The sequence below is a fragment of the Gluconacetobacter dulcium genome (genome assembly GCF_014174165.1).
GTDB lineage: Bacteria > Pseudomonadota > Alphaproteobacteria > Acetobacterales > Acetobacteraceae > Gluconacetobacter > Gluconacetobacter dulcium.
On record NZ_JABEQN010000021.1, the window covers coordinates 1 to 57671 of the forward strand.

At 66.0% G+C, this 57671-nt stretch carries 51 protein-coding genes, 1 other RNA gene and 1 pseudogene (1 of these 53 running past the window's edge); 20 read left to right on the forward strand and 33 right to left on the reverse strand.

The genetic code is table 11. The features are described from left to right. Positions 1-246: 246 nt before the first annotated feature. From HLH25_RS15245 to HLH25_RS15265, 5 genes are all read right to left on the reverse strand, one after another. Positions 247-1062 carry a TIGR00282 family metallophosphoesterase gene (locus HLH25_RS15245; RefSeq protein ID WP_114726293.1) on the reverse strand — a complete coding sequence of 272 codons (816 nt, stop codon included), beginning with the start codon at positions 1060-1062 and terminating at the stop codon, positions 247-249. A gap of 164 nt (positions 1063-1226) precedes the next feature. Beyond that, positions 1227-1823 carry a 5-formyltetrahydrofolate cyclo-ligase gene (locus HLH25_RS15250; RefSeq protein ID WP_182974890.1) on the reverse strand — a complete coding sequence of 199 codons (597 nt, stop codon included), beginning with the start codon at positions 1821-1823 and terminating at the stop codon, positions 1227-1229. Further along, positions 1810-1966, reverse strand: a non-coding RNA gene (gene ssrS / locus HLH25_RS15255) — 6S RNA. The genes HLH25_RS15250 and ssrS overlap by 14 nt, the downstream gene beginning before the upstream one ends. Positions 1967-1975: 9 nt before the next feature. Beyond that, complete coding sequence (locus tag HLH25_RS15260; RefSeq protein ID WP_114726291.1) at positions 1976-2317, reverse strand: cell division protein ZapA; 342 nt, start codon at positions 2315-2317, stop codon at positions 1976-1978. Positions 2318-2320: 3 nt separating this feature from the next. Further along, positions 2321-2560: a hypothetical protein gene (locus HLH25_RS15265; protein WP_182974944.1), complete on the reverse strand. Its 240-nt coding sequence runs from the start codon at positions 2558-2560 to the stop codon at positions 2321-2323. Between the two features lie 150 nt (positions 2561-2710). Here HLH25_RS15265 and HLH25_RS15270 point away from each other — a divergent pair, with 150 nt between their 5' ends. Then, positions 2711-3181, forward strand: a complete 471-nt coding sequence (locus tag HLH25_RS15270) for a hypothetical protein (RefSeq protein WP_182974891.1) — start codon at positions 2711-2713, stop codon at positions 3179-3181. A 10-nt stretch (positions 3182-3191) separates the two neighbouring features. Then, on the forward strand, positions 3192-3818 hold the full coding sequence (thiE, locus tag HLH25_RS15275; RefSeq protein ID WP_182974892.1) for a thiamine phosphate synthase: 627 nt from the start codon (positions 3192-3194) through the stop codon (positions 3816-3818). 42 nt (positions 3819-3860) lie between these two features. On the opposite strand, the gene HLH25_RS15280 is transcribed toward thiE, so the two are convergent. The 3 genes from HLH25_RS15280 to epmA form a co-directional block, all read right to left on the reverse strand. Continuing rightward, positions 3861-4526, reverse strand: a complete 666-nt coding sequence (locus HLH25_RS15280) for a fasciclin domain-containing protein (RefSeq protein ID WP_182974893.1) — start codon at positions 4524-4526, stop codon at positions 3861-3863. 63 nt (positions 4527-4589) lie between these two features. After that, on the reverse strand, positions 4590-5030 hold the full coding sequence (locus HLH25_RS15285; protein WP_182974894.1) for a hypothetical protein: 441 nt from the start codon (positions 5028-5030) through the stop codon (positions 4590-4592). Between the two features lie 111 nt (positions 5031-5141). Beyond that, positions 5142-6188: an EF-P lysine aminoacylase EpmA gene (epmA, locus tag HLH25_RS15290; protein ID WP_182974895.1), complete on the reverse strand. Its 1047-nt coding sequence runs from the start codon at positions 6186-6188 to the stop codon at positions 5142-5144. Between the two features lie 47 nt (positions 6189-6235). On the opposite strand from epmA, the gene HLH25_RS15295 reads away from it, so the two are divergent. The 7 genes from HLH25_RS15295 (at position 6236) to HLH25_RS15325 (ending at position 13188) form a co-directional block, all read left to right on the forward strand. Further along, a complete protein-coding gene (locus HLH25_RS15295) occupies positions 6236-7345 on the forward strand; it encodes a lysine-2,3-aminomutase-like protein (RefSeq protein ID WP_182974896.1) in 1110 nt (369 codons plus the stop codon). Between the two features lie 39 nt (positions 7346-7384). Next, entirely contained in the window at positions 7385-7951 is a 567-nt protein-coding gene (gene efp, locus HLH25_RS15300) for an elongation factor P (protein ID WP_114726285.1), read from the forward strand. A gap of 131 nt (positions 7952-8082) precedes the next feature. Next, the gene (locus HLH25_RS15305; RefSeq protein WP_182974945.1) at positions 8083-8913 is read left to right on the forward strand and encodes an inositol monophosphatase family protein; all 831 of its coding nucleotides are present in this window, start codon (positions 8083-8085) and stop codon (positions 8911-8913) included. Positions 8914-9005: 92 nt separating this feature from the next. Continuing rightward, the gene (locus HLH25_RS15310; RefSeq protein WP_182974897.1) at positions 9006-9812 is read left to right on the forward strand and encodes an OmpA family protein; all 807 of its coding nucleotides are present in this window, start codon (positions 9006-9008) and stop codon (positions 9810-9812) included. After that, the gene (locus HLH25_RS15315) at positions 9809-10894 is read left to right on the forward strand and encodes a flagellar motor protein MotA (protein ID WP_182974898.1); all 1086 of its coding nucleotides are present in this window, start codon (positions 9809-9811) and stop codon (positions 10892-10894) included. The genes HLH25_RS15310 and HLH25_RS15315 overlap by 4 nt, the downstream gene beginning before the upstream one ends. A 27-nt stretch (positions 10895-10921) precedes the next feature. Further along, positions 10922-11893, forward strand: a complete 972-nt coding sequence (locus HLH25_RS15320) for a peptidoglycan -binding protein (protein ID WP_182974899.1) — start codon at positions 10922-10924, stop codon at positions 11891-11893. Then, positions 11893-13188, forward strand: coding sequence for a lipopolysaccharide biosynthesis protein (locus HLH25_RS15325; protein WP_182974900.1), 1296 nt, complete (start codon positions 11893-11895; stop codon positions 13186-13188). The genes HLH25_RS15320 and HLH25_RS15325 overlap by 1 nt, the downstream gene beginning before the upstream one ends. A 66-nt stretch (positions 13189-13254) precedes the next feature. Here HLH25_RS15325 and HLH25_RS15330 read toward each other — a convergent pair whose 3' ends face one another. Together HLH25_RS15330 and HLH25_RS15335 are read right to left on the reverse strand one after the other, a co-directional pair. Then, positions 13255-14253 (reverse strand): radical SAM protein, encoded by a 999-nt coding sequence (locus tag HLH25_RS15330; RefSeq protein ID WP_182974901.1) that lies wholly within the window; start codon positions 14251-14253, stop codon positions 13255-13257. A 49-nt stretch (positions 14254-14302) separates the two neighbouring features. Then, positions 14303-15490, reverse strand: a complete 1188-nt coding sequence (locus tag HLH25_RS15335; protein WP_182974902.1) for a glycosyltransferase — start codon at positions 15488-15490, stop codon at positions 14303-14305. A 135-nt stretch (positions 15491-15625) separates the two neighbouring features. On the opposite strand from HLH25_RS15335, the gene HLH25_RS15340 reads away from it, so the two are divergent. Beyond that, the gene (locus tag HLH25_RS15340) at positions 15626-16606 is read left to right on the forward strand and encodes a glycosyltransferase (protein ID WP_182974903.1); all 981 of its coding nucleotides are present in this window, start codon (positions 15626-15628) and stop codon (positions 16604-16606) included. Positions 16607-16754: 148 nt separating this feature from the next. Then, positions 16755-17651, forward strand: coding sequence for a fructose bisphosphate aldolase (locus tag HLH25_RS15345; RefSeq protein WP_182974904.1), 897 nt, complete (start codon positions 16755-16757; stop codon positions 17649-17651). Positions 17652-17986: 335 nt separating this feature from the next. Here HLH25_RS15345 and HLH25_RS15350 read toward each other — a convergent pair whose 3' ends face one another. The 4 genes from HLH25_RS15350 to HLH25_RS15365 form a co-directional block, all read right to left on the reverse strand. Then, on the reverse strand, positions 17987-18778 hold the full coding sequence (locus HLH25_RS15350; protein WP_182974905.1) for a spermidine synthase: 792 nt from the start codon (positions 18776-18778) through the stop codon (positions 17987-17989). A gap of 1 nt (position 18779) precedes the next feature. Continuing rightward, positions 18780-19529 (reverse strand): YoaK family protein, encoded by a 750-nt coding sequence (locus tag HLH25_RS15355; RefSeq protein WP_182974906.1) that lies wholly within the window; start codon positions 19527-19529, stop codon positions 18780-18782. Between the two features lies 1 nt (position 19530). Beyond that, entirely contained in the window at positions 19531-20019 is a 489-nt protein-coding gene (gene mntR / locus HLH25_RS15360) for a manganese-binding transcriptional regulator MntR (RefSeq protein ID WP_182974907.1), read from the reverse strand. Between the two features lie 105 nt (positions 20020-20124). Further along, on the reverse strand, positions 20125-21537 hold the full coding sequence (locus HLH25_RS15365) for a sensor histidine kinase (RefSeq protein WP_182974908.1): 1413 nt from the start codon (positions 21535-21537) through the stop codon (positions 20125-20127). Between the two features lie 206 nt (positions 21538-21743). Here HLH25_RS15365 and HLH25_RS15370 point away from each other — a divergent pair, with 206 nt between their 5' ends. After that, complete coding sequence (locus HLH25_RS15370) at positions 21744-22859, forward strand: THUMP domain-containing class I SAM-dependent RNA methyltransferase (RefSeq protein ID WP_182974909.1); 1116 nt, start codon at positions 21744-21746, stop codon at positions 22857-22859. Between the two features lie 99 nt (positions 22860-22958). After that, entirely contained in the window at positions 22959-23837 is an 879-nt protein-coding gene (locus tag HLH25_RS15375) for a LysR family transcriptional regulator (protein ID WP_182974910.1), read from the forward strand. A 64-nt stretch (positions 23838-23901) separates the two neighbouring features. Here the strand turns inward: HLH25_RS15375 and HLH25_RS15380 are convergent, their stop codons facing one another. The 10 genes from HLH25_RS15380 to HLH25_RS15425 all read right to left on the reverse strand — a co-directional run bounded on the left by HLH25_RS15380 (position 23902) and on the right by HLH25_RS15425 (position 38981). Next, positions 23902-24492 carry a DNA-3-methyladenine glycosylase I gene (locus tag HLH25_RS15380; RefSeq protein WP_182974911.1) on the reverse strand — a complete coding sequence of 197 codons (591 nt, stop codon included), beginning with the start codon at positions 24490-24492 and terminating at the stop codon, positions 23902-23904. Between the two features lie 65 nt (positions 24493-24557). Next, entirely contained in the window at positions 24558-24944 is a 387-nt protein-coding gene (locus HLH25_RS15385; RefSeq protein ID WP_182974912.1) for an acyl-CoA thioesterase, read from the reverse strand. 25 nt (positions 24945-24969) lie between these two features. Then, the gene (locus HLH25_RS15390; RefSeq protein ID WP_182974913.1) at positions 24970-26484 is read right to left on the reverse strand and encodes a succinate CoA transferase; all 1515 of its coding nucleotides are present in this window, start codon (positions 26482-26484) and stop codon (positions 24970-24972) included. A gap of 46 nt (positions 26485-26530) precedes the next feature. Further along, a complete protein-coding gene (locus tag HLH25_RS15395) occupies positions 26531-27721 on the reverse strand; it encodes a thiolase family protein (RefSeq protein WP_182974914.1) in 1191 nt (396 codons plus the stop codon). A gap of 33 nt (positions 27722-27754) precedes the next feature. Beyond that, entirely contained in the window at positions 27755-28690 is a 936-nt protein-coding gene (locus HLH25_RS15400) for an electron transfer flavoprotein subunit alpha/FixB family protein (RefSeq protein ID WP_182974915.1), read from the reverse strand. Between the two features lie 38 nt (positions 28691-28728). Beyond that, a complete protein-coding gene (locus HLH25_RS15405; protein WP_182974916.1) occupies positions 28729-29478 on the reverse strand; it encodes an electron transfer flavoprotein subunit beta/FixA family protein in 750 nt (249 codons plus the stop codon). A 39-nt stretch (positions 29479-29517) separates the two neighbouring features. After that, the gene (locus HLH25_RS15410) at positions 29518-31287 is read right to left on the reverse strand and encodes an acyl-CoA dehydrogenase C-terminal domain-containing protein (RefSeq protein ID WP_182974917.1); all 1770 of its coding nucleotides are present in this window, start codon (positions 31285-31287) and stop codon (positions 29518-29520) included. Positions 31288-31349: 62 nt separating this feature from the next. Then, the gene (locus HLH25_RS15415) at positions 31350-33617 is read right to left on the reverse strand and encodes a 3-hydroxyacyl-CoA dehydrogenase/enoyl-CoA hydratase family protein (protein ID WP_220791843.1); all 2268 of its coding nucleotides are present in this window, start codon (positions 33615-33617) and stop codon (positions 31350-31352) included. Positions 33618-33626: 9 nt separating this feature from the next. Continuing rightward, positions 33627-35243 carry an electron transfer flavoprotein-ubiquinone oxidoreductase gene (locus tag HLH25_RS15420; protein ID WP_182974918.1) on the reverse strand — a complete coding sequence of 539 codons (1617 nt, stop codon included), beginning with the start codon at positions 35241-35243 and terminating at the stop codon, positions 33627-33629. A gap of 861 nt (positions 35244-36104) precedes the next feature. Continuing rightward, entirely contained in the window at positions 36105-38981 is a 2877-nt protein-coding gene (locus HLH25_RS15425) for a TonB-dependent receptor (RefSeq protein WP_182974919.1), read from the reverse strand. A gap of 282 nt (positions 38982-39263) precedes the next feature. Here HLH25_RS15425 and HLH25_RS15430 point away from each other — a divergent pair, with 282 nt between their 5' ends. After that, a complete protein-coding gene (locus HLH25_RS15430; RefSeq protein WP_220791844.1) occupies positions 39264-39902 on the forward strand; it encodes an RNA polymerase sigma factor in 639 nt (212 codons plus the stop codon). Further along, positions 39899-40864, forward strand: coding sequence for a FecR family protein (locus tag HLH25_RS15435; RefSeq protein ID WP_182974921.1), 966 nt, complete (start codon positions 39899-39901; stop codon positions 40862-40864). Before HLH25_RS15430 ends, HLH25_RS15435 begins: the two co-directional genes overlap by 4 nt. A 53-nt stretch (positions 40865-40917) precedes the next feature. Here HLH25_RS15435 and HLH25_RS15440 read toward each other — a convergent pair. From HLH25_RS15440 to hglS, 4 genes and pseudogenes are all read right to left on the reverse strand, one after another. Beyond that, positions 40918-41217: pseudogene (locus HLH25_RS15440) on the reverse strand (IS5/IS1182 family transposase); the annotation flags it as partial. Between the two features lie 168 nt (positions 41218-41385). Next, positions 41386-42906, reverse strand: a complete 1521-nt coding sequence (amaB, locus tag HLH25_RS15445; protein ID WP_182974922.1) for an L-piperidine-6-carboxylate dehydrogenase — start codon at positions 42904-42906, stop codon at positions 41386-41388. 138 nt (positions 42907-43044) lie between these two features. Further along, positions 43045-44340 carry an NAD(P)/FAD-dependent oxidoreductase gene (locus tag HLH25_RS15450; protein ID WP_182974923.1) on the reverse strand — a complete coding sequence of 432 codons (1296 nt, stop codon included), beginning with the start codon at positions 44338-44340 and terminating at the stop codon, positions 43045-43047. A 42-nt stretch (positions 44341-44382) separates the two neighbouring features. Further along, entirely contained in the window at positions 44383-45765 is a 1383-nt protein-coding gene (hglS, locus tag HLH25_RS15455) for a 2-oxoadipate dioxygenase/decarboxylase HglS (protein WP_310889124.1), read from the reverse strand. Between the two features lie 172 nt (positions 45766-45937). Here hglS and HLH25_RS15460 point away from each other — a divergent pair, with 172 nt between their 5' ends. The 5 genes from HLH25_RS15460 to HLH25_RS15480 all read left to right on the forward strand — a co-directional run bounded on the left by HLH25_RS15460 (position 45938) and on the right by HLH25_RS15480 (position 51327). After that, a complete protein-coding gene (locus HLH25_RS15460; protein ID WP_182974924.1) occupies positions 45938-46843 on the forward strand; it encodes a LysR substrate-binding domain-containing protein in 906 nt (301 codons plus the stop codon). Between the two features lie 103 nt (positions 46844-46946). Continuing rightward, entirely contained in the window at positions 46947-47267 is a 321-nt protein-coding gene (locus HLH25_RS15465) for a DMT family transporter (protein WP_182974925.1), read from the forward strand. A 148-nt stretch (positions 47268-47415) separates the two neighbouring features. After that, complete coding sequence (locus HLH25_RS15470) at positions 47416-48612, forward strand: MFS transporter (RefSeq protein WP_182974926.1); 1197 nt, start codon at positions 47416-47418, stop codon at positions 48610-48612. A 185-nt stretch (positions 48613-48797) separates the two neighbouring features. Further along, entirely contained in the window at positions 48798-49853 is a 1056-nt protein-coding gene (gene rfbB, locus HLH25_RS15475; protein ID WP_182974927.1) for a dTDP-glucose 4,6-dehydratase, read from the forward strand. A gap of 934 nt (positions 49854-50787) precedes the next feature. Continuing rightward, positions 50788-51327: a hypothetical protein gene (locus HLH25_RS15480; RefSeq protein WP_182974928.1), complete on the forward strand. Its 540-nt coding sequence runs from the start codon at positions 50788-50790 to the stop codon at positions 51325-51327. A gap of 344 nt (positions 51328-51671) precedes the next feature. Here the strand turns inward: HLH25_RS15480 and HLH25_RS15485 are convergent, their stop codons facing one another. The 5 genes from HLH25_RS15485 to HLH25_RS15505 form a co-directional block, all read right to left on the reverse strand. Beyond that, positions 51672-52724 (reverse strand): DMT family transporter, encoded by a 1053-nt coding sequence (locus HLH25_RS15485; protein ID WP_375288986.1) that lies wholly within the window; start codon positions 52722-52724, stop codon positions 51672-51674. A 153-nt stretch (positions 52725-52877) separates the two neighbouring features. Further along, on the reverse strand, positions 52878-55313 hold the full coding sequence (locus HLH25_RS15490; protein WP_220791845.1) for a TonB-dependent receptor: 2436 nt from the start codon (positions 55311-55313) through the stop codon (positions 52878-52880). Between the two features lie 130 nt (positions 55314-55443). Continuing rightward, on the reverse strand, positions 55444-56064 hold the full coding sequence (locus HLH25_RS15495; protein WP_182974930.1) for a response regulator transcription factor: 621 nt from the start codon (positions 56062-56064) through the stop codon (positions 55444-55446). After that, positions 56064-57113 carry a sensor histidine kinase gene (locus HLH25_RS15500; protein ID WP_182974931.1) on the reverse strand — a complete coding sequence of 350 codons (1050 nt, stop codon included), beginning with the start codon at positions 57111-57113 and terminating at the stop codon, positions 56064-56066. The genes HLH25_RS15495 and HLH25_RS15500 overlap by 1 nt, the downstream gene beginning before the upstream one ends. Before the next feature lie 29 nt (positions 57114-57142). Then, positions 57143-57671, reverse strand: partial view of an MgtC/SapB family protein gene (locus HLH25_RS15505; RefSeq protein WP_182974932.1) — the 3' portion only. The gene runs 203 nt beyond the window's last position; 529 of the gene's 732 nt are visible here — the last part of the coding sequence; its start codon lies off the right edge, out of view; the stop codon is at positions 57143-57145.

Sequence of the window (57671 nt, forward strand, 5' to 3'; positions counted from 1 at the left end):
CCGCGTCCCGCCGCGTGCCTGCGCTCATCGCCATGCGCGATAGGATGCGCGCCAAGGGCAAGGCACCCAAGACCATCCTTATCGCCATCGCACGCCAGCTTCTCGTCATCCCCAATGCCATGATCCAGAAAGGTCAGACTTTGCAGATCACATGATCAACACAGTTGCCCCCAAGCGGTCATGTAGCCCGATCATCACACCACGGAAAATGGGCACCGACCATCCGAGCCCATTTCCGCCCCAAACTCAGAAATCCGGCATCGTCGGCGCCAGCAAGCCGCCAATCCGCAACGGTGCCATCCGACGAGCCAACCCGGTAGCATCATCGGTTTCCACCATCATGCCCGCCACCGTCGCCACCCCTTCAGCCGGCTGCAACCGCTCGCCGGGCATCCGCCGCAGAAAGCGCGCGATCGCCGCATCCTTGCCCATGCCGATCACGCTGTCATAATCGCCGCACATGCCCGCATCGGTCTGATAGGCCGTGCCGGCGGGCAGAATGCGGTGGTCGGCCGTAGGCGTATGAGTATGGGTGCCCACCACCAGCGAAGCCCGGCCATCCAGCACATGCCCCATCGCCCATTTCTCGCTCGACGCCTCGGCGTGGATATCCACCACCACCGCATGCACCGTCACCCCCAGGCGATGCCGCGCCATGATGTCGGTCACAGCGCGAAACGGATCGTCCAGCGCCTCCATGAACTGGCGCCCCATGACGTTGATCACCAACGCCTTGCGCCCATCCACCAGTTCCACCACCACGCTGCCCTGCCCCGGCGTGCCGGGCGGATAATTGGCCGGGCGAATAATGCGCGGCTCCGCATCGATCTGGCCAACGAGGTCCTTGCGATCCCACGCATGGTTCCCCAGCGTCACGACATCGACGCCGGCCGCGAACAGATCGCGGGCAATGGCCAGTGAAAGACCGAACCCATGGCTGGCATTCTCACCGTTCACCACCACCAGGTCCAGGCGCAGGTCCCGCCGCAGATTGGGCACCACCTCTGTTACCGCTTCGCGCCCCGTGCGGCCGACAATATCGCCCAGAAACAAGATCCGCACCCGTCTTTCCTTCTTCCGCTTTGTGCCGTCTCTCCTTCTTTTTCTGAAGAAAAAGAAGCAAAAAGACTTTTATCCGTTTTGGGCAATCGCAAGCCGCACGCAAAAGGCTCCCAAACAGATCAAAAGTTTTTTGGTTCTTTTTTCCAAAAAAGAACGGAAACCCCTCACACCCGAATCACGTCCCGTTCCGTCACGATCACCGGCAACGGAACATCATACGGCCCCACCGGCACCGCCGGCACTTCCTGCGCCGACAGGCCGAAGCCCACCGCCGGCACGCCGGGCAGTTCCGCCAGCGTGCGGTCGTAATACCCGCCCCCATATCCCAGCCGGAACCCCCGCCTGTCAAAACCCAGCAGCGGAACGAACACCAGATCCGGCCGCGCAACCTCACCATCAGGATGCAGCGTACCAAAACGACCGGAGCACATCGTCGCCTCCGGGCTCCAGCGATGGAAGCTCAGAGGCTGCCCGCGCGGCGGCGTCCGGGGCAGCAGCACACCGTAACCATCCCCATGCAGGCTGGCGCACAGGCCGCGCAGATCCACCTCGCCAGGCAACGGCCACACGGCGGCGACACACCTCCCCGGCTTCAGCACGGCGCGAACATGTTCCCGCATCCGGCGGCACAACGCGGCGCCGGCCTCCGGCGCCGCCATGCGGACACCACGCAAATACCGGCGCAACTCGGCTTTCGCCTCTACCAGCGCGGGCGGATCAGAGGGGGGAAAATCGGAGACAGGAATGTGCGGAGCCACCATGGCCGTTGGTCTTTCAGCCCTCCCGGACCTGCTCACGCAGGTGGGCGCCAGATAACATGACCAGGATCACGCCAGAGCCAGCTCCCTAAGGAAGTGCTTATCGGCCCAGGGGTTGAGTTGCCTGACGAACCCGGCAGCCCCGCCCATCCTATCTAGGGATGTTCGAGCGTCGCCGCAATGCTCTCGGCGCGTTCGACCAGCAGGGCAAGCTGCTCGCGCCGCCGATCGTTCTCCACCCGCGCCTGCCGGCCCTCGGCAAGCTGCCGCGCGGTATCCGCCGGCATCTTCTCGACCGACAGATCATGGATCTCGTCGGCCATCAGCAGGGCCGCGAGCGCCAGGATCCGGGCCTCGCCGCTCTGGCCGCCGATGGCGCGGATATGCTCGATCCGACGCTCGACCTCCAGCGCCATGGCCTGAAGATGCCGCTCCTGGCCGTCCTTGCAGCCGACGACATAGGCATAGCCGTTGATTCGGACCGTAACCTGCGCCATGGCTCAGCCCTCCCCCATCGCGTCGATATCCTCGTCGGGGCCCAGCACGTCGCGAACCCGCGCGATCAACGCATCGATATTCGCCGCCAGCGTCTGGAGATCAGGCGCCGCAGCCACCGCCTCATGCCGGCGATCCAAGGCAAAGGCGATACGGTTCAATGCCTGCTCCAGCCGGTCTGCGGGATCACTCGCTCCCCAGGCAGCCGGGCTGTCCGATCCTTCAACATGCCCCAAGGTCGTCATTCCCGTCACTCGACGTCTCAATCCCCGCCCGGCTCCGCATATCGGCAGCGTTCCGTCATGCATAACCCGCATGACGCGCATGCCGATCCACTTTTCCGGACAGACACTCACTCTTGAACTGATCGCCCGCACGCGGTTCAACGTCAAGCAATGATCCATCCCCCGCCCCCACCGCGCGTCTTCGTCGTCGCCTCGGCGGTGGAGATCCGCGCCGTTCTGGCCGTGCTGCCCGCACAAGAAACGCCCGACAGACCGGGCTGCACCCTCCTGTCGCCGGCCGATGCAGGCTGTTTCATGGGGCCCGCCTGGTGGCGCGCATTACTGGCCGAAACCGGCGTCACTTTTCCCGCCTTCCTCGATTGCGGCACCGCCGCCGGCCGCGCCGCGGAAGCACTGGGGCTGGGCCTGCGCCACATCGTGCTGCACGGCACCGGGCGCCAGGCGGACACGATCCACCTGCTCGCCCAATCACTGGGCGCGCGCTGCCTTCCGCACCGTCCGCCTCACCATGTGGTGGGGCCCGCCCCGTCACCGGAACGCCTGCGGGCCTATCTCTCCGGCATAGATCACCCGCCAATACGCGCCTGCCCCCCTGTCATCACACCGCACGGCACCGTATGATCGGCGCACGATGTATGATTGCCAGCTTTATCTCGTCACTCCCCCGACCCTCGACCCGGTCGCGTTCGCGCCGGATCTGGCGCGCGCGCTCGATGCCGGCCCGGTCGCCGCCGTGCAGTTGCGCCTGAAGGACGTACCCGACGATACGATCCTGCGCGCGATCGACATCCTGCGCCCGGTGGCGCAGGAACGCGACGTCGCGTTCATCCTGAACGACCGGCCCGACCTGGCCTGCCGCAGCGGCTGCGACGGCGCGCATGTCGGCGGTGAGGACATGGATGCCGCCGCCGCCCGCACCCTGCTGGGCGACCGATTGCAACTGGGCGTGTCCTGCTACGACAGCCGCGACCTGGCGATGCGCGCGGGCGAAGCCGGGGCGGATTACGTGGCGTTCGGCGCGTTCTTCCCCTCGGTCTCGAAGGAAACCGACATCCGCGCCTCCGTGGAACTGCTGACATGGTGGAGCACGATGATGGAACTGCCGGTCGTGGCCATCGGCGGCATCACGGCCGATAATTGCGCGCCCCTGGTACGAGCCGGCGCCGATTTCCTGGCGGTGATCAGCGCCGTCTGGTCGCATCCCGAAGGCCCCGCGGCCGGCGTGCGTGCCATGAACGCGGCGATAAACGCCGCCTGAAAGCCGGTAGAGGCCAGAAACAGAAGCCGCTGGCGCTCAGGCTCAGGCAGGCGCCAGCAGCGAACTGGTCAGATACAGCACGCCGTTGGATTGCGGCACACCGTCAATCCAGATCGGCGCCACCCGCCCGGCCCCGTCCGACAACACCAGCCGTCCCGCCGCATCCCGCCCGACCAGCACCGTCCCGCCGGCAACCGTCGGCAGGCTGACCCGGTTGCCGGGCGTCTCGGCGACCAACTGGCGCAGACGCGCCGCCGGATACGCACCGCGCACGATGCTGTAGGCGAGCGCCTGTCGCAGCACCGCCGGGGCCGGTATCCCGCCCGAGGGCGCGGCTCCATGCGCGAACTGCTCCATCGGCAGGTTGGGCACGGCAAACACGGTAAACGGCCCGGCCTCGCGCAAGGGCGCCATCATCCCGGCGAGGTCCAAAGCCCGCGTGTAATCAGCCAGTTCGATACTGCCGCGCAGGCTCTCGTTCAGGGGCCGGTCGCGATAGACCGGCGTATCGGGCGCGCCATAGGCCACCCGACTGTCCGGCCGCCCCTGATCCAGCGCCGGCGTGTAACTATGTTCGACCGAAATGGTGGGGATGGCCGCCGCCCGGCTGTCGCCGCGCACCAGAAAGGCGTCCTGGCGCGAAGCCGGCGCACACGCCACGACCGAGCACGCCATCAGGCAGACCGTCACACTGCGCGGCACACGCATTCCCACCCCCTCGCGGGGCGAACCAGCGCCACCCCGTCGTCATGCCGCCTCAGCGGGCGGCGATCAGCATCCATCTCCGCGCATCGTCCAGCCCGATACGCGGCCGGCGATAATCTCGAACGTCGTCTGGCAGGTGCTGGTATAGACGGTACCGCCCATGCCACCCCAGCCGCCGCCCCAACCGGGGCCGCCCCAGCCACCACCCCAGCCGCCTCCCCAGCCACCGCCCCAACCGCCCCAGCCGCCGCCCCAGCCAGGACCACCGCCCCAACCCCAGCCCCAGCCTCCGGCACCGGGCGAGTAGTTGGTTTCGCTGTCGATATAAGCCAGGAAATTATGACCCTGGGCCTCATACGAGCGCGTGGGCACGCCGAAGGTGCGGATCACGTCCACTTCACCCCGGCCAACCATCGAGTTGAGCAGCTTCCGCTGCTCGGGAGAGGGAACCTCACACGCCGTCAGGGCGAGCAGGACAGCCAGCGGTAGGAGCGAGAGGTATTTCATGATCCGGGTTACCGATCTACAGGACAGAATTTATCAGGGCGTTAACGTAGCATCATGGCCATGACCTATGAATTGGGGACGAAATTACAAATATTTCAACCCGTCCCGGCGTCAGGCCAGCCATAAAATGTCATTTATGCGGGTCGTCCCCGCCGCCAACATGACCAGCCGGTCGAATCCCAGCGCAATACCCGCGCAGGGCGGCAGATGCGCCAGCGCCGCCAGCAGCGCCTCGTCCATCGGCCAGTCCAGTTCGGGCACGGCGGCATACAGCGCCGCCCGCCGCGTCCGGTCGTCCACGAAGCGCCGGCGCTGCTCGACCGGGTCGGTCAGTTCCTCGAACGCATTCGCCAGTTCCATGCCGGCGGCATAAAGCTCGAAACGCAGCGCGGTGCGCGGATCATCCGGATCGCGACGCGCCAGCGCCGCCTGACTGGCCGGCCAGTGGGTCAGAAATGTCGGGCGATCCCGGCCGATCGCCGGCTCCACCCGCTCCATCAGCAGGCGGAAGAACAGGTCCTCCCAGGTCTCGCCGTCCCGCAGGGCACACCCGGCGGCCATGGCCAGCGCACCGGCATCGCCCTCGGTCGGCAACAAATCCACCCCCGCGTGCCGGGCAAAGGCCTCCTGCATCGTCAGGCGCTCGAACGGCCCATCGACCCGCAGGGGCACGGAGTCCGCCAGCCCGCCGGGCGGCACGAACACCGGGGGCAGCACGGCGCGCAGCAGCGCCTCGGTCTCGTCCATCAGCGCCGAGAGCGACGCACCGGGCCGATACCATTCCAGCATGGTGAATTCGGCGGCATGAAGATGGCTACCCTCCTCATTGCGCCAGACCCGCGCCATCTGAAACACCGGCAGCCCGGTCGCGGCGACGATCCGCTTCATCGCGAATTCGGGGCTGGTGTGCAGGAACAGCGCCTCGCGGGTGCCGTCATGATGCCGCCGTTCGGTGCGGAACACTTTCAGATGCACTTCCTCACCCGGCGTCGGCACCGCATAAGGTGTATCGACCTCCAGATAGCCCCGCGCGTCGAAGAAGGCGCGAACCCCACGCGCCACCAGTGCCCGCCGCCGCAGCAGCGGCAGCCGCCCGGCAATGCGGTCGGGGTCGCGATCCGGCGCGGAAAAAGGGGCAGAACCGCCGCCGTCGGTCATGAAGGACTCCTGTTGCGGGACGAACACCGGTCGAGTAGAGCCAGCCGATGACACGATCGGTCAACCATCCCCAGGACGATTTCACCCCGCCGACGGGCCGGACGCTGCGCGACATCCCCGCACTGGTCGCCGCCGGGCTGGTCCCTCCGGATGCCGCCCCGGCGCTGGAAGAGGTGGCCCGGCAATACGCCACCGCCATCCCCCCCGCCTTCGCCGCGCTGATCGAACGACCCGACGACCCGATCGGCCTGCAAGTCATCCCCGATGCCGCCGAACTGGCCGTCGCCCCCCATGAACACGCGGACCCTATCGGCGACGACGCCCTGTCGCCGGTGCCCGGCATCGTCCACCGCTACGCCGACCGCGCGCTGCTCAAGCCCCTGCTGGTCTGCCCGCTCTATTGCCGCTTCTGCTTCCGGCGCGAACATGTCGGCCCCGACGGCGGCGTGCTGGACGACGCCGCCCTGGCCCGCGCGCTGGACTGGCTGCGCGACCACCCCGCCATCCGCGAAGTGATCCTCACCGGCGGCGACCCGCTGATGCTGTCCCCCCGCCGCCTGCGCCAGATCGTCCAGGCGCTCGACGCCATGCCCCACGTCACGACGATCCGCATCCACAGCCGGGTGCCCGTCGCCGACCCCGCCCGCATCACCGACGAACTGGCCGATGCGATGCAGACCGACCGCGCAATGTGGGTGGTCATGCACGCCAACCATGCCAGCGAATTCACCCCGGCCGCCCGCGCGGCCCTGCGCCGCATCCAGGCACGGGCGATCCCCATCCTGGGCCAGTCGGTCCTGCTGCGCGGCGTCAATGACAGCGTGGCGGCGCTGGAGGGGTTGTTCCGCGCGATGGTCGAGGCCAGGGTAAAACCCTATTATCTGCACCAGCTCGACCCCGCCCCCGGCACCGCGCGCTTCCATGTGCCGATCGCCGAGGGCCAGCGCCTGCTGGCGGGCCTGCGCGGCCGGGTGACGGGCCTCGCATGGCCCACCTACACGCTCGACATTCCGGGCGGCCACGGCAAGGTGCCGCTGGGGCCGGACTATCTGGAAGCCGGGGAAGACGGCCCCATGGTCCGCGATCCGGCGGGCGGCCGCCACAAACTCGCCGCTGAATCCGCGCCCAACCTTGCCCTCGGCGCCCGAGAGCGTTAGAAGCCCGCCTTCCATACCCATAGTCAGACAGGGCCCACCATGAAACAGCAGGCGAACCTGATCCGTGCCGGACAGGTCATCGAGCACGAAGGCCGTCGCTGGACCGTCCTGAAGCAGCAGATCATCACCCCCGGCAAGGGCGGCGCCTTCATCCAGGTGGAGATGCGCGACCTCAAGACGGGCAACAAGACCAACGAACGCTGGCGCACCGCCGACACCGTCGAACGTCTGATGACCGAGGAAAAGGAATACACCTATTCCTACATGGACGGCGACAACGTCGTGCTGATGGACCCGGAAACGTTCGAGCAGACGCTGATCCCGCTGGACCTCCTGGGCGACCAGGCCCCGTTCCTGCAGGACAACATGACGCTGGTGATCAACCTGGTCGAGGGCGACCCGGTGGGCGTGCAGCTTCCCGCGCAGGTGACGCTGGAAATCGTCGAGGCCGATCCGGTCGTGAAGGGCCAGACCGCCAGCTCGTCCTACAAGCCGGCGAAGCTGTCGAACGGCGTCAAGACCATGGTGCCCCCGTTCATCGAAGCCGGCGAGCGTATCGTCGTCCGCACGGAAGACGCCAGCTACGTGGAACGCGCGAAGGGCTGAAGCCCCCGCGCAGCCCCATGGCATGCCCATGGGGCCGCGTTTTTTTCGTTACACAGAACATCTTTGCGTGATGAGGTGGCGTCCCCGTCATCCCGACCCGCTCCAGCCAGACAGGACCGATCGCCGTGGCCATGCGACTCTCTCCCCATATGACGGTGATGCAGAACGCGGCCCAGAAGGCCGCGCGGCGCCTGCTCCGTGACTTCAACGAGGTCGAGCAGCTTCAGGTCAGCATCAAGGGCCCCGGCGATTTCGTCTCGCAGGCCGACCTGCGCGCCGAAGCCGCGATCCGCGAGGAACTGGAGCGCGCCCGCCCCGGCTACGCCTTCCTGATGGAAGAAAGCGGTGCCTCGGGCAGCGACAACTGGACGTGGCGCTGGATCGTCGATCCGCTGGACGGCACCACCAACTTCCTGCACGGCATCCCGCACTGGGCGATCTCGATCGCCCTGCAACGCCGCCTGCCCGACGGCACGATCGAACTGGCGGCGGCGCTGGTCTACAATCCCGCCGCCAACGAGACCTTCTGGGCCGAAAAGGGCGTGGGCGCATTCCTCAACGAGCGCCGCATCCGCGTCTCGGCCCGCCGTGACATGCACGAGGCCCTGTTCGCCACCGGCATTCCCTTCGCCAAGGTCCCGGCCCAGCGCCGCCTGCCCTTCGCCCGCACGCTGGGCGCGCTGATGCCGCAGGTCGCGGGCATCCGCCGCTTCGGCGCGGCGGCGCTCGATCTCGCCTGGGTAGCCGCCGGCCGGTACGAAGGCTTCTGGGAACTGGGCCTGAAACCGTGGGACTGCGCGGCCGGCCTGCTGCTGGTGCGCGAGGCCGGCGGCTACGCCACCGATCCCGATGGCGCCGACCTCAACGACATGGGCGATTCGGTCAATGTCGTGGCCGGCAACGCCCAGTTGCATGGCAAACTGCGCGAACTGGTTGCCGAGAGCCTGACGGCACGGCCCTGAACCCCGCCGCTTCCGCGACGAGGCGCTTTCAAAGCCCTCGTCGCACTCCGCCTCTTCGGCCCGCGTGCGATCTGGTCTAGGCTGCCCCGACCATGCCTGATATCCGCCCCGCACTCCCCTCGCGCTCCGGCCCGCACCGCCGGGCAGGCTCCCGTGCCACGCTCGCAACACTCGCGGCACTTGGCGGACTGGCCTTCCCCTCGGCGCACGCGCAGGTCACGACCGACGACAGCGCGCTCTCCGCCCTGCCGGCAACCAAGGTATCCAGGCCCGCCCCGCACGCCCCGGCCACCAGACCCGCCGCTCCGTCGGCTCCGTCCGCCACCACACCTGCGCCGACCCGGCCCGCGCCGGCCCATGCCGCCCCGCCCCCGACCATACCCGCCGCCCCGCCACCGCCGCCGGTCATCCGGCCGCCCGTGGTCGATGTCCCGCTCCACCCGCCCGCACCGCCGCCGGAAGTCCCGGCGAAGCCCGACGCCCAGGGCAGCGTCACCGACCGACCCGGCGGCCTGCGCCTTATCTTCGCGGCCGGCAGTACCGACATGAACGCGGCGATGATCGACGGGGTGAAACGCTTCGCCGCCACCCTGTTGCAGGCGCCCTACGCGCGGGCCGAAATCGACGCCACAGCCTCCGGCGCCGCCGACGACGTCTCCACCCCCCGGCGGCTGTCGCTGGCACGCGGCCTCGCGATCCGCTCGATCCTGATCCATGCCGGGGTCGCCACGACGCGGATCTACGTCCGCGCGATCGGCGTGCCCGCTCCCGCAACGGCAAAAGGATCAGACAGCCCGAACGAAACGTCCCCGGATCATGTTGACGTGACCCGGTCGGATATGGTCGCCTCTGCGCCACCGCCTTCCCCCGCCCCTTCGGAGCAGCGTTCCGCACCGTGACCCAGCCGACAACCTATCTCCTGCGTATCGTCCTGTTCCTCACGGTCGTCGTGCTGGCAGCCGGCGCGCTCGGGCGCATGCTGTACACCGCCTTCTTCAACAACCCGATCCTGGACGGGCTGATCCTGGGCATCCTCGCCCTGGGCATCGTCTGGAACATCCGCATGGTCCTGCGGCTGATCCCCGAGGTCCGCTGGGTGGAAACGCTGCGCCAGCCGCGCGCCGGCCTGGCCCAGCCCACCCCGCCGACCCTGCTGGCGCCGATGGCATCCATGCTGGCCACGCGCAACCGTTCCGACCGCCTGGTCCTGTCCACCCCCGCGATGCAGTCGATGCTCGACAGCCTCTCCTCGCGCCTCGACGAGGGGCGGGAACTGTCGCGCTACATGACCAACCTGCTGATCTTCCTCGGCCTGCTGGGCACGTTCTACGGCCTGCTGCTGACGATCTGGTCGATCGCCGACGTCATCACCAGCCTGTCGGTCGGCTCGGGCGACCTGAACGCGATGTTCGACCAGTTGAAGACCGGCCTGGCCAAGCCGCTGCACGGCATGGGCACCGCCTTCTCGGGCTCGATGTTCGGCTTGGCCAGCGCCCTGGTGCTGGGCTTCCTGGACCTGACGGCGGGACAGGCGCAGAACCGCTTCTTCAACGAGCTGGAAGAATGGCTGGCCGGCCTGACCCGCATCGGTTCCGCCATCGGCACCGGCGATGGCGCCGATGCCGGCATTCCCGTCTACGTCCAGGCATTGCTGGAACAGACCGCCGAAAACCTGGAAAAACTGCAAGCCCTGATCGCGCGCGGCGAGGAAGGCCGGCACCAGCAGCAGGCCCTGCTGGTCAGCCTGAACGACCGGATCGGCGTCATGACCGAGACGATGCGCGCCAGCCACGTCCTGATGCAGCGCATGGCCGAGGATTCGGGCCAGCAGCAATTGCGCGGCATTGAAGCCCAGTTGACCCGCATCCTGTCGGACATGGAGCAGGGCCGCACCCAGATCGCCACCGACATCCGCGGCGACCTGCGCCTGCTCACGCGCACCATCGCGGCATCCGCCCCCGCCGGCGCGCGCGCGCCCTGATCGCCCCCGGCTTCGCGAGGTAACAGCATGGCACGCCGCCGCCGCCAGACCCATTCCGGCCTGGACGCCTGGCCGGGATATGTGGACGCCCTGTCCACCCTGCTGATGGTCGTCATCTTCGTTCTGCTGGTCTTCGTGCTGGGGCAGGCGTTCCTGTCCGTGGTGCTGGCCAAGCGCCAGCAGGCGATGGAGCAGTTGACGCAGCAGGTCAGCAAACTGAACGACATGCTGGCGCTGGAACAGAACCGCAGCCACACGCTCCAGCTCTCGGTCGCCTCGCTGCGTTCCGCGCACGACAAGGACGTGGCGATGGCCTCGTCGCTCACCGCCCAGGTGTCCCAACTGACCGCCGAGCGCGACACGCTCTCCCAGGCCAGCCAGCAGCAGGTCGCCGCCCTCAGCACGCAGCTCGACGAACTCCGCCGGCAACTCGGCGCGGCGATGATGGTGCTGGACATCTCCCAGCAGCAGATCCACGACCGCGACCACAAGATCGACGATCTGGGGCAGAAGCTGAACGTGGCCCTGGCCGACAAGGTCGAGCAGTTGCAGCGCTACCGGTCGGAATTCTTCGGCCGCCTGCGCGACATCCTGAAGAACCAGGACGGCGTGCAGATCGTGGGCGACCGCTTCGTGTTCCAGAGCGAGGTGCTGTTCCCCCCCGGCAGCGCCGACCTGTCACCCAAGGGCGTGGCCGAGATCCGCACCCTCGCCCGCACCTTCCGCCAGGTTTCCAGCCAGATCCCCACCTCCATCCCCTGGATAATGCGGGTGGACGGCCACGCCGACCGCCAGCCGATCCACAGCGCCTTCGCCAGCAACTGGGAGCTGTCGACAGCGCGCGCGATCACCGTGGTCAAGCTGCTGATCGCGGAAGGCATCAGCCCCCAGCATCTGGCCGCGACCGGCTTCGCCGATTTCCAGCCGCTGGACAATCACGATACCCAGGCAGCCTATGCCCGCAACCGGCGTATCGAGTTCCGCCTGACCGACCGCTAGTGTCCGCCGCCGCACCGGGGCAGATCGCCCGGATTTTCCGCAACACCGGCTACCTGCTGGGCGGCAAGGGGATGGCCGGCGTGCTCGGCTTCCTCACCACCGCGCTGGTCGTGCGCGCGCTGGGGCTGGAGCAATATGGCGCGCTGCTGCTGATCCATTCCTGCGCCTCGTCCTTCTCGGTCGCCACGCGCTTCCAGTCCTGGCAGCCGCTGCTGCATTTCGGCAATGCGCTGTTCGCCCGTGGCGAACAGACGCGCTTTCAGACCCTGCTGCGCCACTGCATCATGCTGGACGCCCTCGGCGCCACGGCCGGCACCATCCTGGCCCTGATCGGGGTCGCCACCTTCGGCCATATCTTCGGCTGGTCGCCCGCCACCCAGGGGCCAGCGCTCATCTACATGACCTCGGTCCTGTTCATGAACACCTGCTGGGCGCTCGGCATCCTGCGGTTGACCAACCGCTTCCGGCAATCCGCCCTGGCCGACCTGGCGCTCAACACGACCCGCCTGGTCGGCACGGTGCTGGGCCTGGGCCTGCACTGGCACCTGGGCGGCTTCATGGTCGTCTGGTACCTGGGCGTCGTCATGTCGTTCACGGCCAATTGCGGCACCGCCTGGGCGGCCGTCCGGCACACAGCCAGCCTGCGCGGCTTCCGGCTGTTCGGCCCGGCCTGGCGGACGGATTTCCACGGCATTTGGCGCCTGACACTCTCCACCAGCGGCAACCAGGCCCTCTCGGCCCTCACCTCGCGCGTCACCGTGCTGATCGTCGGGGCGGCGACCAATCCCGCCGCCGCCGCCATCTACAGCGTCACCTGGCATGTCTGCGACGCCCTGGCCCAGCCGGCGCAACTGCTCACCCCGGCTCTCTATCCCGAACTGATCCACCTGCGCGACCAGGGCGACCGCGCGGGCATGCGCCGCGTCATGTTCCGCATCTTCCAGGCGCTGGGCCTGTTTTCCGTCCTGGCGCTGGTGGTGGCGGCGACGATCGGCCCGTGGATATTCCACACCCTGCTGGCCGTCAGGACGAACGACCTGGCCTTGCTGATGGTCCTGACCACGGCCGCGATCCTCGATCTGTGGGATGTGCCGCTGGAACCGTTCCTGGTCTCGCTGGGCTATGCCCACCGCCTGTTCATCGGCCGCATCGCCGTCACCACGCTCTGCCTGCCGGTACTCTATGGCCTGGCGCGCCTGTGGGGCGTGAACGGAGCGGGCATCGCGACCCTGCTGGCCGAGGCCCTGATCCTGTCCACGCGCGTCATCCCCTTCCTCCGCCTGCGCCGCCCGTAAGCACCGAAGCGCAGGAAACGCGAGCCGGATCGCCACCGGCCCGCATCGACGGTCAGGCTTCCGCGCTCAGGCTTCGGCGGGCAGGGGCATCGGGTCGGTCGGATGCTGGGCACCGCGATAGCGGTCGAACATGCTCATCTGATGCACACAGCTCAGCGTGCAGGTCGGGCTGCACGATTTCTCGGTATGATATTCCCGCTTCAGGTCCGCGGGGCCATATTCCAGCAGCGGGATGGCCGGATAGCCGCGCTGCTGCGAACACCAATGCACCCGTCCATCCTCGGTCACATAGAGGTAGCGGGCGCCGGCACGGCATTTCCAGTCGTTCGGCTTGCCGTGCATCAGGTTCTTCTGGAACAGCCGGTAATTCAGCGTATGGACCAGCGAGGGCGAAATCTCGGTCACCCGGCGATAGGCCTGCATCTGCGCGTCGCTCAATGCCTTGAGCCCACCCTGATGGTCATGCAGCACCCCGACCGAGTGCTGCAATCCATAGCGCGCCGCCGTCTCGGCGATCGTCACCACGTCCTGCGTCCGCTCGCCGGTCACGCCCAGCACCGAATTCACATTGACCTTGAACTGCGCATGTTTCGACAGCAGCGCCAGCCGGCCTTCGACCGAGGACAGGCTTTTCATCGAAATGTCATCGGGGGTGATGTTGTCGATACTGACCTGCATCCCCTGAAGCCCCGCCGCATTCAGCCGGTCGATCCAGGCCCGCGAGAGGCGGAAGCCATTGGTGATGGTGGTCACGATCATGCCGTGATCGCGAGCCAGGCGCACGATCCGGTCCAGGTCGGGATGCAGCAGCGGCTCACCGCCGGTAAAGGTGATCGAGGCGGTCCCCAGCTTCGCCAGATGATCGACTCGTGCCTTGAGGTCCGCGAACGGCACCGGAGCGGAGAAATCGTCATATTCGTTGCAATAGCCGCAGGCCAGGTTGCACCGCCGCGTCACCACCACCTGCGCCAGCAGCGGCGTATAGCGCGTGGCGATCGCCTTGGCCGCGAACCGCACGCCCGCACCCAGGTTGCTGAGGCGGCGGCCCAGAGGAATATCGTTCATCGTTACCCTATCGTCCAGGAAACCGGCGCGAACCGGAAAAGGGGGCGCATCATAGGAACGGCCCGGCCCGCGCGATAGTCCGGGCGGAAGAGGAATCCGCGCCCCCATGGGCCTGGACCAGCTCGTCATACCAGCATTCCAGAATTTCCGTCTGCCGCCGCAGGTCGAATCGCTCGGCGACAAAGGCCCGTCCAGCCCGCCCCATCGCCCCGCGCATCGCCGGATCGGCCGCCAGCGCGGCCATGGCGGCGGCCAGCGCCTCGACATCGCGGGGCGGCACGATCAGGCCGCTCCGTCCCTCGGCCACCCCCTCGGGAATCCCCCCCACCCGCGTGGCAACGACCGGCACGCCGCAGACCGCCGCCTCCAGCATCACCATCCCCAGCCCCTCGACGCGCCCGCTGGCCGTCAGCACGCTGGGCAGCACCAGCATCATCGCCCGCCGCATCCATTCCATGACCACCGCATGCGGTTGCGCGCCCAGAAACAGCACCCGTTCCGCCACCCCCAGCGCACCGGCCAGCGCCTCCAGCCGCCCGCGCAACGGCCCCTCCCCGATAATGGCCAGGCGCAGGTCCCGATGCGCCGCGGCCAGCCGGGCAAAGGCCCGCAGCAGATATTCGGTGCCCTTCAATTCGACCAGCCGCGCGACATGCAGGATCACCGGCGTCTCTTCCGCCGGCTCGCGCGGCTGGTAGGCCGCACAATCCACACCGATGTAATGGACATGCGTCCGCTCCGCCGGAAAGCCGCGCGCCACCGCCTGGTCGCGCAGAAAGCCGGAATTGCACAGGAACAACTGCCCCTGCCGCGCCAGCGCGCGCCGATGCAGCGGATAATTCACCCAGGCGGGCGAGCGCAGGAAATACCGGTCGGACAGCGTCACGTCGAAACCATGGAACGTCGTCACCAGCGGCACACCCAGCCGCCGCGCCAGCAGCAGGGCATACACACCATCGATCCCGAAATGGGCATGGACCAGCGCGGGACGCCGCCCCGCCAGCAGACGCAGATACGGCGCGGGATCGCGCGTCAGCATCTGCGCCAGCATGCGTGGCCACGCGCCATGCCGCCAGAGGTCGCGCAGCAGCAGCGCACGCGCCCCATCCGGCCCCTGCCCAAAACGCATGCGTCCTACATAGAGCGGCGCATACCGAAGCAGGGCCTGCGCCTGCTGGACGATGAAAATCTCGGAAAGCCGGAACTGGTTCTGGCGAAAGATGACAATTTCACGCAATAGGACGTTCTCTCGATCGCCAATGGTCTACTTAAGACGGGCGGCACTCTACAGTCGGACAGCAACAAAGCAAAAGAGCGCGCATTTCACGATGAAGCCGACAGTTCAAACCCGCGCGACGGAAAGCCGACTGCCATGACCATTCCCGCCCGCGTCCATTTCTGCTGGGTCGGCCCCCGCCTGCCCTGGGCCTATGTCTTCGCCATCCTCTCGGCCGCCGCGACGGGCGACATGGACGCGGTCATCCTGCATCACACCGATGCGCTCGCGGACGGCCCGCAGAAGCGCACACTGGAAAGCACCCCCGGCGTCATCCTGTCCCGAATCGACCCGCAGCGCGACCTGGCGGCTGTAGAACAGGCCGCCGACCTGCCACCGGGCAGCCTTGTCGCGCTGTATGAAGGCGTCCGCACGCCGGTCCAACGCGCGGATATCCTGCGCACCGCGATCTTGTATCGCGACGGCGGCATCTATCTGGACATGGACACCCTCACCACGGCCTCGCTGCGCCCGCTGCTGGAATCCGGCCCGTTCGTCGGGGCCGAGCGCATCGTATGGCCGCCGCATGTCCGAAACACACGGTCGCCCCTGCTGAAGGCACGGCATATCGGCCTGTCGCTGATGCGCCGCGTGTTCCGCGCGCTGCCCGGCGGCTGGAAAGGGTTCCGCCGGGTCGAACATCTCTACCCGCTCGGGCTGAACAACGCGGTGCTGGGGTCTCCGCCCGGCACGCCGTGGCTGCGCGCCTGCCTCCGCGCCATGCTGGCCCTGTCACCCGAAGCACGGCTGCGGCCCTACGCGCTCGGTCCCCACCTGCTCCAGAGCGTCGTGGAGCAAGGGGGCGCGGAAGACCTGACGATCCATGACCCGTCCGTGTTCTACCCGGTACCGCCCGAGATTTCGGAACATCTCTTCCGGACCAGCCGACAGGCGCGGGCGGCGGATATCCTGCTGCCCGGCACGCGCGTGGTGCACTGGTATGCGTCGGTCCGCACACGCTCGCGGGTGGGACAGATCACGCCGGCCTATGTCAGGGCTCACCGCAACAGCGAATATTACAGTGCTCTGGTCTACGCCACGGTCCCCGACCTGCCCGCCGACAGCGCTCCGGACTAAGCGCCGCGCTCGACAGCCTCTTCACCATTGACGGCAAACCCGGCAATCTCCAGAAACGGGCAATCGCCTGGGGGGAGACGGTTTCACGACCACCGATCCCGGAGCGAGGCCCAGATACGCATCTGCACCAAGCGGGGGAAACATAATCATGTCGTTCGAGAGCATGAAGTCACAACTTTCTGCCAAGCCTGGTTTCATCGCCGCCCTTGACCAGAGCGGCGGCTCCACGCCCGGCGCGCTGGGCCATTACGGCATTCCCGAAAGCGCCTATAACGGCGACGACGAGATGTTCCGCCTGATGCACGAGATGCGCGTGCGCATCATCACGGCACCATCCTTCACCGGCGACAAGGTCATCGCCGCCATCCTGTTCGAGCGCACGATGGACGGGCTGGTCGGCGACAAGCAGGTTCCCGCCTATCTCTGGGAAGATCGCGGCGTCGTCCCGTTCCTGAAGGTCGACAAGGGGCTGGAAGAGGAAGTCGACGGCGTGCGGCTGATGAAGCCCATCCCCGGCCTGGACCCGCTGCTGGCCCGTGCCGTTAAGCTGGGCATCTACGGCACCAAGGAACGCTCGGTCATCAATTTGGCGAACCAGGCCGGCATCGCCGCCATCGTGACGCAGCAGTTCGATCTGGCCCGCCAGATCGCCGCCCACGGCCTGGTGCCGATCCTGGAACCGGAAGTCCTGATCAAGAGCCCGCAGAAAGCTGCCGCCGAGGCGATCCTGCGTGACGAACTGGCACGCGGCCTGGACGCGCTGCCCGGCGACTATCAGGTGATGCTGAAGCTGACGATCCCCGAGACTCCGGACCTGTATGTCGACCTGGTCCGCCACCCGCGCGTGCAGCGCGTCGTGGCGCTGTCCGGCGGCTACACGCTGGACGATGCGTGCACCCGCCTGTCAGCCAACCACGGCATGATCGCCAGCTTCTCCCGCGCCCTGGTCGGCGACCTGAAAGTGTCCATGACCGACGCCGAATTCGACGCCACCCTGGCAAAGGCGATCGACAAGATCTACCAGGCCTCCACCACCAAATCCTGAAACCTGCCTGGAAATGCGCGCTGGTGGCGATCCAGCGCGCATTTTCTGCGCTTCGCTGCTCACGGCCATCAAGGCCGCTCCGCTGCGATGCTCGAAAATACACGCCGGGCGCGGCCCAAGGGGCCGCTCTCGCTCACCAGCCCACATTTCCAGGCAGGTTTTCCAAGCAACCCGGAAACCCTCCCGCGCAATCCGGCGCGCATTCCCGGCGCTTCGCTGCTCACGGCCATCAAGGCCGCTCCGCTGCGATGCTCGAAAATACACGCCGGGCGCGGCCCAAAGAGCCGCGCTCGCTCACCAGCCCACATTTACGGCATGACCGAGAGGCCGCCCGGTCACACCGTCACATCAACCGGCCGAAAGCGCATCCGCTCCAGCGATCGGCGCGTCTCGGCGATCATAGTGCGCGGCGGCAGCAACAGGCCGGGCTCACCCAGACCGGCCACGGCACCCGCCAGCAGCAGGACATTCCCCTCCCGTCCCTCGGCCTCCTCGAACAGGCGCACGTCGCCCCAAGGAGTCACCGCCCGTCCGGCGGTGACGGCGGCCCGACCGACCAGATCCGGCCGACCGGGCCCCTCGAACAGGTTCATCGCCAGGAATCCATCGTCCGCCAGACGGTAGGCCGCATCGGACAGGAAGCCCGCCCCCACCAGATGGCTGGGCACGACATCCCCCCGAAAGGCATCGACGACGATTGCGCCAAAACGTCGGGTCGCGGGCAACCCGCGCAGACAGGCCGCCCCATCCGTCAGATGGCACGGAATCCACGACGGCAGGCCGAAATGCTGCCGGGCAATGGCAAAGGCCAGCGGATTCACATCGACCAGTTCGACTGCCCGCTCCGCCCGGTCCAGCATGGTGGCCAGCGACCCGCCACCGCAGCCGATCACCAGAACCGGCTCATCCGGCCGGGTGCCCGCCGGGGTCTGCATCAGGAAGCCGAACAGCGCATGGATATAGGGCGCGTAACTGATGCCGTCGGCATCGCTCTCGCTCTGGCACCAGCCCTCCTGCCAGTAGATGCGGCTTTCAGTCCGAATATCCTCGCTGATCCAGATATCGCCCTGGTCGCTGCGATAATGGGCCAGCACTTCATGGTCGGGGGGGATAAAGGCTGCGGTCATGTCAGGCCACCGGTCCCGGCGGCGTCGCCCCCGACAACCGATCCCGCAGATCGGCCATCGCCCCCGGCAGCGCGAGCCAGACCAGGATCGGCGCCAGCCCGAGCAGCGCACCCGCCCGCCACCAGCCATAGGCGAGCGCGCCGCCCACCCCACCACAGGCGAAGGACAGGACAATCCCGCCATGAAGCGCCAGCCGCTCGCGGACCTGCACCATACGGCCCGGATCGCCCGGCCGGCGCACGGCGTCCAGCCAGTCCGCGAGTTCGATCCCGAAATCGGTCAACATGCCGGTCATATGCGTCGTGCGCACCCGTGCGCCGGAAATGCGCGTGACCGTGGCGTTCTGCAATCCCATCAGGAAACTGAGCCCATAAGCCAGAACCAGCTCGCGCGGCCCGACCCGCAACGCGATATCCAGTGCCCCGAGCAGTGCCAGCAGCAGCGCCTCCAGCAGGATGCTGTAGGCATAGATGGCCGGGCGACCATGACGCCGACCGGCATTGACCAGAAAAGCCGACAGAACCGCTCCCGCCACGAAAGCGGCGATCAGCCCCAGGCAGGCCACCGCCGACGACAGATCGACCGCGCGCAGGTCCATGGACAGGCGGGAGAGGTTGCCCGTCATGTTGGCCGAATAATACCCGACCGCGAGAAAGCCCGCCGCATTGACCGCACCGGCGACCGCCGCCAGCGAACAGCCCAGCCGGCGGTCCATGACGAACGTTCTGGCTTCCCCCTCGCGCAGCAGCATCCTACCCGCCCTGTGTCACCCCAGCCGCCATGAAGGATTGCAACCCGGCATCCAGCGCGCGCTCGAAGGCGGCAAGCGTCTCCTCGCTGGCATAATGCTCGATTCCCTCGGCATCGATACGCACATTCTCGGTGCTGATCCCCAGCGCGGCCAGAAAGGATTCGACGATCCGATGCCTTCGGCGCACATCCATCGCCAGCGACGCACCGGCCTCGGTCAGGAACACCCCGCGATAGGGCTTCTGCGTCACGAGCCCCTCATTGGCCAGCCGGGCCAGCATCTTCGCCACCGTGGGCTGGGAAACGCCCAGCCGCGCGGCGATATCGACCTGCCGGGCCTCCATGCCCTCGGCGAGCAGATCAGCGATCAGTTCGACATAATCCTCGACCAGAACATTGCGGCGAGCCGCACGATTGGCCCGAAATCCCTCGGATTGCGCCTTCGCGTCCACGATACGCGGCGCTTTGGCGGCCCCCGCTTGTCTTTTCAATGCATCCCTCGCGGCCAGACAATATTCTCAGAAGCATAAAACATTCCTTCCCTTCAGTCCATCCAGGCGGAATGCGACGGCCACGACAAACCAGCCGAGATCCTTCTACAACAGAGGAGTCGCACCCGTTTCCACGGCTGCCGCCGGGCCGGCAGCGGCCGATGCCTTCTCATCCAGCACACGGGATTTCGGGGCCTCGAACGCCCATGACACGCCCTCCGGCTCATAGCGATACGTCACCGCCGCCCCGATGACGGCCCGCGGATTCCGCTCAATCACGGCCGTACCGAACCCCTGGCGGACGGGCGCCTTCACTCTGGGGCCGCCACTTTCCTGCCAGACCAGCCGAAAACGATCGCCATCGTTCCGCTCCAGCACCGCCCAGTCTATCGCCACCGTCCCGGTATCGTTCGACAGCGCGCCGTATTTAATGGCGTTGGTCGTCAGTTCAAAGATCGCCAGCCCCAGCCGTTCCGCCGTCTCGGGCAGCAGGCGCAATCCGCCCACACCATGCAGCAGCAGGCGTTTCTGGTTCACGTCGCCGATCACCGCCGTCTGCGAAGCCAGCAGCTTTTCGATCGTGATCCCCGACCATTGCCCATTGATCAGCAGCTCCTGGTTCCGCGCGATCGCAGCAATGCGCTGGCCGAGAATCGCCACGAACGGCGCCTGCGGGTCCGGCACGGTCCGCCGGATCAGCGCCTGGACCACGGCGAGCATGTTCTTCGACCGGTGCGCCAGTTCATGCAACAGCAGCGCGATCCGGCGTTCGCTGGCACGCTGCACGGTCACATCACGCGAGACGCACAGAATGGCCTCGACATCCTCGTCGGCGTTTTTCAGCGGCGTCAGCATATTGTCCCAATGGCGCGGGTCCTGACCCGGCAACTGGCTGATCCCGAGAAAACGCGCATTCTCCCCCTGCTTCGCCTTCAATAGCGCCTGGCGCCCCGCCTGATGCGCTTCCCTGGGCAGCAGATGCAGCCAGTCCATGCCGAAACCTGAGTCTTCGCCCACATTCAGCGCCACGCAGCCGGCCCGGTTCATGCGCGCCAGCGTCCCATCCGGCCGGACAAGCTTGATGCAGTCGACGCTGATATCGAGCATTTCCCGCTGTAACCGGCTGTCGCGCAGAAGCGCCAGTTCACGGCGCTTTCGGGCATGGATATCCGTCAGGCTCAAGAGCCAGCGGCGCCCCCCATCCAGCCCCTCGGGCAACGGGCACACCCTCAGCAGAAACCAGCGTGCCCCATCGACCGGATGCAGGATGCGCAGATCAGCCTCGAACGTGCCGCCGGCCAGCATAGCCTCCCGCATCGCCGGGTCGAACTGGCGCTGATCGGCGGGAAGAACCCATTCCATCCATCGGGACGAAGCAAAGTCCGCTGTCCCGTATTCTCTCCAGACCCTGTTGAAATATTCATGCCGACCGTCGTCTCCGCAGACGCAAACCATATCCGGAACAAGGTCGAGAGAACTATATCGGTCTTCAGAAAAAGCTTTTTTCTCTTTCGACATGCGTACTTCCGACTGTTTGGCCGGTGTCTGGGCCACCCGATATTACCCCAATAAATATAACAAATTATGGCAATATGCTCCCCTCGAAAGAAATTCATCCATCATATTGAATTATTTATAAATTCCTCCACCACGACATACCATGCGCCCCCATGCCGGAGGGCATGCCGGTTGCTGTGGCCGCGGCTTCCTGCCATGCAGGCCCGATGACGCAAGACCGGGATTTCGAGATCTTCCTCGCCACAGCACCGGGCCAGGAAGACGCACTGTGTGGCGAAATACGCCTGAAGGGCTTCAGGCAGCCCCATGCCGTTCCCGGCGGCGTCGTCATCAGGGGCGGCTGGCCGGAAGTCTGGCGGGCCAATCTCTGGGTCCGGGGGGCCAATCGTATCCTGGCGCGCATCGACGCCTTCAAGGTCGTCCATCTCGCCCAGCTCGACCACCGCGCGCGGCTGGTGCCGTGGGCCGGCCTCCTGCGCCCCGATATCCCCTTCCGGGTCGAAGCATCCTGCACCGGGTCGCGCATCTACCACGCCGGCGCCGCCGCCGAACGGATCGAGAATGCGATCCGCAGGACCATCGGCGCCCCCTGCTCACCCGATGCCGACCTCACGATCCGGGTCAGGATCGACCACGATCTCTGCACGATCAGCATCGACAGTTCCGGGGACCTGCTGCACCGGCGCGGCCACAAGCAGGCCGTCAACCGTGCCCCCATGCGCGAAACCATGGCCTCGCTCTTCCTCCTGCAATGCGGCTATGACGGCAACGAGCCGGTATTCGACCCGATGTGCGGCTCGGGCACCTTCGTCATCGAAGCAGCCGAGATCGCGGCCCGGCTCAATCCCGGCCGCTCGCGCCATTTCGCGTTCGAGCACCTGGCCAATTTCGACGAAGCCGCCTGGCGGAAAATGCGCGACGTCAAAAGCATGCGCACACCGACATCCCGCTCCTACGGCAGCGACCGCGACGCCGGGGCCATCACCATGAGCCGCGCGAACGCCGAACGCGCGGGCGTCACCCCCTGGACGACGTTCCAGCAGACCCCGATCAGCGACATCCGCCCCCCCTGCGACACGCCGGGACTGGTCATCGTCAATCCCCCCTACGGCACCCGCATCGGCGACAGAAAAGCCCTGCTCCCCCTCTACCGCGCGTTGGGGCGCACGCTGGCGACCCATTTCAGCGGCTGGCGCGTCGGCCTCGTCACAACCGAATCCGGCCTGGCCCATGCCACCGGCCTGCCCTTCCTGCCCAACACCGCGCCAATACCGCATGGCGGCCTGCGCGTAACGCTGTTCCAGACCGCTCCCCTCGCCTGATATTCTGGAGGGAAAGCGGCCGTCCGGCCCGCCCCACGAGGCTTCCGACGCAGCCTCCCAGCCTTTCGCGTGCGGATTCCCAGCCATGATGGCCCTGCCATGATCGACATTCGACAGATGCGCTATTTCGTCGTGCTGGCCGAAACGCTGCATTTCGGGCGCGCGGCCGAACGCCTGCATCTGAGCCAGCCGCCCCTCAGCCGCCAGATCGCGGCTTTGGAGAAGGAACTGGGCGTCCGCCTGCTCGAACGCAACTCACGCCACGCGACCCTCACCCGTGCCGGCCAGCGTTTCCTCGACGATTCCAAGGCGGTCCTGGCCGCGTTCGATCAGGCCTGCGCCAACGCCCAGCTCGCGGAACACGGCCAGCTTGGCGAGCTTTCCATCGGCTTCATGATGTATGCCACCTACACGGTGATCCCCAGCCTCGTGCGCCGTTACGTGGCGCATTATCCCATGGTCCATACCCGGCTGCGCGAGGTCATTCCGGGCTCGCTCGCCGCCGACATCTTGGCGGGCCGTTTCGACGCGGGGATCATGTTCGATCCCGGCTTCATTCGCGGGCTGCAAACAAGCGCGATCCTCAGCGAACCGCTCTGCCTGGCCGTGCCGGCGAACCACCCGCTCGCCCTCCGCGCGCGGATCGAAGCCAGGGACCTGGAAGACGAACCCCTGCTCGCGGCACCGGTCGAGGTCTCCACGATGCTGCGGGAGGCCATCATCCGATATTGCCGATCAGGCGGTTTCGAGCCGATCATCCGGCTGGAAACGCAATATCAGCATACGATCGTCAATCTGGTCGCCGAAGGGCTGGGCGTCGCCCTGGTCCCCGCCGGAATCCGGAAAGCGAGCAGCGGCGGCGTCGTTTTCCGTGATCTCGACAACGCACCGATCGTCAATCACGTCGTGGCCTGGCGACCCGGCAACCTGAACCCCGCGCTCACACCGTTCCTCGCGGAATGCGAACGCAGATTATAAAAAGATTATAAAAAGTCAGGACGGCCGGCACCGCACGCCACGGGTACGAACGACACCCCGCTCTTCACCCCGCGCCCTGCCGACGATGGCGAAAGCACGCGGGATCATGGTCGTCGATCATGCCGACAGCCTGCATCCAGGCATAAACGATCACCGGCCCGACGAACCGGAACCCCCGCGCCTTGAGCGCCTTCGCCATCGCCTGCGACAAGGGCGACTGCGCCAAGACCGCCCCGGTCATGTTCCGCACCGGCGCCTCCGGCACCATGCTCCAGGCAAAGTCGGCGAAATCCTCCCCGCGTTCCATCATCGCCAGATAGGCCCGCGCATTGCCGATCGTCGCCTCGATCTTGGCGCGCGCCCGGATAATTCCGGGGTCCGCCATCAGGCGCTCCACGTCCGCCGCCCCGAAACCCGCGACCCGCTCGGGATCGAACCCCGCGAACGCGCGCCGAAATCCCTCCCGCCGCCGCAGCACGATCAGCCAGGACAGACCGGCCTGGAACCCTTCCAGACACAGCATTTCCCACAGCATCCGGCTGTCATGCACCGGCACGCCCCATTCCTGGTCGTGATAGGCCCGCAGCAACGGGTCCGTCTGCGCCCATCGGCAGCGGGTCACGGCAGGCGTTCCGGCAACGGCGTCATCATCCATTCCGGTCCTATAGCACGGAGGCCGCCCCCACGAACCCCGCCCGACGCCAAAGTCCCCGGCGTCGCCTACACGGCCACCTGGCGCGGCCGTCCCTCCGCATCCAGCGCGACGAACACGAAACAGCCCTGTGTCACCTTCTGGATTTCCGTCGTATGCCGGACCCGCCGCCAGGCCTGAACGTCGATCGTCATCGAGGTCCGCCCCACCTTCAGCAGACGGGTATAAATACTGACCTCGTCCCCCACGGCGACGGGATGGTGAAACACCACCCCGTCGATCGCCACCGTGGCACACCGCCCCCGCGCGGTCAGCGCGGCGGTCGTGCTGGCGGCCAGATCCATCTGCGACATCAGCCAGCCACCGAAAATATCGCCCGAGGGATTGGTATCGCTTGGCATCGCCACGACCCGGATCGTCAGCTTCCCGTCATCAATCGTCAGTTCTTCAGTCATATCCACCTCTCTCGAAACCCTGCCGTCACGCGCGCATCGACCCGGTCTCGATAAAGCGCTGGTGCCAGGACAGGGATTCCCGCAACAGATGCGGCGTCTCGCCACCGAAGACACCACGCTCGGCGCGGTCCAGATAATCCTTCAGCATCGGTCGGTATTCGGGATGGGCGCACCGGTCGATAATCAGCCGCGCCCGCTCGCGCGCCGACAATCCCCGCAGGTCGGCCAGCCCCTGTTCCGTCACCAGCACCTGCACGTCCTGATTGACGTGATCGACATGCGCCATCATCGGCACGATGGCGGAAATGCTGCCGCCCTTCGCCGTCGACGGCGCCATGAAGATCGAGACATGGGCACTGCGCGCGAAATCCCCCGATCCGCCGATCCCGTTCTGCACGCGCGACCCCATGACGCGCGTGGAGTTCACGTTGCCGTAGATATCGGCCTCGATCATCGTGTTCATGGCAATACAGCCCAGCCGCCGGACGATCTCCGGATTGTTGCTGACTTCCTGTTGCCGCAGCACGATCTTTTTCCGAAACGCCGCCATCTCGCGGTTCAGCAGCGCGGAGGCCCCGGCACTGACCGAAAACGCCGCCCCCGAAGCCGCCCGCATCTTGCCCGAATGAAGCATGGCCAGCATGCCGTCCTGAATCACCTCGGTATAGGCCACCAGATCGTCAAACGGCCCCTCGGCCAACCCCGCCATCACCGCATTGGCGACATTCCCGACCCCGGACTGAATCGGCGGCAGCGACGCGGGCAGGCGCCCGCGCGAAACCTCATGGCGGAAGAATTCCATCAGATGGCCCGAAATCGCCCGCGCCGCGCCATCCGCCTCGCGAAAGGACGCGTTCAGATCAGGCTCGTTCGTCAGGACGATCGCAGCCACCTTGGCCGGATCGACATGCAGCACCGTCTCGCCGATCCGGTCCTCGGGGCGGCGCAGCGGCAGTTCGCGCCGATCGGCCGGCAGGGTATCGCCCGCCCAGATGTCGTGCAGTCCCTCGATGGCCGGATTATGCCATTCATTGACCTCGATGATGACCTTGTCGGCCATGTCGAGCCACGTCTTGTTATTGCCGATCGAGAGCGTCGGCACGATCGCGCCATCCTCCCGGATCGCCGCCGCCTCCACCACGGCCACGTCGATCCTGCCGAAGAAACCCGCCCGCACCCAGGGCGCCAGGCGGCTCAGATGGGTATCGACATAGGCCGTCTCCCCGGCATTGATCCGCCCGCGCATGTCGGGGTCGCCATTATAGGGAATGCGAAAACTCACGCCGTGCGCCCGCGCAAGCCCGCCATCGAGTTCCGGGCTGGTCGAGGCCCCGGTAAACAGACGCACCGCAAAGGGCATGCCACCCTGCCGCGCCTCTTCCACCCGGCGGACCAGGGCCCTGGGCACGGCCTTCGGCGTGCCGGACGGCGTAAAGCCCCCCGTGGCCAGCGTCATGCCATGCTGGATATGGCCCGCGGCGTCCTCGGCGCTGCAAATCCTGCGCCGCATGCCGGCATGTCGAACACGATCCTCGCCCATATCGGTCACTCTTTCCGTTTTTCTTGTTTCTTGTCCGGGTGGCGGATCAGGCTGCGATCTCGATGGCGATCGCGGTGGCCTCCCCTCCCCCGATGCACAACGCCGCAACCCCGCGCCGCGCACCACGCGCGCGCAGGGCATGGAGCAGGGTGACGATGATGCGCGCGCCCGTCGCACCGATCGGGTGCCCCAGCGCACAGGCCCCGCCATGCACGTTCAGCCGGTCCGCCGGAATGCCCAGGTCCCGCTGCGCCGACATGGCCACCACGGCGAATGCCTCGTTGATCTCGAAGAGATCGACATCGCCGACCGACCACCCGGCCCGATCCAGAACCTTGCGAATGGCCGGAATGGGCGCGGTGGTGAACCAGGCCGGCTCCTGCGAATGGGTCGCGCAGGCGCGGATCTCGGCCAGAACCGGCAGCCCCGCCCCCAGCGCGAACGACCGGCGCGCCAGCACCATCGCCGCCGCCCCATCGGCGATCGCCGACGAACTGGCGGCGGTGATCGTGCCATCCCGGCGAAAGGCGGGCTTGAGGGTGGGAATCTTCTCCGGCGAAATCTTCGGCGGGTTCTCGTCCACCGCGACGCGCACGTCCCCCTTGCGGGTGGCCAGCGTCACGGGCTCGATCTCCTGCGTAAACGCACCGTCCGCAATCGCCGCCTGCGCGCGCGTCAGCGTCCGTGCGGCATAGAGGTCCTGGTCCGCGCGGCTGAACCCGTACGCCTCCGCCGTGGCCTCGCCGAAATCGCCCATAGACCGGCCGTCTTCATAGGCATCTTCCAGCCCGTCGCGCAGCATGTGGTCCACGACCGTCTCGTGTCCCATGCGGTAGCCCGTGCGCGCGCGCGGCAGCAGATAGGGCGCGTTCGACATGGATTCCATCCCGCCCGCCACGGCAACCGTCGTCGATCCCGCCAGCAGCGCATCCCGCGCCATGAACACCGCCATCATGCCCGAGCCACAGACCTTGTTGACCGTCGCAGCCGCCGTCCCCTGCGGCAGGCCCGCGCCCAACGCCGCCTGGCGGGCCGGATTCTGCCCGATCCCCGCTCCCAGAACGCAGCCCATGGTCACCATATCCACCCTGTCGGGCGCCAGTCCGGCCCGGCCCAGCGCACCGCGAATGGCGGTCGCCCCCAGCATCGGCGCCGTGGCGGCGGACAGATCGCCCAGAAACCGCCCCAGCGGGGTCCGTGCGGCCGCAACGATCACGGCAGGATCTTCATGTATCATGATGTCTCTTCCTCGTCGCGCTGACCCGACCGGTCAGCCAAGCGCCTTTTCCAGTTCGGGAACGATCTCGAACAGATCGCCGACGATGCCGTAATCGGCCACCTGGAAGATCGGCGCATCCTCATCCTTGTTGATCGCCACGATCACTTTCGAGTCCTTCATGCCGGCCAGATGCTGGATCGCCCCGGAAATGCCCAGCGCGATATACAGGTCGGGCGCCACGACCTTGCCGGTCTGGCCCACCTGTAGGTCATTGGCGGCGTATCCGGCATCGACCGCCGCGCGCGACGCGCCGATGGCGGCATGCAGCCGTTGCGCGAGCGGACCGAGAACCTCCTGGAACTTTTCGGCCGATCCCAGCGCCCGCCCGCCGGAGACGACGATCCGGGCCGACGCCAGATCCGGCCGGTCGCTGCTGCTCAGCGTCTCGCCCGCGAAGCGCGCCCGCCAGTCGCCCTCGGGCACCCCCACCGCCTCGACCGGCGCGGCAGCGTCGCCCACCCCGGCGGCGGAAAAGGCCGATGTCCGGATCGTCAGAAGTGTCTTTTCATCCGTGCTCTGCACCACGGCGACCGCATTGCCGGCATAGATCGGTCGCTCGAACGTATCCGGCGAAACCACCCGCACCACATCGGAAACCTGCATCACGTCGAGCAGCGCCGCGACACGCGGTAGCACATCCTTGCCGCCGGAGGTCGCCGGCGCGGCGATCACCCGATACCCCCCGGCCAGCGACAGAACGAGCGCGGCCACCGGCTCGGCCAGCCCGTGCGCGAACGCCTCGTCATCCGCCAGGAGCACCCGCCCCACGCCTTGCAGTTTCGCAGCCTGCGCGGCCACCGGGCCGGCCTGATGTCCCGCGACCAGAACATGCACCGCATCGTCGATCGCCCCCAGCGCGCTCAGGGCGCGGGCCGTCGCGTCGGAGAGCACGCGATTGTCGTGATCCGCGATAAGAAGTGTCGTCATACCGATCTCCGCCCTCACGCGGTTGCAAAGGAAACGTGTCAGACAAGCCCCGCCGCGCGCAGGTCTCCGACCAGTTCGGACGCGGTCGCCACCCGGATGCCCGGCTTGCGCCCGGCGGGCGGCCGCACCGCGAGAATCTTCAGCCGCCGGTCGATCTCCACGCCATAATCGGCAGGCGTGCCGATCTTCAGCGGCTTCTTGCGGGCCTTCATGATGTTGGGCAGCGCGCAATGCCGGGGCTCGTTGAGGCGCAGATCCGAGGTCACCACCGCCGGCAGCGGCAGCGACAGCGTCTGCAACCCGGCATCGATCTCCCGTGTCACCAGCAGCCGCCCGTCCACGAACCGCACGGCGGAGGCGAACGTCGCCTGGGGCCAGCCCAGCAGCGCCGCCAGCATCTGGCCGGTCTGGTTGCAATCATCGTCGATCGCCTGCTTGCCCAGGATAACGAGGTCCGGCTGTTCCTCCCCCACCACCGCACGCAGCAGCTTGGCCACCGCCAGCGGCTCGACCGTCTCGTCGGTCTGGATCAGCGTGGCCCGGTCGGCCCCCATCGCCAGAGCCTGACGCAGCGTATCCTGCGCCTTGACCGGCCCGATGGAGACCACGACGACCTCCTCGGCCAGCCCGGCCTCCTTCAGGCGCAGCGCTTCCTCCACCGCGATCTCGCAGAACGGATTGATCGCCATGCGCATGCCGGAGAGGTCGATACCGCTTTCATCCGTCCGGACGCGCGGCCGCGCGTTGGAATCGAGAACCATCTTGACCGGAACAAGGATCGTTTTCATGGATGCTTTTCCTCCGTGGATCATATCCGGGGCCACGCGTCAGAAATCCCCGGCGGCCAGCGCCATGAGGGGCGCATTCCCCGCGCCGATCTGCCGCGCCAGCGCCCCCGCCTGCGGCAGGACGCGGCCGGCAAAGAACCGGCCGACCGCGATCTTGCGCCGCGCATGGGCATCCGCGTTCTCCCCCATCGTCACCACGGTCAGGGTCATCCGCAGCCACAGCCAGCCGAAGGCCACCAGCGCGAACAGGCGCAGATAGTCGGTCGCCGCCGCATTGCGCTCGTCCAGTCCGGCAAGATCGCCGTCGATCAGCCGCGCCGTCACCGGCTCCAGATGCGCCAGCGCCTCCGCCACGGCCACGCGGAGCGCGGCAGCCTCGGCAACGCCCTCCGCCTGCTCCACCGTCTCCCTGATCAGCCCGAGGAACATCCGGACAGGGCGCCCCCCGTCCAGCGGCAGTTTCCGCACCACCAGATCCTGTGCCTGGATGCCGTTCGTCCCCTCGTAGATCATGGCGATCCGGGCATCGCGGACGAACTGCTCCTGCCCCCATTCCCGGATATAGCCATGTCCGCCCAGCACCTGCTGGCCCAGCACGGCGGCCTCGAACCCGAAATCGGTCAGCGCCGCCTTGATCACCGGCGTCAGCAGCGCCACCAGCCCGCCCGACACGCGCCGGACCTCCGGATCGGGATGGAATTTCTCCTTGTCCATCTCCAGCGCCGTAAACAGGCTCAGGACCCGCCCGGCCTCGATGAAGGACAGCATCGACAGCAGCATCCGCCGCACATCCGGATGGGCAATGATCGGCGCGGTGCCGGCCCCATCCGTCGCCCGCCCCTGCAACCGCTCGCGCGCATAGGTCGCGGCGGTCTGGTAGGAGGCATCGGCCACCCCCAGCCCCTGCACGCCGACGAACAGCCGCTCGGCATTCATCATGGTAAACATCGCGACGAGGCCACGATGTTCCTCCCCCACCAGCCAGCCCTGGCACCCGTCATAATTCATGACGCAGGTCGGCTGGGCATGAATGCCCATCTTGTGTTCCAGCGCCCCGACCGAGATGGCATTGCGCGCACCCGGCGCCCCATCCGGATCGGGCAGAAATTTCGGGCAGAGAAACAGGCTGATGCCCCGCGTGCCCGCCGGCGCCCCCGGCAACCGCGCCAGCACGAGATGAACGACGTTCTCCGCCATGTCATGATCGCCGGAGGAAATGAAGATCTTCGATCCGGTCACGGTGTACGAACCATCGCCGCGCGGCGCCGCCGTCGCCTTCAGCAAGCCCAGGTCGGACCCGGCCCCCCCTTCGGTCAGCGCCATCGCACCGGTCCAGGTCCCGGCAATCATCTTGGGCAGATAAAGCGCTTTCAGCGTTTCGTCGCCATGCGCCTCGATCGCTTCATACGCCCCGCGCGTCAGGCCGGGAAACAGCCCGAACGACAGATTGGCGGCCGACAGCATCTCGTCCACGAGAATCTGTACCGTGCGCGGCAACCCCTGCCCGCCATGATCGGGCGACGCCGACAGCCCACCCCATCCGGCGTCGGAGAACGCCGCATAGGCTTCCGCGAAACCTTTCGGCGTCCGCACCACGCCGTCTTCCAGGCGGCAGCCCTCGGCATCGCCGCTCATGTTCAGCGGCTGGAGAATCTCGGCGCAGAAACGCCCGGCCTCTTCCAGCACGGTCCCGACCACATCGGTATCGATCTCCGCATAAGCGGGGATTTCGGCAAAGACCTGTTCGGCGCCAAGGACATCCTTCAGCACGAACATCATATCCTCGACCGGAGCCTTGTAGGCTGGCATGTCCTGTTCTTCCTTCTTGTACGATGTGCAATGTGCGGCGTGGCTGTGCGGCGTGCCGCCCGTCAGTTGCGCAGGGGTTTTCCGGTAGCGATCATCTGGCGCATGCGCGCCCTGGTCGGGTCGGTAAAGGCGAGGTCCAGAAAGCATTCCGTCACACGCGTATTCAGGTCCGCGACACGGACAGGCCGCCCGTCACCGGACAGAATGTCGGCCAGCGCCCCTGCAATCACGCGGTCATGCGGCGCGAGAGAAGGCGCCAGGTCCGCCACCACGCCCTCCAGCACCGCGCGCGGCGGCAGATGCAGATCCGGCGCGACGGGCGGCCGGAAACCGGGCCGCAACGCCTGCGCGACGGTACGGGCCTCGGCGATCAGCCTGTCGGCATTCATCACGATGCGATCATCCGGCCGCAGCAGGCGGGCCTCCCGCGCACAGAAGGCGCCCGGCCACGTCACGCCCCGCACCACGGCCCGCAGCGTCGCGGCGGCCGCAGCGCCCGCATCCAGCCCGGCGGCCTGATGCCGCGCCAGCCACGCCGCCACCCCACCCCAGCCCGGCACCAGCCCGACCTGCGCCTCGACCAGCCCGATCCGCGCCTCGGCATGGGCCACCACCCGATGGGCATGGAGCAGACATTCACACCCTCCGCCGACAGCCAGCGCCCCAACCGCCCCGACCACCGGAAACGACGCTCCGGCCAGCGCATCGAACGCCTGCTGCCCGGCGCACAGAAACGCTTCAAGCCCCGCCCGGTCATTGCCTTCCGACAGCGCCAGCATGGCTTTCAGGTCCGCGCCGGCACTGAAGACCGGCCCGTCATTCCCCACGACCAGCGCATCGAAATGATCCGGCACGACGGCCGCAACCCGTTGCACGGCCTCGATCAGCGGCGCGGTAAAGACGTTCAGCCGGGTCTGGAAGGCAAACAGCCCCACACCCTCGCCCAGATCCCACAGCGACGCGGCCTCGCTCGACCAGACCGGTTGCCGTGCCAGACGCAGCGCCGGCAGCGCGATGACGCCTTCGGCCGGCTCCAGACGCGCATGCACCGCCCCCTGCGCCCGCGGTACCAGAACCTCGCGCGCACCCTCCGCGACACGATAGAACCCACCGGCGGAGGCCGCCTGCAAAAGAGCGGGCACCGGCTGCCCGTCCTCGGCCAGCCGGCCGGCCAGCCATTCCGCCCCGATCCGGTCGATCAACTCGAACGGCCCATAGGTCCAGCCATAGCCAAGCCGCATGGCCTCATCCACCTGGTCGGGCCGATCCGCGATCTCCGGCACCAGAGACGCCGCATAGGCCAGGGTGCGCGACATCACCGCCCAGGCATAGCGCCCCGCGAGATCGTCCCCCGCCATGAGCCGGCGCGGCTCCTCCTCCAGCACAGGCGCCGGGCGCGGGTCGCGATACGCCCCGCCGGAAAGGTCCAGCACCTCCCGCGCCCCGCGTCCCGCGACCATCCGGTAGAAGCCGCCGCCGCCCTTGCGCCCCGTCAGCCCCTGCGCCAGCATCGCGGTGACGCGCGCGGGCTCGGCGTCATAGGCATGAATGGCGTCCCCAGCCGGCAGATTGGCCTGAAGCGAGCGGATCAGCCCCGGCATCAGGTCAATGCCGATCAGGTCGTACAACCCGAACACGCCCGTACGCGGCAGGCCGAACGGCTTGCCCATCACCGCGTCGGCGGTCTCCACGTCGATCCCCAGCCGCAAGGCTTCGCCCAACCCCGCCGCCAGCCAGAAACAGCCGATGCGATTGGCGATAAACCCCGGCGTGTCGTTGCAGGCCACAATGCTCTTGCCGAGGCCGACATCGATAAAGCGGCTCAGCCGCGCCACGCTGTCCGGATCGGTCCGCGGCCCGGTCACCAGTTCCAGCAGGCGCATCTGGCGCGGTGGATTGAAGAAATGCGCAATCAGCACATCACGAGCCAGCGCCGGGTCCATGCCCTCCACCAGATCGCGCAGCGGAATCGTCGATGTGTTGGACGACAGCACGCATCCCGGCTTCCTGACCCGCGCGATCTCCGCGAACAGGCCGCGCTTGACGTCCAGCCGCTCGGCCACCGCCTCCACGATCCAGTCCGCATCCGCCAGCAATGCCATGTCGCTGCGCGTGCTGCCGGTCCGCACCCGGTCCGCGAAACCGGGCAGCATGAAGCCCCCGGCCTTGACCTGCCGCTCCACCGCACGGGCGGCGACCTCGGCATCCAGGTCCAGCAGCACGACCCGCGCCCCGGCATTGGCCATATGCGCCGCGATCCCGGCCCCCATGGTCCCGGCGCCGATCACCGCGCAGGTCCGAAACGGCATTTCGTTTTCGATATCGTTCATGTCTTGGCCTCACATATTCGCGTAATTGGGGCCACCACCGCCCTCGGGCGGGGTCCAGGTAATGTTCTGGGCCGGGTCCTTGATGTCGCAGGTCTTGCAATGCACGCAGTTCTGCGCGTTGATCACGAAGGAGGCCGCTCCATCCGCCGCCACCGCAACCTCATAGACCCCCGCCGGACAATAGAGCCGCGCAGGCTCGCCAAACCGGGGCAGGTTCTCGCGGATCGGCAGCAGCGGATCGGCCAGCCGCAGATGGCAGGGCTGATTTTCCTCGTGATTCACCCCCGACAGATACACCGAGGACAACCGGTCGAAGGTCAGCACCCCGTCCGGATTCGGATAGACGATCGGCGTCACCTCGGCGCGTGGCCGCAGGCTGGCATGATCGGCCTTGCGATGGCGCAGCGTCCCCAGAACCGAGCCCCCCGCCAGCGCATGCGCCCACATGTCCAGCCCGCCGAGCGCCAGCCCCGCCAGCCCGAAGCGCGACCACAGCGGCTTGACGTTGCGGACAGGGTACAGATCCCGCCCGATCGCGGACATCCGCCATCCCGCCTCATAAGATCGCGGCTCGGGCAGATCCGGCTCCGCGACAATCGCATCCGCCGCCTGCATGCCGGAGAGGATGGCGTTATGCGATCCCTTGATCCGCGCGACATTCATGAATCCCGCCGCACAGCCGATCAGCGCCCCGCCCGGAAAGGCCACACGCGGCACCGCCTGCCATCCGCCCTCGGTCAGGGCCCGCGCGCCATAGGCCACCCGACGCCCCCCGGCCAGCAGATCGCGCATGGACGGATGCGTCTTGAAACGCTGAAACTCGTCGAACGGCGACAGGGTCGGGTTGGCATAATCCAGATGAACGACGAACCCCACCGTCACCAGTTGATCGGCACCGTGATAGACGAACGACCCACCCCCCGTATGCCGGTCCAGCGGCCATCCCACCGTATGCCGGATCAGGCCGGGATGACATTTCCCCGGCGCGACCTCCCACACTTCCTTGATCCCGAGCCCGTATTTCTGAAATCCTGAATCACGGTCCAGCCCATGGCGCGCAATGACCTGCTTGCTCAGCGAACCACGCGCCCCTTCCGCCAACAGGGTGTAGCGCGCGCGCAGTTCCATGCCCGGCGTAAACGCCGCGGTCGGCTGGCCATCCTTGCCGACCCCCATGTCGCCGGTCGCAATGCCCGCGACCCGACCGGTCTCGTCATACAGGATCTCGGTCGCCGCGAACCCGGTATAGATCTCGACCCCAAGCCCTTCCGCCCGGCCCGCCAGATACCGCGTCACCTCGCCCAGCGAGCCGACGAAACATCCCTTGTTGCTCAGGCGTGCCGGAAACAGCATTTCCGGCACGGAAAACGCCCGCTCCCGCGTCAGGAACGCAAATCGGTCCTCCACCACCTCCTGGCGAAGCGGGCGATCGTCCTCTTCCCGCCACCCCGGCAGCAGCGCATCCAGACCCATCGGGTCCATGACCACGCCGGAGAGGATATGGGCACCGGTTTCCGCCCCTTTCTCGACCACGATGACCTGAAGCTCGGGTGAGCGCTGCTTGAGCCGGATCGCCGCCGCCAGACCCGCAGGCCCCGCCCCGACGATCACGACATCACACGTCATCCCCTCTCGATCCTCACGATGCCCAGGCACCTGCATCCCCCTCACGCCGCCAAACCTACCAAACACTTGTTGGGTGAAATCTAGGGGCCGGCTCAACGCCTTGTCGAGGCCAAAAACAGGCACGAGCGATCACAGATGCATGATATCAATCGGCATTGAATTCTGCCCCTCTGGAGAAGTCCGCGCGGGATCGTTCGTTCTGATAGGGATCAGAAGCGGCTCCAGACGGCAGCCGAGCGGCCGCACACATCATCAAACGGTCCAGCATAAGGCACCAGCGTCGTGCGCCCGGCCCGGACCATGTCCCGGACCGTCTTGTCCCGCTATTCCGGCTGCGCACCCGTGGGCGCCGAATGAATGCAGCAATCCAGACGCCAGCCATTCATCTTCGCATAGCAGCGAAATTTCAGGCGCGACGAAGACAGCCGCTGGCGTGCGGGCCTGCGGCTCTCCCAAAAACATGAGCGAAAAGTTACAAAAAGCGACGATAACCGTTCGATGCCGTGCGCATAAAGACCGTTTCCACCGCCGTCTTCATGCCGTCAGAGATCCCACGCCGGCACACATCTGTGAACCGGCATGGAAAACCGACCCATCTGAAGGGGCAATCGGCACCGAAACCTGCCCCCTTCTGCGTGGATGCGACGGAAACCGCCTATTTCGGCCTCCAACCGGGCCATCGGCAGAAATCCACGCCTATGCAAACCGTGCCGATGTCCGTCAGAGCGGACAACCAATCGCAAACCAGCAGGACGCAGCATCCATGCCGCAAACGCCAGAGCATTTCCACCGAAAACCAATTCGGTAGAAATGCTCCAGTAACCGCTCGATAAAAAGGGAAGGAATACCGCAGGCGGCCCTTCAGTCGACCACGACTTGAAAGTAGATGCTACGACCGTAATAATCCTTCTCATTGATCCGTTGCAGGTTGGTGCCCTGCACATAGGTGCGATGGGCACCGATCAGGTTATCCACCTCGTATTTCAGGCGAATATGGTCGGTGATGTCGTTCCACGCCGCCAGGTCCAGGCTCGTCAGTTCGCCATACCCCACATTCTCCCAGGGCTGCGACGCGGGGTCTGTCAGATATTTAGGCGTGTAGGACAGTGTCGCCCGCACCGCGCCCCGCATCTGCGGCACATGCCACGTCACGGCACCGTTGAAGATATAGTTCGGTTGATCGGGCAACTGGTTCAGCTTGTAAGACCCGCTGGACGACGCATAGATCATCGAGCCGTGCATCCACGTTCCGTTGACCGAGATATCGAAACGCTGCCCAAGCGGGCCGCGCAGCCCCTCCTCGACCAGCGACCCTTCCACACCCATCAGCGACGAATTGGTGGCGTTCAGCGGCTGGGTCACCGATGTCGGCATGCCGTTGATCATCTCATGATCCAGCAGCGTGTAGATATCGTGCTTTATCATCTTGTCGAAATAGGCGACGCTGACGACACCATGATTGTGGTTGAAATATTTCTCGACCGACGCATCGAAATTCTGCGCCTGACGTGGCCGCAAGTTCGGATTGCCGCGCGAGAGCGTGCATTCGGTCCCGCCGCGCTGGTCGTCGCCGCAGGTCATCTTCTGCACCTGCGCGATCTGTGAGGGCATCGGCCGCCCGACGCTCTGGCTGTACGACGCCCGCAGCTTGACCGCGTAAGGGAAGTCATGAACGAACGTCACCGACGGCAACGGGTGCAGGTAACCGCCATGGTTGGTTCCCATCGCCCCCGTCGCCGTGCCGTTTTCGACCTGCGGCAGCAGGCTGCTGAAACTGACCGAATCCGCCCGCACGCCGGCGATCAGCAGCGAGTCCCGCCATTTGTAGTGCAGTGACAGATACCCGTCGATCAACTGCTCCCGATAGCGATAGAACGATTCCAGCGTATCGTTCCGGCTGGTGGCCACGTCCAGCTTCTGCCTGGCCCAGGGGAATTTCCCCATATCGATCCAGGGCAGTGTATAGTGCGAGCCCGGCGGCACGAAATTCGGAAAATACATATAGTCCGAGGCATCGCCGCCCGCGACGTAATCCTCATAGTTCATCTGGTCCGTCACGTTCAGCGTCCGCCACTCGAAGCCGGTGGCCAGACCGAATCCATGCACGTTCGGTCCGATATTGCGCGTATAGTCCAGCCTGACATTCGTCACGCCCTCCCGCGCCTTGTCGTGATAGCGCTGGATCTGGCTCAGATTGTATTTCATCGCCCGCAGCTTGTCAGGGTCGCTGACGCTGGGCATCGACGCGAAATCGTCCTTGATGGTATAATCGGCATAAAGCGGGTAGAGCCCCTGCTTTTTCGGATAGGCATAGGCCGTCAGGCGCGGCTGGTAATTCTGGTAATCCTCCCAGGTATAACCAACCTTCAGCTTGAGGGCCGAGATATTGTCATGCCAGCCCACGTCGCCCAGCACGCCGCTGCTGTCGCTCTGCCAGCGGTCGCGCCGAACATAGCTCGACGAGCGATAGACCAGTTCCCGCCCGCTGGTCGGCGTCTGATCCCATATCTGCGGGTTGTCCAGCAGAAGATAGGTGTGGTTCATCGTGGAATGTTCCCACCGCTCATAGGTATATCCCATCAGCGACGTGCTCCACCCCGAATCGTGGGGCCGCCATTCCAGCCGTCCCGACCCACCCAAATTCGTGATCGAATTGGAATAATTTCCGTATTCGATGTCCTGCGGCGCCTCCAGGCCGTTCCATCCCAGGGCGCGGCTGGGAATGTTGTTACTCTCCCCGCCTACCGGCAATCCCTTGTCGTCGTAGAAATAGCTGTCCGTCTGCCAGTTCTTGTAGGAATTGCGCACACGGTTCTGGTAGCGCATGGAAACGATGATGCCGAACTCTTTGTCCTTGCCGAACCGATCGGACAGAACGCCCTTCGCACCTTGCGCCAGATGGCCCGCCTGCCCCGGCACACGGTTGGCGCCGGCAGCCCCCTTGTAGGTGTTGTAGACACCGTAGGCGGTGAAATATTTGTACAGCCCCTTGTAGTCGAAGGCACTGCGCGGCGTCATGTCGATGACCGCGCCGATCGCCCCACCATCCTGCTCGGCGGTAAACGTCTTGTAGATATCGTCCTCGCCCGTCAATTCTCCGGGTATGTTCTGAAGATTGACGCGGCGTGTCCCGCCGCCGTTGTCCCCGATCGTCGCCAGCGTGATTCCGTTCAGCGTCGTCTGGTTCAGATCGGGCGAAATACCCCGCACACTCACGAAACGCGGCTCGTCGCCATCCTGAATGCCCGTCACACCGGGCAGCAGAACCAGCAGGTCGGCGACCGAGGACGCCCCGCCACCCAGGCTCGACGTATCGTTATAAGCGATGCTGTCGACAAGAACGTCCGAATTCCGCTTCCTGGTCACGACCGAGCGGTGGCCGATCACGTCGAGCTGTTCTTCATCGCGCACATGAGACACCGCCTTCGGTGCCACAGGCTTCCGGCGGATCACCGCATCACGGCCGTTGAACTCGCCAACGACCAGCGCCGAACCCGCCAGCATGGCCGACAGCGCGGCCCTGTCATCCATGACGCCCTTTACAGCATGCACTCTGATATTTTCCGCGTTCTGCCCGTTCGCAATCACGCCGATCCCGGTGGCCTTCTGATAGAGGGCGAGCGCGGCGGGCAGGCTCGTCGCCGGGATATCGAAAACATGCGTCGCAGCCAGCACCGGATGTGACGATATCGTTGTACCAAGCAGAAGCCCCGAAACCAGGACAGTCGAACGACGCATTGCGATGGAACCTCCGGCAGAAAAGAGCGTGCATGCAGGAAGACGCGCACCGGCCCCACATCCCCTCCCCGCGGTTCCCCGCAAATTCGTTAAAGATTCGCGTCTTCAATATTTCATTTTTATTACACGCATTACGAAACGAACAGAAAAGCGCCACTGACACACATTTCCCTCCGCCTCCCCCATGCCATGCGGATCAAGATCATCCCCGGGCGCTCTTTACGCCATCGCATGATGCTGTCACGACACCGGGCGTCTTCATCAGGGGAAGTCCGAATCACCGTGCGCGCAGACAGCGGAAACCATGCCGGCGAAACGCGGCCCGACCTTCCCGACGACAGCCGGCTCTCCTGGATCGTCGACGATGTCCTGCCGCACGAAGGCGCGATCCGGCGATGGCTGCGGCGCTTCCCGCTGGTCGGCACAAGCGCCGAGGACATCATCCAGGAATGCTATGCCCGCCTCTGCGCCTCCAATCCGGGGGACATCCGCGACGGGCGCTCCCTCTTCTTCCACTGCGCCCGCAACCTGGTGATCGAATCGGCACGCAGGGCGAATATCCATTACCTGGACCGCGACCTGGACTGGGACACAGCCGATATCGCGGACGCCGCCCCCTCGCCGGAACGGATCGCCGCGGGCCGGCAGGAAATGGACCATCTCAAGGCGGGCATGCTCAAATTGCCGGCGCTCTGCCGCGATGTATTCGTTCTAAAAAAGATATACGGCTTGACCTATACGCAGATTGCACAAAAACTTCGGATTTCGGAACGTTCGGTAGAACGACAGATTGCCAACGGCCTGGCCCGCCTCGCGTCCCACGCCGGCAGCGATCGACGTATCGAAAGAGCGCCCGAAGCGGTCAGGCGCAAGCCGATCTCCCTACCCGACAGCAAACGCCAGGCAGGTGATCGCCAGTGAGCGAAGAGAGCGGGCCACCAGAATGCCCCCGACCCGACGCACGGACCGAACAGGCGGGGCGCTGGGTCGCGGCCCAGGATCGCGGGCACCTGTCGCCATCCGAACAGGCACGCTTCGACAGATGGCTGAAGCATGACAGCCGCAATGTCGGCGCCTATGTCCGCGCCCAGGCCATCTACCGCGCACTGAACTACACGACGGCCGAAGCGCCCCTCCTGCGGGAGGTCGCGCGGCCACGCGCCCCGTCCGTCGGCCGACGGCACCTATTCGCCGGCGCCGCGGCCGCCTGCGCAGCCGGCCTCGTCGCCGGGGCCATCCCGCCCGACCGCGTCACGCTGCTGCGCCGCGAGCAGGAATCGCCCAGGCGCTACGCGTGGCAGGATGCCATCGTCACGCTGGATGCGCTCTCGGCCGCGTACGTGCCCGCTTCCGCGCGCACCGGGCGGGGCATCCGCGTGCTGTCGGGGCGCATCGGCGTGCAGGCGGCGCGGGCGACGGCGCGCGTCTCGGTGGGGCGGTTCGTGTTCCAGGCAGCCGATGCCGATTTCGACCTGGCGCTCGACGCCGCGCGCCCCACCCTGGTCGCCTATCGGGGGGCCATCGGCGTTTCCAACGGCAGCCTGCACACGGTGCTGCAAGGGCCGGCGATCTATCACCTGCCGGGCGACGACGCGCCCGACCAGACGACGTTCATCCCCCACCCGCTCTCCGCAACCGGGATTCTGAGCAGCCGCGCGTGGCGCGAGGCCCAGGCAGTTCTCAGCAATACGCCCGTCGCCGAGGCCGCCGCCCAGTTCAGCCGCTATTCCCGCACCAGGATCGAAATCACGAACGACCGCGTTGCCCGCAACCGCGTCACGGGCAGCTTCGATCTGCTGCGCCCCGCCGATTTCGCCCGCTCCGTGCAAAGGCTCCTCGGCTGCCACCTCTCGGAATCGGGCGGCCGTCTGATCCTGTCCTAGCAGGCTGTCGGGTTGGGCGTTGCGGTCGTGATGAGTGACGAAGACACCGGCGTTTACGCGGCGGTCAGTCGGGCGATCCTGCGGCAATTGTATGCGAGGGCGACGAGGGCTTTTGCCGGGTCCTTTTGGAGCCTGGTCTTCATATCCAGACGCCAGCGTTCGGTGATCCGACGCGGTTCATTGGGTGGCGGCTCTGGCCGGAAATCATAAGAGCGCCGATCCATGGGGCGTCCGATGGCAACCAGCGGGTCCACGCCCCTGGCCTGCAATGTTTCGACGGCCTTGCGACTGGCGAAGCCCGTATCGGCGAGGACGGTTCGCGGCAGACCGATCCTTCCCTCCATTGACCTTACCCCCTGGCACGAACCGGAAACTCCAGGGTCAAGGAATATGCGGGAGCTTATAACCTCTGAAGACGAACCACGTCCCGCGATAAGCCGACATACTGCTTTCCCCGCATAACTGCCGTCCCTGCTGTCACCCCACACAAGTGGTCGGGGCTTTCACCCCGCCCCACCCCATCAACCAATATCGAACGTAACACCCTGCGCCAGAGGCAGCGTGCGGCCATAATTGATCGCATTCGTCTGCCGCCGCATATAGGCCCGCCAGGCATCCGATCCGGATTCCCGGCCACCACCGGTCTCCTTCTCACCACCAAAGGCGCCACCGATTTCCGCACCGGACGGCCCCATATTGACGTTCGCAATCCCGCAATCCGACCCCGCGCCAGAAAGGAACTGCTCGATCTCCCGCAGGTCATTGCCGAAGATGGAGGAAGACAGCCCCTGCGGCACGTCGTTCTGCAACGCGATGGCGTCCTCCAGGTCACGATATTTCAGAACATACAGAATCGGCGCAAAGGTTTCCTCACGCACCGGCCCAACCTGCCCCGGCATTTCCACCAGCGCGGGGCGCGCATAGAACGACCCGCCCCCGTTCACATCGACCCGCTCGCCACCATGCACGATGCCACCATGTGCCGCCGCATCACGCAGGCTGGCCTGCATCGCCTCAAACGCGGCCCTGTCGATCAACGGCCCCACCAGCGCGTCACTCTCAATCGGGCTCCCAACGGAAATGCGCTGATAAACCTGCGCCAGACGCGGCACCAGCGCGTCATAGACGCTTTCATGCACGATCAGCCGGCGCAACGTGGTGCAGCGCTGCCCCGCCGTCCCCATCGCACCAAACGCCACGGCGCGCAGCGTCAGTTCCAGATCGGCCGACGGCGTAACGATCGAGGCATTGTTCCCACCCAGTTCCAGGATCGACTTGCCGAAGCGCCGCGCCACCCGCTCGCCGACAACGCGCCCCATACGGGTCGACCCCGTCGCCGAAACCACCGGCACCCGCGCATCCGCCACCAGCAATTCACCGATCTCCCGGCCGCCGATCAGCAGCGTGCCAAGATCGGCCGGCGCGTCATCACCAAACCGCGCCACCGCACGCTCGAACAGCGCCTGCACCGCCAACGCGGTCAGCGGCGTCTTCTCCGACGGCTTCCACACCACCGGGTCGCCGCAGACAAACGCCAGCGCCGCGTTCCACGACCACACCGCCACAGGAAAATTGAACGCCGAAATCACCCCGACCACCCCCGCCGGATGCCACTGCTCCGTCAGTCGGTGATCCGGCCGCTCCGACTGGATCGTCAGGCCATAAAGCTGCCGCGACAGCCCAACCGCAAAATCGCAGATATCGATCATTTCCTGGACCTCGCCGAGCCCCTCGGACACGACCTTGCCCACTTCCAGCGTCACGAGCCGGCCCAGCGCCACCTTGCTGGCCCGCAATTCCTCACCCAGCAGACGCACCAGTTCGCCACGACGCGGCGCAGGCACCCGGCGCCAGGTCTTGAAAGCCTCCGCAGCCGCGCCGATGGTACGGCGCGCGTCATCCGCTGTCGTCTCGACCACCCGCGCAATCTCCTCGCCGGTCACCGGCGAGCGCACGGCCAGCGTCCCGCCCGTGAACCGCGCGGCCGGCACGCCCAGACCCACCAGCAGGTCGTGCACCTCGGAAGCTATCAGGTTTGTCATCGTCTCTTCGCTTTCTCTCTTCATGCGTCTGGTCTCTGTTCTTTTTTGAAAAAAAGAACCAAAAAACTTTTGATTCGTTCTGGAATCTTGTGCAGGGCACACGCGATGTTCCCAAACCGATAAAAGTTTTTTCTTCCCCTACAGTCGCGCCGTCACAAGATGCACGGCGGCCGAGCCATATTCATACATCGCCTCCCGCGCCCGCCGGGCACGAGCCGGAACCGCCCTGGTCACCGGCAACGGCAATTCCGCCTCAGATACCACGCCCCGCGCGAAATCCGCCAGCACGCGGCCGAACACCGTGCCCGGCGCAATGCCCCGTCCGTTATAACCGCTGATGGATACGACATTCTCCGCCAACAGATGCAGGCGCGGCAGATCATCGACCGTCATGCCGATGCTGCCGAACCATTCACTCTCGAACCCGACGCCCGCAAGCTGCGGATAGATCCGCGCCAGCGCGCGCGAAGCCCATTGCCGATGCACAGCCAACCCCGTCCCCCGCAACGCCCCCACGCTACCGATCACCAGACGCCCTGCCCGATCAAGCCGGAAGGACGTCAGCACCTCCTTCGTATCCCAAGCCCCCTGCTTCTTCGGCAGTACGGAACGCAATTGCGCCGCATCCAGCGGTACGGTGGCAATGTTGAAATAAGGCAGATGAATCAGCTCCTCCCTGATCTCGGGCCACAATCCACCGATATCGGCATGCGTATAGGCATTGGTCGCCACGATCACCTTCGGCGCCCGCACACTGCCCGCCTCGGTTCGCAACCGCCACCAACCACCCTCCTGCCGGGCAGAGACAACCGGGCTGGCAGTATGAACCCGCGCCCCCGCCACCAACGCCGCCCCCGCCAGACCGCGCGCATAAGCCAGCGGCTGGATCGTGCCGGCCCGTGCATCCAGCAGCGCCCCTTCATACACACCGCTGCCGACCATCTCCCGCGTCTCACCAGGGTCCAGCAGCCGCACCGGCGCGCCCAGGCGCCGCCACTGGCGCTCCCGCTCCTTCAGGCTAGCGAGCCCCGCACGCCCGACCCCACAATGCAGCGTGCCGACATGCTCGGCCTCACAGGCGATGCCATGGCGCGCAACGAGATCGAACACCACGGACGGCGCATCCCCCAGCAACCGAAGAATTCGCGGACCATGCACCGGCCCCAACCCCTCGATCACATCCTCGGGCATGACCCACAGCCCGGCATTGACCAGCCCGACATTCCGCCCGGACCCGCCGAACCCGACCTCCTCCGCCTCCAGCACCACCACCGAAACCCCGGCCGAAGCCAGATGCAGCGCCGCCGAAAGGCCGGTATAACCCGCACCGACAATGGCGACATCGGCCTCCACGTCCCCGGCCAGCGCCACGGTGGCAGGCGCGGGCGGCGCAGACAGTTCCCACAATCCATGACTACGCAAATCGTTTCTCATCGCCGTGCTCTTCCTCTACCCGATGCCCTCAACGACCGTCATTCACGCAACCGCCGTGCTCCGCAGAGCATCCCGAATATCGGCAATGGATCGGTCCTGAAGGCCCGCATACAGCGCGCATTCATCCAGAACTTCCGCTCCCAGAGCAGTCTCGAACCCCGCGCGATCGGCGCTAACCGCATAATCCGCGCCACTCTCGCCACCCAGATTGGAGCGGAAAATCCCCGCGGCACTCACCGGCAGAAAATCCTCGTAGGTTATCGGGGTCGCCACGACCACGCCCGCACGCACCATGTCTTCGATCGGCGCGTCGGCCGAAAAGCCGGGCGGCAGGGTGGCGGCGCCCGCCAGATCGTACCGGAAATAGGCCAGTTCCTGGCCGCGCAACGCGTCCTCGGTATCGGGAAACTGCATGAAGGCCCGTTCCAGCCGCACCCCATACGGCACATCCTTCGGCCCGTCGTCCCGCGCGGCGCGCAACAGGCGATCGTACAGCGCCCGCCCTTTCGGGGTCAGGGCCACACCGCGCTGCTCGATCTCGCCAAAACGGGCGGTATGGCATCCATCCTCACCCGCATAGCCCTCACCGAGGAACAAGATCGGTTCCTCCAACGCCGCGAAACTGGTCTGCCGCAGCAGGATCGGGCACGCCCGGCGCGGCGGTCCCTCGATCACATCCTTGGCCCGCATGCCATAGGACGGCATTTCAGCCTGCGCCGCATCGATATCCAGCGTGCGGGGCGTCAGATGGTTGATATGCGGCCCCTTGAAGCACACCACATCCGCGATCAGCCGATGCGCATCGTGCAGGCGGCGATAGGTCGCGGCACTGACCGTCGCCTCGCGATGCCACCGAAAAGTTTCCAACGCCTCGCGAACAAACAGGTCCGCCTGCGCGTCCGCAAGGCCACCCTCCTCCTCCCACTGCCCGATCAGCGCCAGCACGCCGGGCGTGAAAATCCGCCGCGCCGCCAGAATGCGCTCGGCCTCCGCCCGCAGTTCGACATCCGCAATCAGGTCCAGCCGCAGCAGCGACGTAAAGACGCGGAACGGATTACGGCCCAACGCCAATTCATCGACCGGCCGAAACGCGGTGGAATGCACCGGAATCCCGGCAACCGAGAGATCGTAATACCCCACCGGCACCATGCCCATCACGGCGAACAGCCGACGCATGGTGGCCAGTTCCGTCGCCGTACCCAGCCGGATCGCGCCATGCCGTTCCACATCCAGCCGCGCCAGCGATCCGGTCGCCTCCAGCCGGGCCTTCAAAGCCGGGTCATCCTGCAGAACCCGCGCATTCACCCGCGCGACCAGTTCCGTCAGTGCGCCGTATTGCGGCACTTCCTGGCGATACATGTCCGACATCGCCCGCGCGAAACGGGTCCGGATCTCATCCGCGCCGATCATTCCGATCTTTTCCACCACACGTTCCCCACCCTGTCGGGCACCACTGGCGCGGCCCACCTATTATTCTGATTCCACATCATTCGCGACGCCGCCCCGCCTTTCAAACGATAAAGGAAACTGACATCATGCGAATCTGGAATGACCCGCCCATCCCGCGGCGGCTCCCCCTTCACTCCCACGGGCTGACATGGCGACCGCGCGACGTTTCCTGCCCCCCACCCTGCTGCTGCATTCCTTCGAGGCCGCCGCCCGCCTGGAAAGCTTCACCGCCGCGGCGCGGGAACTCCACCTGACGCAGAGCGCGATCAGCCGCCATATCCGCGCACTCGAGCAGCAACTCGGCGCCGACCTGTTCGTGCGCGACCGGCAGACGGTGCGCCTCACACTGGCAGGCGAGGCCTATGCCCGCGAAGTCCGCGAGGCCCTGCGCCATATCGCCACCGCCACGCTGGGCTTTCGCGCCAACCCGACCGGCGGTGCCATCAATCTGGGCGTGCTGCCCACCTTCGGCGCCCAATGGCTGGCCCCCCGCCTGCCGGACTTCATGCGCGCCCACCCCGACATCACGATCAATCTGATGTCCCGCCCCCTGCCCTTCGATTTTTCGGGAGACACGCTCCATGCCGCCATCCATTTCGGCGCGGCCGAATGGACGGGTGCGGAAATGGATTTCCTGATGTCCGAACAGGTCGTCGCCACATGCAGTCCCACCCTGCTGGCCCACCACGGCTTCCGCACGCCTTCCGACCTTCTGGATGCCCCGCTGCTGCACCTGGTCTCCCGCCCCGATGCGTGGGAGCGATGGTTCGCAGCCCAGGGCGTGGAAGCACTGAAGGTCCACGGCATGCTGTGCGACCAGTTCACCTTCATCGCGCAGGCTGCGGCTGCCGGAGCCGGCGTTGCCCTGCTGCCGCGCTTTCTGGCAGCGGACCTGCTGGAGAGCGGCCGTCTGGTCGAACTGCCGGGCCGGACACTCCCCAGCGAAGGCGCCTATTACCTGGCCTACCCCGCCAACCATGGCAGCTATGGCCCGTTCCAGACCTTCCGCGCCTGGCTGCTGAAAACGGCCATGCCACATGGGCCGACAGCTTGATCCTGCTTCCATCATGCCCTACCTCAATCATGAGGCCACGTCCTCGCCCCTCTTGAGGGTTTTCAGGTCCGGGACGGCCCGGCGGCTCTGAATGGAGACCGCCATGTCGTGGCTGATGCTGACCATCGCTGGCTTGCTGGAAGTCGTCTGGGCCTTCGCGATGAAGGAATCCCAGGGGTTCACGCGCGCCATCCCCTCCGCGATAACCATTGTCGGGATGATCGCGAGCTTCGCCCTGCTTTCACTCTCCATGAAACATCTGCCGCTCGGGACCGCCTATACGGTCTGGACAGGCATCGGGGCTATCGGAGCCTTTCTGGTCGGCATCCTGTTTCTCGGCGATGCCGCCAGCCCTCCGCGCATCCTGGCCGCCCTCCTGATCACGAGCGGCCTGGTGCTGATGAAACTGTCCAGCGGCGGATAAGGGAGGGTCGCCCGCCTCCAGCCCACCGGCGCCGGCGAGGTTCCCGCTTCCCGAAAACTGTCTATTCCGTTCTGCGGCGGGGGATGCCAGAAGGGTTTTCGAAGAATCGGCATCAGTCCGGCAAGTACGATATTCGCGACAGGTCCTCATGCTTTTCAAAACCCTGCCGACCAGCGCCGTCATCGGTCTCTGGGCATTGTTTGCCTGTACCTTCACGGCACTGACCAGCGAGGTCGCCCCCGTCGGCATCCTGATCGAGATGGCGCGGACGTTCCACATTCCGGAAGGCCATGCCGGGCTGGCCGTCAGCGCCTTTGCCCTGATGGTGGCCCTCGGCGCGGTCCCGCTCACGATCATGACGGCGCATATCGACCGCAAGCGGCTGATGCTCCTCTCGCTGTCGGGCTATGTGCTGTCCAATCTGGTCGTGGCGATGGCCCCCACCTTCCTGCTCCTGTGCGCCGGCCGGCTGATCGGCGGGCTGGCGCACGCGCTGCTGATGTCGATCACCTCCGCCTATGCGGCGCGCCTGGTGCCCCAGAACATGACCGGACGCGCCATTTCCTTCGTCTATGGAGGCACCTCGCTGGGTGCCATCCTGGGCGTGCCGGGCGCGGCGGCAATCGGGCATCTGGCAAGCTGGCGGGCCGCCATGTTCGTCATGACCGCGCTCGCCGTCATGCTCACTCTCTGCATCGCCTTTTTCCTGCCACCGGTCTCGTCTCCCCCCAATGTCCGCAGCAGCCTGCCCGGCGTGGCGTCCCGCCGGGTCATGCGGATCTTCCTGGTCGTGGTGGCGGTCGATGCGGTATTCTTCTTCGCGCACAACCTGCTCTACACCTATGTCACGCCGCTGCTGCTCGACCACGGGCTGACGACGGGCACCCTGAGCCTCGCCCTGCTACTGACGGGCGCCGTCAGCATCCTCGGCCTGTGGGGCGCCGGGCAGTTCGTCGACCGCAACCCCGGCGCGGGCCTGCTGGCCGGCGGCCTGGCCATGCTCATCGGCATGGGGCTGATGTATGGACACATCCTGTCCGGCTGGGCGGCGGTGGGGGCCGTGGGGCTATGGTGCGTCGGCTATTCGGCCATCATCCCCTTCGTCATGTCCGGGGCGATCCGCGCCCGTGCCACCCGTCCCGACGTGGCCGGGGCCGCGATCAATTCCGCCAGCAACGTCGGCATCCTGCTGGGTTCCGCGGCAGGCGGACAGGTGCTGACCCATGCCGGCTTCGGTGTTCTCACCCCATTGGCCATCGCCGTGGCGCTAGGCGGCATCCTGCTGGGCTTTTTCAATCCCGCCGCCTTTCCACACAGCCTTCCTCCCACCGAACACGACGATTGAAAGCCAGACCGGAAACGGCCGCCAGCGGCGATATTTAAAGCCTTTCTTAACCCTGTCGCCCGCACAAACCGATCTGGGCCTTTCTGGAAATGTGGGCAGACAAGCGGGAGCAGCCATAAGGTCGCTTACCGCGCGCATTGACGGGCAGGCCCTTACGGGGATCAGCACCGGAAAGGCGTCAACCCATGCGCATCATGATAACCGGCGGATGCGGCTTCATCGGATCGGCGGTGGTGCGGCATGTGATCGGGACAACCGGCCACACAGTGGTCAATATCGACGCCATGACCCATGCCGCCACGCGGGCCTCGACGGCCGATGCGGCATCGAACCCGCGCTACCGGCACATTCAGGCCGACATCACCGACGGCGCGGCGATGCGGGCAGTTTTCGCCGCCCATCAGCCGGAAGCGGTGCTGCATCTGGCCGCCGAAGACCAGACAGACCCCACGATCGACGCTCCCGGCGCCTGCGTGGCGACCAACGTGCTGGGCACCTTCACCCTGCTGGAAGCGGCACGGGACTATTGGAACGACCTCGATATGGCCGACCGCATGCTGTTCCGTTTCCACCACGTCTCGACCGACGCGATCTTCGGCCCCCAGCGACCCGGCGCGCCCCCTTTCACCGAAGCCACCCTCTACGCTCCGCGCAGTCCGTATTCGGCATCCAAGGCTGCCTCGGACCATCTGGTACGCGCCTGGCAGCACACATACGGGCTGCCGACTTTCGTCACCACCAGCACCCATAATTACGGCTTCTGGCATTTCCCCGAAAAGCTGATCCCGCTGATGACGCTCAACGCCATCGCCGGTCGCCCCCTGCCCGTTTATGGCAACGGGAGCACCCTGCGTGACTGGCTGTTCGTCGACGACCACGCCGAAGCCCTGGTCCTGGCGATGGAGCGTGGCCAACCGGGCGAGACCTACGCCATCGGTGCCCGTCAACCGCGCACCACCCTCCAGGTCGCCCGCGCCATCTGCACGCTCATGGACGAACTGCGCCCCGATCCGGCGGGTCCCCACGCACGGCTGATCCGCTCCGTCGCCGACCAGCCGGCACATGATTGCCGCTCCGCAATCGACCCGTCGCACGCCGAGGCCGCGCTCGGCTGGCGTCCCCGCCACGATTTCGAAACCGGCCTGCGCCGCACGGTTCAATGGTATCTGGAGCACCGCGCATGGTGGACCGCGCTCCAGGCCGGGCAGGGCAGCACCCACACCACCGAAGCCGCCGCCTGAGAGCCCGCCCGTAACGGCCAGGGGCCACTCTGGCGAGACAACGCGCGCAGACGACGCCTCCGGCTTCATCACGATGTAATAATCATTTCATCATCATCGCTTCCGACAATCGGATAAGAGCGACCCGCTGTGCAAACCCCCTCGGCCGGGCCTTCGGGTCCGGCTTTTTTTGCACCGACGCGGGAACAAACCGGGAAGAACAGAGCAAGGTCGCTCGGATTCAAGCCCCAGCGGCATCCACCCACAGAGTTATCCAGAGGGGTATCCCCGGATTCTGTGGATAATCCTGGCCTCCCCGGAACGCGCCCGAACTTGAAAAATGGCTGTTTTCCGCCACTCCCAGCATGATTGCATCCGCTCCCTGAAAAGCCCCTTGATTCCATGTCAGTTTTATGACTGCCCCCATGGGCAAATCATTCACAGCCGACCAGAGAGCCGAGTCAGGAGCCACCACTGCACGGCCCCTTTTTTCGTCCCCCGGAGCACACAGCACGCCCCGCCCAGCCGGAACAAACCAAGAAAGGCGGGATTCGTCGCGTTCAGGCCGGTTTCCGGCGAAGCAATCCACAGAGTTATCCAGAAGGGTACCCCCGGATTCTGTGGATAATCACGCGACACCCGCCATGGACCAGCACCGAAAAAATGCTGGTTTTCCGCCCTTCTCAGCCAGTCAAGAGAGGCATGACCAAATATCCATGATTCCTGGGCATTTTCTTACGGACCCATCCGCCGAAACAATTCACAGCTTCATAACGATTCATGCTTGACTCCTCTCCGGGGCAGATCTCCGCCAGAGTCCTTCCGAATCCGTGCGGGCCGCCACACGACAGGGCGGGCGACCAAGCAGCCGGCAGGCTTTCATTTCTGGTTTCGGCGCAGCCCGTATAAAGTCCGCGTACAGATCCAAAGTGATACAGGACTGCGGAAAGGCACCATGGCAACCGCGAAACCATTCGTCATCCCCGCTCTCGCCACCCTGCTGATCGGGCTCACCCCGGCCGCCCCCACCCGAGCGGACACGCCGCAGGCCCACTGCACGCCAGGCAAGCCGGCGCTCCCCGACGATCTGCGCGCATGGGCCTCCCCCACCCACTTCGAAGCCGCCGGCACCGTTTCCGCGCTCGATCACGCCGTCCTCCCACCGGGCCAGGCAGTGCTGGTAGCCCTGCGCCCCACGCCGGATGTCAGCTACGCCCTTCGCCCCGACGAACCGGGCGGCACGGTCAGTTCTGGCGGCATGGTGGCCTTCGACGTTCCCAAGGCAGGCACCTACCGGGTCATGCTCAACGCCCGCGCGTGGCTGGACGTCGTGCGCGACGGTGCCGCCATAGGGTCCACCCACCACGAGCACGGGCCAGCCTGTAGCGGAATCGGCAAGATGGTCGATTTCCCGCTACCGGCCGGACGCTCCGTCATCCAACTCAGCGGCAGCAGCCAACCTGAAATCGAAATCATGGTGGTGCCGGCGCCGTGACACGCCGGGGCGCTGGACAGAAGCGCCTCGTCCCCCTCGCCCTCGCAGCCGCGCCCTGACGCCCCATCCATGCCGGAGCCGCCGGGCACGCCTACGACGCGGGCGGGCAAGCTGGACGCGGGTCGCATCGGCTGTGCGCCGCTGGGCAAGAGCACGCTGAACCGGCTGGAACAGGGGCGTGCGGAGGGACGGCAGGATTCACGGCCGTGTCATCGTCACCATCCAGAAATGATGCCTGATCCATTGGATGAATTTTATCAGAGCCGTTATAGCGACCCGCGCACAGGACGTGGCGCGACGCGGCCCGCCCACGCGGCAGACTGACTTTTCAAACCGGGCCTCCGTCAGCGGGCGTGACCGTGCCGGTGATGCAAATCGGGATAATGAGGGTGGCGATGCGTCATGGGCGCATGGCGATGGAAATGCGTATGCGGCTCACCGGACGGATCGTCCGGCCCGTGTTCGTGCTGGTGGTGGATGTCATGCACATGGCGGTGCGCATGCCCCATGGCCTCGTGGGTATGCTCATGATCGTGCCGTTCCGCGAGATGCAAAAAGAGGCCGACCCCCATCAACAGCGCCGCCACCACAAGGTGCCCCGTCACGGGTTCGCCGAGCAGCAGCACCGCCACAACCGCGCCGATGAATGGCGCGCTGGAAAAATAGGCGCCCGCCCGCCCCGCGCCGAGATGGCGCAGCGCCAGAACGAACATCACCAGACTGACGCCGTAGCCGAGGAACCCGATCGCGCCAGCCGCCGCGATCGCCGGCAGCGGCGGCAGCGTCGCGCCATGGGCAAGGGCCAGCACCAGATTGACCGAACCCGCCGCCAGCCCCTTGACCATGGCGATCTGCACCGGATCGGCGGCGGAAAGCTTGCGGGTCAGGTTGTTGTCGATGCCCCAGGCGACACACGCGCCCACGATGGCAAGCGCCCCCATGCCGAAATCGCCCGGCCCGCCCTGCCACGACAGGACGACCGCCCCCGCGAGGATCGCGAAAGCCCCCAGCAGAAGACGCCGATCGACGGCTTCGCGAAACACCACCCACGCGATCCCCATCGTCGCCAGCCCCTCGACATTGAGCAGCAGCGCCGCCGTCGAGGCCGCACTCTGCGCGAGCCCGATCATCAGCAGCACCGGGCCGATCACGCCGCCCGCCAGTACGACCAGCGCCAGCCAGAACAGGTCGCCGCGCGCCAGCGGTGCCTCGCGCGGAACCGCCCCCGCGACCCGCCCGATCATATGATACAGACCCAGGCCGATCCCGGAGCCGAGATAAAGCAGCCCGGCCAGCAGCCATGGATCGACCCCGTCACCGAGCAGCAGCTTGGCCAGCGGCGTGCCCGCACCGAACAGCAGGGCCGAGATCAGGGCAATGACGGGTCCATTTTTCAAGTTCAGCCTCCTTCGGCCTGGCGAAGCATGTCGTGCGCCTGCGGCCCCGCCCGACAGGCTATTCCGATGACGCCCCTACTCTCGCGATCGTTCCCAAGTCTGCGTCATTCAGGATTACCCGATCGATCACGCGTAAAAATACAGAACCACCTTCTAGAATTTCGTCCCTATGGAGAAAAGAGCCTGGCGGGGGGCCGCGCGCTGCATCGTCTGCTTGTCGCCTGAAAACGGGAACCCGTCGACTCCGATATTCCCGATCATTTTCTCGTTTAATATATTGTAAACGTCGAAGCGGAATTTCAGCCCCGGAATATTTCCATGCTTCGGCAACTCGTAGGACAGGAAAGCCGTCGTGTTGAAGTAGTTTCTGGCCCTGAGATCGTTTTGGTAATTGGTCTGCTGGTCGAGATAGACCGTGGCGGTCGCTCCGGCCTGGAACTGATGATAATGGAACAGCAAGCTGCTGAGAAGCGAGATGGCCGGATAGCCGGGTTGCGCTTTTCCGCGAAGGGGAAAGACCGTATCGCCGACATTCAGGTCTCCGCCGTAGGAAAAGCGGCTGACCGACAGGCTCTGGTTCAGGGTGAGATAATGTCCGACCGGCAGGGCGACAGCCGCGTCTCCGCCCCAGATATGCGACGCGGGGATCGAGGCGACAGTGTTGATCGGGGCGTGAAGATCGCCCACCGAGGCCGCGATCAGCCGATTCTCGATCAGGCTGAAATAAGCGTCATAGGAAATCCGCAGACGACCACGTCGATGATGTCCGCCGATCGTAACCGTCGTGTCTCTTTCCGGCTTGATATCGCGCGTCGCTTCGTCGAACGTGGATTGATCCGCCGCGGTCCATGCGGACGCGCCGTATCCGAGATTCCCGCGCGGGAACACGTTATACGCGCCCTGGGTCTGCGCGGCATCGACGAAGAAATCGTCTTGCCGTGTTGGTCTGTACAACAGGGAAAGATGCGGTAGAAACCCGTTTCTGGACCGCAGCGTGCCATACGGTGCCGGCACGTCGTCGTTCCCGATGCCGCCCCCGGTGGTCGAAAAATCGACCGCCTTGAACCCCATGCCCAATGTCAGTTCCGGGCGAAGATGCCAGTCATCATGCAGATAGATCTGACGTGAAGATGTTTTCCACGCCGACATGTTCTCGACCTGGAAGGCCGGTCCATATGATGTGAAAGGTCCAACCGCAAGAAGGGGCTTTCCTTCCCCGAGCAACGGTTCATTGTACCATGACCCCGCAGCCCGCGACGACGCGGATTCCTCCCACAGCCCGGCGGAGAGCGCATGGTCGGCAATCTGATAGGCCAGCTCGGCAGTCCCCCCGAAGCGCCGGACCTGCGAATGCCAGACCTGCTCCGAAAACGGCGCGCCGGTTTCGGAAGGGGTGGTAGGGTCCGAGACGGAAGCATCGGTATAGGTGCTGGCGCCGTAGAACAGGATGTTTCCGCTCAGGGCGTGCGTGATATTGAAATGGTGGCGGAGCGAGCCCAGCCAGTCCTGAGAAACCTGACCGCTATCATACGGGATCAGCACCGCCCGATCCCCACAGAGATAGGGGCCGCAGGCGTTCGCCGCGCCGGCGCCCGCCTGATAATAGGCAAGGGGATAGTTCGGATAAAGGTAGTCGGACCCCCGCCAGCCGAGCTTCGAGATCATGTCGTTCGACAGGTCGTTATAACCCCAGACCTGCGCGTCGGACACCGCGAGAAACGCCGAGAAATCGCCCCAGGACACGTCCTGCGTGACTTTCACGTTGCCTCGAATCATATATTGCGTGCCACCGCCCTCATATTTGTCTTTGGAGATGCGCTGGAAGCCCGCAAGAATTTTCGGCCCGTATGCGCCGATCTGGCCGGTATTGCCCGTCACAGTGGTGACGTACGTCTGATTGCTGCCGACCGACTGGGTGATATCCGCATTTGCCCTGTCGGCCGGGTTCTCAAGCGAATATCGCAGTTCGCCGCCTCTGCTGGTGCTGGAAAAAGCACTCTCGCGCGATGTGCCCGGCGAGACATAAATCGAACCGATCAGGTCCGGCACGCCGATATTGTTGACATTGTTTCCGGTCAACGTGGTGAAACTGACATCGTTGAGGGGAATGCCTTCGAACATGATCCCGAGTTCGTTCATGTGGAACCCGCGCATGAACAGGCTCGCATCGGACTCGTCGAGGCCATAGGCATCGCTCGACACATAGGAAACGCCGGGCGTCGTTGCCAGAAGGGAAAGCGGGTTCGCACCGGTGAGCGCCGTCGCCCAGTCGCTCCTGGTCAGCAGCGTACCGTTGGGATGAATCACGCGGTGCCGGTCGCTCTGGACGACGATGGCTTCGGGATCGGCATTCTTCGTCACCGGCACGCTTCTTCGGGCAGGCGCCACCTGCCTCGTCACGGCCGGCCGCGCATGGTCCTTGGGGTCGTGATGCCCGCCCGGCCGGCCTGGCGTCTCCGCCGACGCCGGCGGGAGCAGGCCCACGGAAAGCAGTGTCGCCCCCATCAGGCCGACAGCGCGATGAGCGGAACTGGGCCGCACGCCATGTCTTTGTCCCTCGCGCGGGAAGCGTTCCGCGCGGCGCGTCATATGCATCAATCCGGCCTCCGTTCAAGATGGGGCCAGAAACCACATTCTTTTTCAGACCGGCAATGTTGCGTTCATATTCAGAAAATATACTTTAGTATAATACATCCATACGTTATCTTTTGTTGAATTTTCATGACAGGCCGTCAAGGTCGAGTTTGCCCGTAAGCCTGACCAGATCGGGCAGGGTCCGTGCATCCATCTTGCGCATGGCCTGGGCGCGACGGACCTTTACAGTAATCTCGCTGACATCGAGCACGGAGGCGATCTGCTTGTTCAACAGGCCCTGCACCACCAGTCGCGCGACCTCCTGCTCTCCCGCCGAAAGCGAGGCCCAGCGCGCGCGCACCATCTCGCTTTCGGCGACGGCCCGGCGACGGTCGCGATCCTTTCCAATTCCGTTCTGGATCGCATCCAGCAGGGTCTGGTCATTGAACGGCTTCGTCAGGAACTCGATCGCCCCGTGCTTGATGGCGTCCACGCCCATCGTGATATCGCCGTGCCCGGTGATGAAGACGACCGGCAGCGCGATCCCGAGCCCGGCCATGCGCCGATGGAAGTCGATGCCGCTCTGGCCCGGCATACGCACGTCCAGTACCAGGCAGCCCGGCGCGTCCTCCATCCCGTGCGCCAGAAACGCCGTGGTGGAATCGAAGGTAAGAACCCTGATCCCGACCGATGCAAGCAGGTCGTCCAGCGCCGCGCGGACGGAGCTGTCATCGTCGATCACATAGACGACGCATGGGCCGGTCATCAGCTTTTCTCCTGCTGCACGGCCGGAACGGTGAAGCGGAAGGTCGCGCCCCCCGTCTCCACCGGTTCCGCCGAAATCTCCCCGCCATTGGCCTCGACGAGCGTGCGGCTGATGCTCAGCCCGATCCCCATGCCGTCTTCCTTGGTCGTCCAGAACGCCTCGAAGAGATGGTCGCGGATACCGGCCGGAATGCCGATGCCGGAATCGCGGATAGACAGCCCGACCATGCCGCCCGCGACCTCCGACACCATATGGATCGTGCGCGCGCGGGCCGGGCCGGCGGCGATGGCCTCGATGGCATTGAGCAGAAGATTGCCGATCACCTGCTGGACCTGAACCCGATCGGCGCGCACCGCCGGCAGGTCGGGCGCAAGGTCCAGCACCAGCTCGATGCCATGACGCTCGATCTCGCCGCGAGACACGCCGACGACCTCCCCCACCGCATCGTTGAAGGCGAAGACGGTCCTGCTGGGCGGCTCGCCCCTGGTCAGGCTGCGGACGCGGGCGACGATGGCGCTGGCCCGGCCCGCGTCCCGCACGATCCGGTCGAGCGCCTGCCTGGCCCGGTCGAGATTCGGCGGGTCATGCGCCAGCCAGTGGCCGCAGGCATTGCCGCTGGTAACGATGGCGGCCAGCGGCTGGTTGATCTCGTGCGCGATGGAGGTGGTGAGCCCTTCCAGGCTTTTGATGCGCGCGATCCGCACCAGCTTCGCGTGGGCGTCCTGCGCCGCCTGCCGCGCCGCGTCCATCTTGAGGATCAGCCACGCCGTCATGACGATCGCGGCGATGCTGACGCCCATATTGGCCAGACCGATGGGCATGTTGCCTTTCGGCGTCAGCGCGAAGCTCAACACGGTCAGCGCGACGCAGAACGCCGAGAGCCGGATCAGCGCCCGGCGGCCCAGAAACGGCGCGGCGTTCAGAACGACCATGGCATAGAAGACCGCGGCCGCGACCTCGTAATTCGTGGCCGTGTCCACGGCGAACAGCGCGGCCATGACCCCCGCCAGAAGGGCCAGCCGGAGCCCGAGGCGAAGCCGTGCCCGCATCCGCTCCATCCCTTTCGCGTCACATCCCGTCACGTCTCGTCACGGGCGTTCCAGAATGCCTGCCGCACACCGGGCAACCGTTCCACCTTCTCGACCGCGTCGTCCAGTTCCTCGACATTGACGGCGGTGGGGAAGAGCGTCAGTTCGATCTCCATCTCGTCCTGACCCAGCGGATGCCCGTCCACCTGGCGGACCGGGTAGCCGGTATCGTCGAGGATGCCGAGAATATTCTCCCGGATGTCCGCGCTCAAAGTCCGGTCGCAGATCACATACACCACATACAGGGCCTCGCTGCTCGCCTCGCTGAACGGGCGGCGGTTGATCCGGTTGACCAGCGGCCGCAGCAGGGTGTTGCTGGCCAGCACGAAGAAGGCGGCGATCGACGCCTCGCCCAGCAGGCCCGCGCCCGCGCAGGCACCGACCGCGCCCGACCCCCACAGCGTGGCCGCCGTGTTCAGGCCGGAAACGCTGGCCCCTTCCTTCATGATCGCGCCCGCGCCGAGAAAGCCGATGCCCGAGACGACATAGGCGACGACGGTGATGGGCGTCTGCGATCCA

What these genes read in the sequence shown, in the direction of transcription:
- HLH25_RS15250 (WP_182974890.1), bottom strand. Translation starts at nt 1,823, where the DNA reads ATGGTGGCTCCGCACATTCCTGTCTCCGATTTTCCCCCCTCTGATCCG.
- HLH25_RS15260 (WP_114726291.1), bottom strand. Translation starts at nt 2,317, where the DNA reads ATGGCGCAGGTTACGGTCCGAATCAACGGCTATGCCTATGTCGTCGGC.
- HLH25_RS15265 (WP_182974944.1), bottom strand. Translation starts at nt 2,560, where the DNA reads ATGACGACCTTGGGGCATGTTGAAGGATCGGACAGCCCGGCTGCCTGG.
- HLH25_RS15270 (WP_182974891.1), top strand. Translation starts at nt 2,711, where the DNA reads ATGATCCATCCCCCGCCCCCACCGCGCGTCTTCGTCGTCGCCTCGGCG.
- thiE (WP_182974892.1), top strand. Translation starts at nt 3,192, where the DNA reads ATGTATGATTGCCAGCTTTATCTCGTCACTCCCCCGACCCTCGACCCG.
- HLH25_RS15280 (WP_182974893.1), bottom strand. Translation starts at nt 4,526, where the DNA reads ATGCGTGTGCCGCGCAGTGTGACGGTCTGCCTGATGGCGTGCTCGGTC.
- HLH25_RS15285 (WP_182974894.1), bottom strand. Translation starts at nt 5,030, where the DNA reads ATGAAATACCTCTCGCTCCTACCGCTGGCTGTCCTGCTCGCCCTGACG.
- epmA (WP_182974895.1), bottom strand. Translation starts at nt 6,188, where the DNA reads ATGACCGACGGCGGCGGTTCTGCCCCTTTTTCCGCGCCGGATCGCGAC.
- HLH25_RS15295 (WP_182974896.1), top strand. Translation starts at nt 6,236, where the DNA reads ATGACACGATCGGTCAACCATCCCCAGGACGATTTCACCCCGCCGACG.
- efp (WP_114726285.1), top strand. Translation starts at nt 7,385, where the DNA reads ATGAAACAGCAGGCGAACCTGATCCGTGCCGGACAGGTCATCGAGCAC.
- HLH25_RS15305 (WP_182974945.1), top strand. Translation starts at nt 8,083, where the DNA reads ATGCGACTCTCTCCCCATATGACGGTGATGCAGAACGCGGCCCAGAAG.
- HLH25_RS15310 (WP_182974897.1), top strand. Translation starts at nt 9,006, where the DNA reads ATGCCTGATATCCGCCCCGCACTCCCCTCGCGCTCCGGCCCGCACCGC.
- HLH25_RS15320 (WP_182974899.1), top strand. Translation starts at nt 10,922, where the DNA reads ATGGCACGCCGCCGCCGCCAGACCCATTCCGGCCTGGACGCCTGGCCG.
- HLH25_RS15330 (WP_182974901.1), bottom strand. Translation starts at nt 14,253, where the DNA reads ATGAACGATATTCCTCTGGGCCGCCGCCTCAGCAACCTGGGTGCGGGC.
- HLH25_RS15340 (WP_182974903.1), top strand. Translation starts at nt 15,626, where the DNA reads ATGACCATTCCCGCCCGCGTCCATTTCTGCTGGGTCGGCCCCCGCCTG.
- HLH25_RS15345 (WP_182974904.1), top strand. Translation starts at nt 16,755, where the DNA reads ATGTCGTTCGAGAGCATGAAGTCACAACTTTCTGCCAAGCCTGGTTTC.
- HLH25_RS15350 (WP_182974905.1), bottom strand. Translation starts at nt 18,778, where the DNA reads ATGACCGCAGCCTTTATCCCCCCCGACCATGAAGTGCTGGCCCATTAT.
- HLH25_RS15355 (WP_182974906.1), bottom strand. Translation starts at nt 19,529, where the DNA reads ATGCTGCTGCGCGAGGGGGAAGCCAGAACGTTCGTCATGGACCGCCGG.
- HLH25_RS15365 (WP_182974908.1), bottom strand. Translation starts at nt 21,537, where the DNA reads ATGTCGAAAGAGAAAAAAGCTTTTTCTGAAGACCGATATAGTTCTCTC.
- HLH25_RS15370 (WP_182974909.1), top strand. Translation starts at nt 21,744, where the DNA reads ATGACGCAAGACCGGGATTTCGAGATCTTCCTCGCCACAGCACCGGGC.
- HLH25_RS15375 (WP_182974910.1), top strand. Translation starts at nt 22,959, where the DNA reads ATGATCGACATTCGACAGATGCGCTATTTCGTCGTGCTGGCCGAAACG.
- HLH25_RS15380 (WP_182974911.1), bottom strand. Translation starts at nt 24,492, where the DNA reads ATGGATGATGACGCCGTTGCCGGAACGCCTGCCGTGACCCGCTGCCGA.
- HLH25_RS15385 (WP_182974912.1), bottom strand. Translation starts at nt 24,944, where the DNA reads ATGACTGAAGAACTGACGATTGATGACGGGAAGCTGACGATCCGGGTC.
- HLH25_RS15390 (WP_182974913.1), bottom strand. Translation starts at nt 26,484, where the DNA reads ATGGGCGAGGATCGTGTTCGACATGCCGGCATGCGGCGCAGGATTTGC.
- HLH25_RS15395 (WP_182974914.1), bottom strand. Translation starts at nt 27,721, where the DNA reads ATGATACATGAAGATCCTGCCGTGATCGTTGCGGCCGCACGGACCCCG.
- HLH25_RS15400 (WP_182974915.1), bottom strand. Translation starts at nt 28,690, where the DNA reads ATGACGACACTTCTTATCGCGGATCACGACAATCGCGTGCTCTCCGAC.
- HLH25_RS15405 (WP_182974916.1), bottom strand. Translation starts at nt 29,478, where the DNA reads ATGAAAACGATCCTTGTTCCGGTCAAGATGGTTCTCGATTCCAACGCG.
- HLH25_RS15410 (WP_182974917.1), bottom strand. Translation starts at nt 31,287, where the DNA reads ATGCCAGCCTACAAGGCTCCGGTCGAGGATATGATGTTCGTGCTGAAG.
- HLH25_RS15415 (WP_220791843.1), bottom strand. Translation starts at nt 33,617, where the DNA reads ATGAACGATATCGAAAACGAAATGCCGTTTCGGACCTGCGCGGTGATC.
- HLH25_RS15420 (WP_182974918.1), bottom strand. Translation starts at nt 35,243, where the DNA reads ATGACGTGTGATGTCGTGATCGTCGGGGCGGGGCCTGCGGGTCTGGCG.
- HLH25_RS15425 (WP_182974919.1), bottom strand. Translation starts at nt 38,981, where the DNA reads ATGCGTCGTTCGACTGTCCTGGTTTCGGGGCTTCTGCTTGGTACAACG.
- amaB (WP_182974922.1), bottom strand. Translation starts at nt 42,906, where the DNA reads ATGACAAACCTGATAGCTTCCGAGGTGCACGACCTGCTGGTGGGTCTG.
- HLH25_RS15450 (WP_182974923.1), bottom strand. Translation starts at nt 44,340, where the DNA reads ATGAGAAACGATTTGCGTAGTCATGGATTGTGGGAACTGTCTGCGCCG.
- HLH25_RS15460 (WP_182974924.1), top strand. Translation starts at nt 45,938, where the DNA reads ATGGCGACCGCGCGACGTTTCCTGCCCCCCACCCTGCTGCTGCATTCC.
- HLH25_RS15465 (WP_182974925.1), top strand. Translation starts at nt 46,947, where the DNA reads ATGTCGTGGCTGATGCTGACCATCGCTGGCTTGCTGGAAGTCGTCTGG.
- HLH25_RS15470 (WP_182974926.1), top strand. Translation starts at nt 47,416, where the DNA reads ATGCTTTTCAAAACCCTGCCGACCAGCGCCGTCATCGGTCTCTGGGCA.
- rfbB (WP_182974927.1), top strand. Translation starts at nt 48,798, where the DNA reads ATGCGCATCATGATAACCGGCGGATGCGGCTTCATCGGATCGGCGGTG.
- HLH25_RS15480 (WP_182974928.1), top strand. Translation starts at nt 50,788, where the DNA reads ATGGCAACCGCGAAACCATTCGTCATCCCCGCTCTCGCCACCCTGCTG.
- HLH25_RS15490 (WP_220791845.1), bottom strand. Translation starts at nt 55,313, where the DNA reads ATGACGCGCCGCGCGGAACGCTTCCCGCGCGAGGGACAAAGACATGGC.
- HLH25_RS15495 (WP_182974930.1), bottom strand. Translation starts at nt 56,064, where the DNA reads ATGACCGGCCCATGCGTCGTCTATGTGATCGACGATGACAGCTCCGTC.
- HLH25_RS15500 (WP_182974931.1), bottom strand. Translation starts at nt 57,113, where the DNA reads ATGCGGGCACGGCTTCGCCTCGGGCTCCGGCTGGCCCTTCTGGCGGGG.